Origin of the sequence: Embleya sp. NPDC020630 (genome assembly GCF_044334985.1) — a bacterium.
Taxonomy (GTDB): Bacteria; Actinomycetota; Actinomycetes; order Streptomycetales; family Streptomycetaceae; genus Embleya.
The window spans coordinates 1-57671 of sequence record NZ_JBIRUB010000014.1 but is presented as its reverse complement, the minus strand read 5'-3'; the positions used below and the strand labels follow the sequence as shown (position 1 = coordinate 57671).

Annotated in this window: 50 protein-coding genes and 5 pseudogenes (1 of these 55 running past the window's edge); 28 read left to right on the top strand and 27 right to left on the bottom strand. The window is 70.1% G+C overall.

All coding sequences use genetic code 11. From position 1 onward, the window contains the following. Positions 1-445, bottom strand: partial view of a fluoride efflux transporter FluC gene (locus tag ACH4XV_RS34895; protein ID WP_395796340.1) — the 5' portion only. The gene continues 56 nt to the left of window position 1, outside the view; 445 of the gene's 501 nt are visible here — the first part of the coding sequence; it begins with the start codon at positions 443-445; its stop codon lies off the left edge, out of view. Between the two features lie 263 nt (positions 446-708). On the opposite strand from ACH4XV_RS34895, the gene ACH4XV_RS34890 reads away from it, so the two are divergent. From ACH4XV_RS34890 to ACH4XV_RS34850, 9 genes are all read left to right on the top strand, one after another. Next, on the top strand, positions 709-1596 hold the full coding sequence (locus ACH4XV_RS34890; RefSeq protein WP_395796339.1) for an urea transporter: 888 nt from the start codon (positions 709-711) through the stop codon (positions 1594-1596). 49 nt (positions 1597-1645) lie between these two features. Continuing rightward, positions 1646-1951 (top strand): urease subunit gamma, encoded by a 306-nt coding sequence (locus ACH4XV_RS34885; protein WP_395796338.1) that lies wholly within the window; start codon positions 1646-1648, stop codon positions 1949-1951. Positions 1952-1954: 3 nt separating this feature from the next. Beyond that, the gene (locus ACH4XV_RS34880) at positions 1955-2914 is read left to right on the top strand and encodes a sirohydrochlorin chelatase (RefSeq protein WP_395796337.1); all 960 of its coding nucleotides are present in this window, start codon (positions 1955-1957) and stop codon (positions 2912-2914) included. Next, positions 2911-3345, top strand: a complete 435-nt coding sequence (locus tag ACH4XV_RS34875) for an urease subunit beta (protein ID WP_395796336.1) — start codon at positions 2911-2913, stop codon at positions 3343-3345. Before ACH4XV_RS34880 ends, ACH4XV_RS34875 begins: the two co-directional genes overlap by 4 nt. Beyond that, positions 3345-5069 carry an urease subunit alpha gene (gene ureC / locus ACH4XV_RS34870; RefSeq protein ID WP_395796335.1) on the top strand — a complete coding sequence of 575 codons (1725 nt, stop codon included), beginning with the start codon at positions 3345-3347 and terminating at the stop codon, positions 5067-5069. Before ACH4XV_RS34875 ends, ureC begins: the two co-directional genes overlap by 1 nt. 3 nt (positions 5070-5072) lie before the next feature. Further along, positions 5073-5816, top strand: a complete 744-nt coding sequence (locus tag ACH4XV_RS34865; RefSeq protein ID WP_395796334.1) for an urease accessory protein UreF — start codon at positions 5073-5075, stop codon at positions 5814-5816. Between the two features lie 76 nt (positions 5817-5892). Continuing rightward, positions 5893-6513, top strand: coding sequence for an urease accessory protein UreG (gene ureG / locus ACH4XV_RS34860; RefSeq protein WP_395796333.1), 621 nt, complete (start codon positions 5893-5895; stop codon positions 6511-6513). A 1-nt stretch (position 6514) separates the two neighbouring features. Further along, positions 6515-7573, top strand: a complete 1059-nt coding sequence (locus ACH4XV_RS34855) for an urease accessory protein UreD (protein ID WP_395796332.1) — start codon at positions 6515-6517, stop codon at positions 7571-7573. A 36-nt stretch (positions 7574-7609) separates the two neighbouring features. Next, positions 7610-8956 carry an ammonium transporter gene (locus tag ACH4XV_RS34850; protein WP_395796548.1) on the top strand — a complete coding sequence of 449 codons (1347 nt, stop codon included), beginning with the start codon at positions 7610-7612 and terminating at the stop codon, positions 8954-8956. A 176-nt stretch (positions 8957-9132) separates the two neighbouring features. Here ACH4XV_RS34850 and ACH4XV_RS34845 read toward each other — a convergent pair whose 3' ends face one another. Together ACH4XV_RS34845 and ACH4XV_RS34840 are read right to left on the bottom strand one after the other, a co-directional pair. After that, positions 9133-10041 carry a DUF4344 domain-containing metallopeptidase gene (locus tag ACH4XV_RS34845; protein ID WP_395796331.1) on the bottom strand — a complete coding sequence of 303 codons (909 nt, stop codon included), beginning with the start codon at positions 10039-10041 and terminating at the stop codon, positions 9133-9135. A 627-nt stretch (positions 10042-10668) separates the two neighbouring features. Then, positions 10669-11481 (bottom strand): MBL fold metallo-hydrolase, encoded by an 813-nt coding sequence (locus ACH4XV_RS34840; RefSeq protein WP_395796330.1) that lies wholly within the window; start codon positions 11479-11481, stop codon positions 10669-10671. Between the two features lie 142 nt (positions 11482-11623). On the opposite strand from ACH4XV_RS34840, the gene ACH4XV_RS34835 reads away from it, so the two are divergent. Further along, positions 11624-12025, top strand: coding sequence for an Rrf2 family transcriptional regulator (locus tag ACH4XV_RS34835; RefSeq protein WP_395796329.1), 402 nt, complete (start codon positions 11624-11626; stop codon positions 12023-12025). Between the two features lie 299 nt (positions 12026-12324). Next, entirely contained in the window at positions 12325-12852 is a 528-nt protein-coding gene (locus tag ACH4XV_RS34830) for a DUF5662 family protein (RefSeq protein WP_395796328.1), read from the top strand. Positions 12853-12997: 145 nt separating this feature from the next. On the opposite strand, the gene ACH4XV_RS34825 is transcribed toward ACH4XV_RS34830, so the two are convergent. After that, positions 12998-13576 (bottom strand): hypothetical protein, encoded by a 579-nt coding sequence (locus ACH4XV_RS34825; protein WP_395796327.1) that lies wholly within the window; start codon positions 13574-13576, stop codon positions 12998-13000. Positions 13577-14514: 938 nt separating this feature from the next. Between ACH4XV_RS34825 and ACH4XV_RS34820 the strand changes: the two genes are divergently transcribed. After that, positions 14515-15765 carry a sensor histidine kinase gene (locus ACH4XV_RS34820; RefSeq protein WP_395796326.1) on the top strand — a complete coding sequence of 417 codons (1251 nt, stop codon included), beginning with the start codon at positions 14515-14517 and terminating at the stop codon, positions 15763-15765. Beyond that, complete coding sequence (locus tag ACH4XV_RS34815; protein WP_395796325.1) at positions 15753-16412, top strand: response regulator; 660 nt, start codon at positions 15753-15755, stop codon at positions 16410-16412. The genes ACH4XV_RS34820 and ACH4XV_RS34815 overlap by 13 nt, the downstream gene beginning before the upstream one ends. On the opposite strand, the gene ACH4XV_RS34810 is transcribed toward ACH4XV_RS34815, so the two are convergent. The 6 genes and pseudogenes from ACH4XV_RS34810 to ACH4XV_RS34785 all read right to left on the bottom strand — a co-directional run bounded on the left by ACH4XV_RS34810 (position 16297) and on the right by ACH4XV_RS34785 (position 22085). Then, the gene (locus ACH4XV_RS34810; RefSeq protein ID WP_395796324.1) at positions 16297-17622 is read right to left on the bottom strand and encodes an MFS transporter; all 1326 of its coding nucleotides are present in this window, start codon (positions 17620-17622) and stop codon (positions 16297-16299) included. The genes ACH4XV_RS34815 and ACH4XV_RS34810 overlap by 116 nt on opposite strands. Continuing rightward, positions 17619-18703: pseudogene (locus ACH4XV_RS34805) on the bottom strand (asparagine synthetase B family protein). Before ACH4XV_RS34805 ends, ACH4XV_RS34810 begins: the two are co-directional and overlap by 4 nt. A 94-nt stretch (positions 18704-18797) precedes the next feature. Next, positions 18798-20138: pseudogene (gene asnB, locus ACH4XV_RS34800) on the bottom strand (asparagine synthase (glutamine-hydrolyzing)); the annotation flags it as partial. After that, positions 20096-21118 carry a hypothetical protein gene (locus tag ACH4XV_RS34795; RefSeq protein WP_395796557.1) on the bottom strand — a complete coding sequence of 341 codons (1023 nt, stop codon included), beginning with the start codon at positions 21116-21118 and terminating at the stop codon, positions 20096-20098. The gene ACH4XV_RS34795 and the pseudogene asnB, both read right to left, overlap by 43 nt. A 137-nt stretch (positions 21119-21255) precedes the next feature. Then, positions 21256-21381: pseudogene (locus tag ACH4XV_RS34790) on the bottom strand (FAD-dependent oxidoreductase); the annotation flags it as partial. Positions 21382-21494: 113 nt separating this feature from the next. After that, entirely contained in the window at positions 21495-22085 is a 591-nt protein-coding gene (locus tag ACH4XV_RS34785) for an SDR family NAD(P)-dependent oxidoreductase (protein ID WP_395796323.1), read from the bottom strand. Between the two features lie 609 nt (positions 22086-22694). Between ACH4XV_RS34785 and ACH4XV_RS34780 the strand changes: the two genes are divergently transcribed. Then, positions 22695-23873 carry a hypothetical protein gene (locus ACH4XV_RS34780; RefSeq protein WP_395796322.1) on the top strand — a complete coding sequence of 393 codons (1179 nt, stop codon included), beginning with the start codon at positions 22695-22697 and terminating at the stop codon, positions 23871-23873. A gap of 463 nt (positions 23874-24336) precedes the next feature. Here ACH4XV_RS34780 and ACH4XV_RS34775 read toward each other — a convergent pair whose 3' ends face one another. Next, entirely contained in the window at positions 24337-25944 is a 1608-nt protein-coding gene (locus ACH4XV_RS34775; RefSeq protein ID WP_395796321.1) for a CHASE3 domain-containing protein, read from the bottom strand. A 460-nt stretch (positions 25945-26404) separates the two neighbouring features. On the opposite strand from ACH4XV_RS34775, the gene ACH4XV_RS34770 reads away from it, so the two are divergent. Beyond that, complete coding sequence (locus ACH4XV_RS34770; protein ID WP_395796320.1) at positions 26405-26830, top strand: response regulator; 426 nt, start codon at positions 26405-26407, stop codon at positions 26828-26830. Positions 26831-27701: 871 nt separating this feature from the next. Here ACH4XV_RS34770 and ACH4XV_RS34765 read toward each other — a convergent pair. The 4 genes from ACH4XV_RS34765 to ACH4XV_RS34750 form a co-directional block, all read right to left on the bottom strand. Further along, positions 27702-28109, bottom strand: a complete 408-nt coding sequence (locus ACH4XV_RS34765; protein ID WP_395796319.1) for a cupredoxin domain-containing protein — start codon at positions 28107-28109, stop codon at positions 27702-27704. 99 nt (positions 28110-28208) lie between these two features. Next, positions 28209-29024: a ferritin-like domain-containing protein gene (locus ACH4XV_RS34760; protein WP_395796318.1), complete on the bottom strand. Its 816-nt coding sequence runs from the start codon at positions 29022-29024 to the stop codon at positions 28209-28211. Beyond that, on the bottom strand, positions 29024-29803 hold the full coding sequence (locus tag ACH4XV_RS34755; RefSeq protein WP_395796317.1) for a ferritin-like domain-containing protein: 780 nt from the start codon (positions 29801-29803) through the stop codon (positions 29024-29026). The genes ACH4XV_RS34760 and ACH4XV_RS34755 overlap by 1 nt, the downstream gene beginning before the upstream one ends. A gap of 460 nt (positions 29804-30263) precedes the next feature. Continuing rightward, positions 30264-31085: an LPXTG cell wall anchor domain-containing protein gene (locus ACH4XV_RS34750; RefSeq protein WP_395796316.1), complete on the bottom strand. Its 822-nt coding sequence runs from the start codon at positions 31083-31085 to the stop codon at positions 30264-30266. Positions 31086-31854: 769 nt separating this feature from the next. On the opposite strand from ACH4XV_RS34750, the gene ACH4XV_RS34745 reads away from it, so the two are divergent. From ACH4XV_RS34745 to ACH4XV_RS34735, 3 genes are read left to right on the top strand one after another with little or no spacing between them, the layout of a single operon-like run. Next, positions 31855-33141 (top strand): extracellular solute-binding protein, encoded by a 1287-nt coding sequence (locus tag ACH4XV_RS34745; RefSeq protein ID WP_395796315.1) that lies wholly within the window; start codon positions 31855-31857, stop codon positions 33139-33141. A 7-nt stretch (positions 33142-33148) separates the two neighbouring features. Further along, positions 33149-34120, top strand: a complete 972-nt coding sequence (locus tag ACH4XV_RS34740) for a carbohydrate ABC transporter permease (RefSeq protein ID WP_395796314.1) — start codon at positions 33149-33151, stop codon at positions 34118-34120. Next, positions 34117-34956, top strand: coding sequence for a carbohydrate ABC transporter permease (locus tag ACH4XV_RS34735; protein ID WP_395796313.1), 840 nt, complete (start codon positions 34117-34119; stop codon positions 34954-34956). The genes ACH4XV_RS34740 and ACH4XV_RS34735 overlap by 4 nt, the downstream gene beginning before the upstream one ends. 329 nt (positions 34957-35285) lie before the next feature. Here the strand turns inward: ACH4XV_RS34735 and ACH4XV_RS34730 are convergent, their stop codons facing one another. Then, on the bottom strand, positions 35286-36005 hold the full coding sequence (locus ACH4XV_RS34730) for an SDR family NAD(P)-dependent oxidoreductase (protein WP_395796312.1): 720 nt from the start codon (positions 36003-36005) through the stop codon (positions 35286-35288). Between the two features lie 68 nt (positions 36006-36073). Here ACH4XV_RS34730 and ACH4XV_RS34725 point away from each other — a divergent pair, with 68 nt between their 5' ends. After that, complete coding sequence (locus tag ACH4XV_RS34725) at positions 36074-36646, top strand: MarR family winged helix-turn-helix transcriptional regulator (RefSeq protein ID WP_395796311.1); 573 nt, start codon at positions 36074-36076, stop codon at positions 36644-36646. Positions 36647-36703: 57 nt separating this feature from the next. On the opposite strand, the gene ACH4XV_RS34720 is transcribed toward ACH4XV_RS34725, so the two are convergent. Next, on the bottom strand, positions 36704-37027 hold the full coding sequence (locus ACH4XV_RS34720; RefSeq protein WP_395796310.1) for a DUF1876 domain-containing protein: 324 nt from the start codon (positions 37025-37027) through the stop codon (positions 36704-36706). A gap of 188 nt (positions 37028-37215) precedes the next feature. Between ACH4XV_RS34720 and ACH4XV_RS34715 the strand changes: the two are divergent. After that, positions 37216-37362 (top strand): annotated as a pseudogene (locus tag ACH4XV_RS34715) (helix-turn-helix domain-containing protein); the annotation flags it as partial. Positions 37363-38050: 688 nt separating this feature from the next. Here ACH4XV_RS34715 and ACH4XV_RS34710 read toward each other — a convergent pair. From ACH4XV_RS34710 to ACH4XV_RS34700, 3 genes are all read right to left on the bottom strand, one after another. Then, positions 38051-38464, bottom strand: a complete 414-nt coding sequence (locus ACH4XV_RS34710) for a TetR family transcriptional regulator C-terminal domain-containing protein (protein WP_395796309.1) — start codon at positions 38462-38464, stop codon at positions 38051-38053. A 280-nt stretch (positions 38465-38744) separates the two neighbouring features. Beyond that, positions 38745-39725 (bottom strand): polysaccharide deacetylase family protein, encoded by a 981-nt coding sequence (locus ACH4XV_RS34705; protein ID WP_395796308.1) that lies wholly within the window; start codon positions 39723-39725, stop codon positions 38745-38747. 568 nt (positions 39726-40293) lie between these two features. After that, on the bottom strand, positions 40294-41181 hold the full coding sequence (locus ACH4XV_RS34700; protein WP_395796307.1) for a short-chain dehydrogenase/reductase: 888 nt from the start codon (positions 41179-41181) through the stop codon (positions 40294-40296). A 105-nt stretch (positions 41182-41286) separates the two neighbouring features. Between ACH4XV_RS34700 and ACH4XV_RS34695 the strand changes: the two are divergent. The 5 genes and pseudogenes from ACH4XV_RS34695 to ACH4XV_RS34675 form a co-directional block, all read left to right on the top strand. Next, positions 41287-41886: pseudogene (locus ACH4XV_RS34695) on the top strand (amidase family protein); the annotation flags it as partial. Positions 41887-43304: 1418 nt separating this feature from the next. Further along, positions 43305-43550 (top strand): hypothetical protein, encoded by a 246-nt coding sequence (locus ACH4XV_RS34690; protein ID WP_126639098.1) that lies wholly within the window; start codon positions 43305-43307, stop codon positions 43548-43550. A 4-nt stretch (positions 43551-43554) separates the two neighbouring features. Continuing rightward, on the top strand, positions 43555-43926 hold the full coding sequence (locus tag ACH4XV_RS34685; protein ID WP_126639099.1) for a toxin Doc: 372 nt from the start codon (positions 43555-43557) through the stop codon (positions 43924-43926). A gap of 281 nt (positions 43927-44207) precedes the next feature. After that, a complete protein-coding gene (locus ACH4XV_RS34680) occupies positions 44208-44939 on the top strand; it encodes a hypothetical protein (RefSeq protein ID WP_395796306.1) in 732 nt (243 codons plus the stop codon). 816 nt (positions 44940-45755) lie between these two features. Then, a complete protein-coding gene (locus ACH4XV_RS34675; protein WP_395796305.1) occupies positions 45756-46061 on the top strand; it encodes a hypothetical protein in 306 nt (101 codons plus the stop codon). Positions 46062-46064: 3 nt separating this feature from the next. Here the strand turns inward: ACH4XV_RS34675 and ACH4XV_RS34670 are convergent, their stop codons facing one another. From ACH4XV_RS34670 to ACH4XV_RS34650, 5 genes are all read right to left on the bottom strand, one after another. Continuing rightward, entirely contained in the window at positions 46065-46274 is a 210-nt protein-coding gene (locus tag ACH4XV_RS34670; protein ID WP_395796304.1) for a hypothetical protein, read from the bottom strand. A gap of 124 nt (positions 46275-46398) precedes the next feature. Then, positions 46399-47052, bottom strand: a complete 654-nt coding sequence (locus ACH4XV_RS34665; RefSeq protein WP_395796303.1) for a hypothetical protein — start codon at positions 47050-47052, stop codon at positions 46399-46401. A gap of 196 nt (positions 47053-47248) precedes the next feature. Next, positions 47249-47467, bottom strand: a complete 219-nt coding sequence (locus ACH4XV_RS34660) for a hypothetical protein (RefSeq protein WP_395796302.1) — start codon at positions 47465-47467, stop codon at positions 47249-47251. 32 nt (positions 47468-47499) lie between these two features. Next, a complete protein-coding gene (locus ACH4XV_RS34655; protein WP_395796301.1) occupies positions 47500-48195 on the bottom strand; it encodes an ABC transporter permease subunit in 696 nt (231 codons plus the stop codon). A 216-nt stretch (positions 48196-48411) separates the two neighbouring features. Further along, on the bottom strand, positions 48412-49479 hold the full coding sequence (locus ACH4XV_RS34650) for an ABC transporter ATP-binding protein (protein WP_395796300.1): 1068 nt from the start codon (positions 49477-49479) through the stop codon (positions 48412-48414). Positions 49480-49877: 398 nt separating this feature from the next. On the opposite strand from ACH4XV_RS34650, the gene ACH4XV_RS34645 reads away from it, so the two are divergent. Both ACH4XV_RS34645 and ACH4XV_RS34640 read left to right on the top strand, forming a co-directional pair. Continuing rightward, a complete protein-coding gene (locus tag ACH4XV_RS34645) occupies positions 49878-50090 on the top strand; it encodes a hypothetical protein (protein WP_395796299.1) in 213 nt (70 codons plus the stop codon). Positions 50091-51657: 1567 nt separating this feature from the next. After that, positions 51658-51999, top strand: coding sequence for a DUF4157 domain-containing protein (locus ACH4XV_RS34640; protein ID WP_395796298.1), 342 nt, complete (start codon positions 51658-51660; stop codon positions 51997-51999). 58 nt (positions 52000-52057) lie between these two features. On the opposite strand, the gene ACH4XV_RS34635 is transcribed toward ACH4XV_RS34640, so the two are convergent. Further along, on the bottom strand, positions 52058-54523 hold the full coding sequence (locus tag ACH4XV_RS34635) for a hypothetical protein (RefSeq protein WP_395796297.1): 2466 nt from the start codon (positions 54521-54523) through the stop codon (positions 52058-52060). Positions 54524-55256: 733 nt separating this feature from the next. Here ACH4XV_RS34635 and ltrA point away from each other — a divergent pair. Continuing rightward, positions 55257-56534 carry a group II intron reverse transcriptase/maturase gene (ltrA, locus tag ACH4XV_RS34630; RefSeq protein ID WP_395796296.1) on the top strand — a complete coding sequence of 426 codons (1278 nt, stop codon included), beginning with the start codon at positions 55257-55259 and terminating at the stop codon, positions 56532-56534. A gap of 679 nt (positions 56535-57213) precedes the next feature. On the opposite strand, the gene ACH4XV_RS34625 is transcribed toward ltrA, so the two are convergent. Next, positions 57214-57531: an amphi-Trp domain-containing protein gene (locus ACH4XV_RS34625; RefSeq protein ID WP_395796295.1), complete on the bottom strand. Its 318-nt coding sequence runs from the start codon at positions 57529-57531 to the stop codon at positions 57214-57216. Positions 57532-57671: the final 140 nt, after the last annotated feature.

Below are 57671 nucleotides of genomic sequence, written 5' to 3'. Positions count from 1 at the left end.
CCGCCAACACGCCGAGCGTAACTCCGGCCAGGGCCACAAGGATCGTCAGGAAAAGGTAGCCGAACGCCGTGCCGTACGCCTCGCCGCGGATGAGCAGCCGGACGTTGTCCGTGTAGTGGGAAAACGTTGTGAAGCCACCGAGGAAGCCGGTGCCGAGCAGGGCGCCGACCATCTTCTTCCGTGCGGGGAAGCGGGCGGTCAGGACCGTCATCAGGGCGCCCATCACCGTGCAGCCGACCCCGTTGACGATGAGGATCGGCCATGGGAACTCGGTGCCTGATGTGGGCCACAATCGCTCGATGCCGTAGCGGGCGCAGGCGCCGACGCCGCCGCCCACCGCAACGGCCGCGACGACCGGGAGTTGCCGGCCGGGGGCGTGCTCCGAATGGGCATGCGCCGGTGGGCGGACCGGGCGGTCCTTCGTGTCGAAGTACGGGTTGGTCATCGGAGGCAGACCTTTCGGCAGGGCCCGGCAGTGGGCTGTTCAGGCGAAGAACGGATGCGACCACATGTCGCAGGTCCCCACGAATGGTCACATGGTCTAGACATAACATTTGTGGCGAAAAGACCATGAAGCACCCTAACTGTTTTTATGATGCATTCCTGTGAATTTCAGGAGAAACGGTGACGCAAGGTGACGCGGTGGACCCCACTGGGAGTAGTCCCCGCCCCTGGGAACGGGAGCCGCTCGCCTATCTGGTCGCCTCATTGCGCGGCATCGGTCAGGTCGACCTGCAACCGGCCTTGCTCACGGGCGTGTTCATCCTCGCCGGGCTCTGGGTGGCCGGCTGGGAGGTCGGGCTCTTCGCCACGCTCGGCACTTTGATCGCGACCGCCGCGGCGTACGCCTTCAATGTGGACCGCGGCAGTATCGCCCTGGGGCTTCAGGGCTATTCCGGCTGTCTGACCGGCATCGCTTTGGTCGTGTTCCTGGGCAACCACGTCGCGACCTACATCCTGGCCGTGATCGCCTGCATCCTCACGACCATCCTCACGGCGACGATCAGCACCCTTGCCACGCCTTACGGACTGACCGCGCTGACCGCGCCGTTCTGCCTGGTTTCCGGGGCGATGGTGCTCGGCGCGCCGTCGTTCGAGCGGATCTGGCATGGCGGTTCCACTGCCGGCCCGACGTCCGGGGATACCGGCGTCACGTGGTCCGACCTGTGGCACGCGTTCTTCAACAACGTCTCGCAGATCTTCCTCGTCGGTAAGTGGTACGTCGGCCTCCTCATGCTGATCGGCCTGGCCTTCGCCGGAGTACGCGTTCTCCTGGCCGCCGTGCTCGGCAGCGTCGTGGGCATCTTCGTCGCCTGGGCGCTCGGCGCGCCCACGGCGGTGATCGCCCAAGGCATCTACGGCTACAACGCCGTGCTGGTAGCCATCGCGGTCGGCGCGGTCTTCCTCGCGAACACGGTCTGGAACGCGTGCTACGCACTCTTCGGCGCCGGCGTCGCCACCGGGCTCACCGCGTCGATCACCTCTCTCTTCAAACCGTTCCACGGCCACACGTTCACCTGGCCGTTCATCCTCACCACGTGGACGCTGGTGGCGGCGGTGACCCTTCTGCCGCGTCTACGTCGGGCAGGCACCTGACCCGCGCAGCCCGCAAACACCGTTCTCCGTCTTGAGGAAGGCACCGACAATGAACCTCGCGCCGCGCGAAATCGACAAGCTGATCGTTTACGTCGTCGCGGACCTGGCCCGAAAGCGCCGGGACCGCGGACTCAAGCTGAACTACAGCGAAGCCGTCGCCCTGATCACCGAGGCCATCCTGGAAGCGGCCCGCGACGGCAAGTCCGTCGCCGACTGCATGGAACTCGGCCGGCACATCGTCGACGGCGACTCCTGTATGGACGGCGTGCGCACGATGCTCCCGCTGCTCCAGGTCGAGGCGTCCTTCGTGGACGGCACGAAGCTGGTCTCGGTGCACGACCCCATCGGCGGCTGACCGGTGTCCGACCACACCCGGGTGATCGTGGTGTGCGGCCGGGAGTCGGGCCAGGGTGCGGATCTACGCGAACTCGCCGGGCCGGACACGTCCGTGGTCACCCCCGGACGGGAACTGCACCGGGCGCTCGCCACACGGCCATCAGGTCAGTACGCCGTCGTCGTCCCGATGACGCTGGGCCGGGAACCCGGCCTGGTCGCCGAGACCGCGCGGACCGTCCGCGCGCTGCCGCCAAAGTCGCGCGAGGGTGTCGCCGTCGCGGAGCCGTTCGGTACCACCGACCACCTGGTCGGCTGGCTGCGCGCCGCCGCCAACGCAGTGGCCCAGGACGCCGCGTTGCTGGTCATCGCTCCGAGCGGGGACCCGTACGAGGACGCCGAATTGGACCGGGCCGCGTACTTGGTGCGCCGCAACGGACGACACCGGCTGGTGGAGACGGCCCTGATCGGCGGTGACCCGGACGTCGCCGAGGGCCTACGGAGATGCGTACTTCTGGGAGCGCGACGCATCGCCGTGCTGCCGGCGTCGTTCGCCGCCGCCCCGCTGCCGTCCGCGGTCGACGGGGTCCCGGTGTCCGACGCCGGCCCGCTGCTCTGCCCGGCCGCGTTGGCCGCGGTCCTCGCCGCCCGGGTCCGCACCGCGCGCCACCGGCTGCGCGACCACGGCGACGACGGCGTCGGCCGCGCGCTCGGCGCCGCCGACGGGTTCGGCCTCGGCCACACCCACGGCCTCGGCGACGAACACCACCACGATCACGGTGGTGGCCACCACCCGCACCACGGCCCCGGCGCCGAGCACCACCACAGTCACGGCCCCGGTGGTCACCAGGGCCACCGCGGGCCGGGGGAGGGCCGCGACCTCGGTGGCTCTCCGCAGGAGCGCACGCAGATCCACATCCGCACCACCACCCCGCCCCCGACTGCCGCCACCGTGACCGCGGCCGGCACAAGGAGTCACCCATGACATCCACCATCGGCGTCTACCTCTACGGCGACGATCCGGTCGAGATCAACGCCGGCCGCCGGACCATCAAGGTCACCGTGGCCAACACGGGCGACCGCGCAGTCCAGGTCGGCTCGCATTACCACTTCTTCGAGGTCAACTCGGCGCTGCGGTTCGAGCGCGACAAGACACTCGGCATGCACCTGAACATCCCCGCGGGGACGTCGGTCCGTGTCGAGCCGGGCGGCAGCCGTGAAGTCGAGTTGTGCGAATACGCCGGCACGGGCCGCCTCACGGGGTTCAGCGGCCTGCTCAACGGCAGTGTCGTCTCCCACCCGGCGCGCATCGCCGCGTTCCACAAGGCCCTGGAAGAAGGCTTCGAGGGCGCCGACGGCACCGACGACAGCGGCGGCAAGGACAAGGGCCAAAAAAGCACGAAAGGCGCGAACTGATGCCGATCCTCTCCCGCAAGCAGTACACCGACATGTTCGGGCCCACCGTCGGCGACAGGTTCCACCTGGCCGACACCAACCTGATCGTGGAGGTGGAAAAGGACTTCAGCGAGGGCCTCTACGGTGACGAGATCCTGTACGGCGGCGGCAAGACCATGCGCGACGGCATGGGTTCCGACCCCCAGGCCTCCGCCGCGCAAGGCGCGCTGGACACGGTCATCACCAACGTCGTGGTGATCGACCCGATCCTCGGCGTCGTCAAGTGCGACATCGGGATCAAGGACGGGATGATCGCGGGGATCGGCAAGTCCGGCAACCCGCAGACGCAGAACAACGTGCACCCCAAGCTCGTCGTCGGCGCGTGTACCGAGGCGATCTCCGGCGAGCATCTGATCGCCACCGCCGGCGCGATCGACACCCACGTCCACCTGATCTCGCCGCAGCAGTGCCGGCAGGCGCTGACCAACGGCATCACCACCCTCATCGGCGGCGGCACCGGCCCGACCGACGGCTCGAACGGCACGACCTGCACTCCCGGGCCGTACAACATCTCCCGCCTCCTGGAGGCGGCCGAGGAATTGCCGGTCAACATCGGCATCATGGGCAAGGGCAACAGCAGCCGCCCGATGTCCCTGGACGAGCAGATCGAGGCCGGCGCCTGCGTGCTGAAGGTGCACGAGGACTGGGGCGCCACCCCGGCGGTCATCGACTGCTCGCTCCGCGTCGCGGACCGGCACGACGTGCAGATCGCGATCCACACCGACAGCCTCAACGAGTCGGGCTACTTCGAGAGTACCCGCGCGGCGTTCGACGGGCGCACCATCCACACCTTCCACTCGGAAGGCGCGGGCGGCGGCCACGCTCCCGACATCCTGCGGGTCACCGGCGAGCCGAACATCCTGCCGTCCTCGACCAACCCGACGCTCCCGTACACCAAGAACTCGGTGGACGAGCTGCTCGACATGGTCATGGTCTGCCACCATCTGAACCCCGACATCCCGGAGGACGTGTCCTTCGCGGACAGCCGGGTGCGCGCCGAGACCATCGCCGCCGAGTCGGTGATGCACGACCTCGGCGTGATCAGCATGGTGTCGTCCGACTCGCAGGCCATGGGCCGCGTCGGCGAATCCGTCACCCGCTGCTTCCAGATCGCGCACCACTGCAAGGACAAGCGCGGCCCGATGGACGGCGACAGCGCCCGCAACGACAACCAGCGGGTGCTGCGCTACCTGGCCAAGGTCACCATCAACCCGGCCATCGCCACCGGCATTTCGGAATACGTGGGCTCGCTGGAAGCGGGCAAGCTCGCGGACATCGTGCTCTGGCCGATCCACTCCTTCGCCGCCAAGCCCAAGATGATCATCAAGGGCGGCATCGTGTCGTGGGCCCAGATGGGCGACCCGAACGCGTCGCTGCCCACCCCGCAGCCGGTCATCTACCGGCCGATGTTCGGGCAGTTCGGCCGGGCGCAGCAGTCCACGCACCTCACCTTCATGTCGCAGGCCGGCATCGCCGCGGGCGTCCCGGAGAAGTTGGACCTGAAGCGCAAGGTGGTCCCGGTGAGCGGCACCCGCGTCATCGGCAAGCACAACATGGTCCGCAACAGCGCCCTGCCCAAGGTCGAGGTCGACCCGGAGACCTTCAAGGTCAGTCTGGACGGCGAGGTCACGACCATCGAACCGGCCGAGACGCTGCCGCTCAACCAGCTGTACTTCCTGGTGTAGCGGATGCCTGGCAGCTCGGAACACTCGCCCGGCACGGACCGGTCCCTCGAGCCGCGGCTCGGGAGGCTTGCCCCCCTGCTGGTCAGCCTTCAGCTGGCCGACTCGGCGTTCCCGAGCGGCTTCTACACCCTTTCGCACAGCCTTGAGGGCTACGCCCAGGCGCGCGCCGTCACCCCCGAGACCCTCCCGGACCTCCTCGCCGACCTGCTGCGGCACGGCGTCGGACCGGGCGACGCCACCGCTCTCGCGCTTGCCCACCGGGCGGCGGCCTGCGGTGATCTCGACAGCGCGGTTGTGGCCGACCGGCGGCTGTTCGCGGGCAAGCTGAGCCGCGAGATGCGCCAGGCCGCGACCCGCACCGGGCGACAGGTCCTCGACCTGTCCGCCGAGGTGTTCGGCGTGCCGGTCATCACGGACTACCTGCTCCGGGTCAAGGAGCGCCAGGCGCCCGGCACGCAGGCCGTCGCGGCCGGCATCGTGCAGGCCGCCGCCGGGGTGCCCGTCGACCAGGCGGTCGCCTCCGACCTGTTCGCGTTCAGCGCGAGCTTCGCCGGGGCCGCGCTGCGGCTTCGGCTCACCGACCACCGCAGGGCACAGGTGCTGCTGCGCGGCGCCGCCCCTGTCATCGAGGAGACCGTCCGGGCCGCGCTGGCCCGGAACCTGGCCGACCTCGGCTCGACCGCGTTCGCCTCCGACATCATGTCCGGCCGCCACGAGCGCGCCGAGGCCCGCTTGTTCGCCAGCTGAGCGACCGCCCACGCGAAGAGCCGCGAACCCGGTCGCAGACGACTCGGGACATCGCCTCACCACCACGAGGAGCACTGTGGACGACAACGTACTTCGGATCGGGATCGGCGGGCCGGTCGGCTCCGGCAAGACCGCGCTGATCGAGGCGCTGGTGCCGGTGCTCATCCGCCAGGGCCACCGCCCTGCCATCGTCACCAACGACATCTACACCCAGGAGGACGCCCAGCACGTCCGCCGCACGCTGGCCGGTGTCCTCGACCCCGAACGGGTGGTCGGCGTCGAGACCGGCGCGTGCCCGCACACCGCCGTCCGCGACGACCCCACGATGAACCTGGCGGCCGGCGCGGAACTGCTCGAACGCTTCCCCGAGGTGGACACGTTGCTCTACGAGTCCGGCGGAGACAACCTGACGCTGACGTTCAGCCCCGCCTTGGTCGACGTGTTCGTCTTCGTCCTGGACACCGCCGAAGGCGAGAAGATGCCCCGCAAGCGCGGCCCGGGCATCACCGAATCCGACCTGCTGGTCATCAACAAGATCGACATCGCGCAGTACGTCCGCACGGACATCACGGTCATGGAGTCCGACGCGTACAGGGTCCGCGAGGGACGCCCCGTGCTGCTCACCGATTCGCTGGCCGGGGTCGGCGTCGAAGACCTCGCCACGTTCCTGCACTCCCGCCGCACGGTGCTGATCTGACATGACCACCGCCCCGCCACTGCCGCTGACCGACCGGTCCGCCGAGGCCCGGCAGACCTCCGGAGGCGCACCCGACGTGCCCCCCGACCCACCCGTCGACCCGCCCCCCGGCCTGGCGCGGTCCGTGCCGGACCGGCTCGCCGAGGCGCACTGGGCGGTCGGCCACCTCCCGGCGGAGGTGGCCGACCTGGCCGCGCGTCCCGACACCCTCGCCCCCGGCTCCGCGGCCAAGGTCGGCATCCTCGACCTGGCCTTCGAGGTGCGCGGCGGACGCACCGAACTGGTCGAGCGCTACCAGAAGACCCCGCTCCAGCTCATGCGCCCGCTGTGGATCGACCCCGCACAGCCCGACACCGCGTACGTCTACGTGATGGCCACCGGCGGCGGCGTCGCCCAGGCCGACCGATACCGCATCGACATCCGCTGCGGACCCGGCGCGCGCGTCCACCTCACCACCCAGGCCGCCACCAAGGTGTTCCGGATGGAGCAGGACTATGCCACCCAATCGGTCGAGCTCACCGCGGAATCCGGTGCCTACCTGGAATACCTGCCGGACCCGCTGATCCTGTTCCGCGACGCGCGGTTCTACCAGCGCACCACCGTCACCGCCACCCCCGGTTCCACCGTCGTCCTCGGGGAAACGCTCACCGCCGGCCGCCTGGCCCGCGGCGAGCGCCACGACTACCGGGTGCTGGCCACCGATCTGGAGATCCGCCGCCCCGACGGCACCCTGCTGGCCGTCGACACGCTGCGCCTCATGCCCGGTGACGACCGGAGCGCCGTCACCGGTCCCGCGGTGTTCGACGGATACGACCATCTGGGCTCCCTGTTCGTGGTCAGCGATCTGCGTCCCGCCGCGGCGATCGCCGATGCCCTGCACGAGGCGTTGGCCGGACGGGACCTGCGCTACGGCGTGTCCACCCTGCCCGAGGAGTCCGGGGCGTGGCTGCGCCTGCTGGAGGACAGCCCGATCCGCACCGCCGAGGCGTTCTCCGACGCATGGCGTGCGGTCCGCCTGCTGCTCACCGGCAGCCCGGCACCCGCTCTGCGCAAGACCTGACGTTCCGCCTACGAAGGAAGAGTCGACACAGTGCCCATGCTCTCCGCGCCGCCGCCGATGCCCCCGGCCTACAACGCCGGCGATACGGCTTGGCTGCTGGCCTCCACCGCGATGGTCCTGCTGATGACCCCGGGACTGGCGTTCTTCTACGGCGGCATGGTGCGGGTCAAGCACATCCTGATGATGATCAAGATGAGCTTCGCGGCCCTCACCTTCGGGACTCTGGTCTGGTGGATGCTCGGCTACACCCTGGCGTTCGGACCGGACGTCGGCGGCGTCGGACTCATCGGCAACGTCGACCAGGCGTTCTTCCGCGGCATCCGGCTCGACACGCTCAGCGGTGCCATCCCGACCTACATCTTCGCGACCTTCCAGATGGGCTTTGCCGTGGTCACGGTCGCGCTGATCAGCGGGTCCATCGCGGACCGCGCCCGGATGCGCGGATGGCTGGTGTTCGTCCCGCTTTGGCTGCTCATCGTGTACGCGCCGGCCGCGCACTGGGTGTTCGACGACAGCGGCTGGATCCACGACCGACTCGGCGCGCTCGACTTCGCCGGCGGCCTGCCCGTCGAACTCAACTCCGGGGCGGCCGGACTGGCCGTGGCCCTGGCGCTGCGCGGCCCGAGCGACTGGGCCCGCCGCGAGGAGCGCCCCAACAACATTCCGCTGGTCGTCATCGGCGTCGGGCTGCTGTGGTTCGGCTGGTTCGGCTTCAACTCCGGCTCCGCGCTCAACGACCAGGGCACCGCGGCGGCGGCTTTCCTCAACACCCAACTCGGTGCCGCGGGCGCCATGGTCACCTGGCCGCTCGTCGAGAAGTGGCGGACCGGGCGGATCACCACCACGGGCGTGGTCTCGGCAGCGGTCGCGGGCATGGTCGCCATCACCCCTGCCTGCGGCGAGATCAATACGCTCGGCGCGGTCGTCACGGGCCTGGTGGCAGGCTTCGTCTGCGCGTTCGCCATCACCTTGAAGTACCGCTTCGGCGTGGACGATACGCTCGACGTGGTCGGCGTGCACGGCGTCGGCGGCATCACCGGCCTCGTGATGGTCGGCCTGTTCGCCACCGCTCGGATCAGCGGCCGGAAGGGCCTGTTCCACGGCGGAGGCTGGAGCCTGCTCGGCAAGCAGGTACTCGCCATCCTTGCCATGGCCACCTTCTCGTTCGTGCTCAGCTGGGTGCTCGCCAAGATTATCGACGCCACCGTCGGGTTCCGGGCCTCCGCCCGATACGAGTCCGTCCCCGGGGCGCAGGTCGAGGAGGCGTACGACACCCTCACAGCGGACCGCCTCGGCGCCCTCGTGCACGACAGCGCGGTCCACACCGACAGCGAACTCCGGGAAAAAATCACCGAGTTGCTCCGCATCCGACGGCACGACTGACGGGCGGCCCGCGTGATTCGGCATGGGCGCCCTATTCGGTTGCGTGGCGAGCGTCGATTCGCGGAGAGTCGTCGCCTGCGCGATCTGGACTTGACCGATGGCGGTCGATGAGGACCGGATCGAGTACTGGCGCCGGTGTCCGGTACCGATACCCCGGGGGATGGGTGCGGCGATGTTCAGTGGGTTCGAAGCGCGGGTTTCAGGTCCTTCAGCCACGTGTCGCGGACGTTCGTCCACTCGCCCGCGCACCCGGCGGCGCGTTCCGGGGGCAGGAGGTTCGTGCTCAGCAGGCCGCGGTTGCCGTCAGGGGCAGCCCCGTAGAGGTAGCAGAGCAGATTGGCGGCGCGGGCGGAATCGGGGAGGGTGTCGTCCCTGGTGGTGTCCGGTGCCGCGGTGGCGTCCTCGTCGGTTTGGTCGTCCTCGGCCGCGGAGAGCCGGTACTCCTCCAGCACCGCCCGCAATTGCCGCTCGCCCTCGGCCCCTCGACGCAGTTCCATGAAGGCGGCGAAGCGATCCGCGACGTCCTCCTCGGCCGCGTCGGCGACGTTCAGGTCGAGTGTGTCGACGAGAGCGTGGCCCGCCTCGTGGTACAGCACCTCGGTCACCACGGCGAGAACCTCCTCGTCGGCCGGGTGACGGCCGCCGCCCTCGAAGACCTCGCGCACGTCGGAGATGTCGTCGTAGCACATCTCGATGCGGCCGGTGGCGTCGTCGTAGGCCGAGCCCGCGCCGGCGCAGGATCGGCCGACGAGGGTGATCTCGCGGCCGGGCACCAAGAAGTCGTTGAGCGCCTCGGCGACGGCCTCCATCGCAGCCCGGTCGCGCAGGAGGGTGGCGGCCTGCCTGTCGGCGGGCGCCGGGTCCTCGAAGCGGACCACGAACGTGCCGCCGGTCGGCGCCGAACCGGTGGAACCCTTCGCCTGCGTGGGCTTCGGGCCGGTCGGTGGCGCGGGGGTCGGGCGGACCCGGCCGGCGTGGCCCGACGACGTGCAGCCACCGAGCAGCACGACGGCGAGCACGCTCGCCGATGCCCCGACCAGGCCGAGCCCGCGAAGGCGTCGATCCGATGTCCATCGACCCGTCATTTTGCACCCACTGTCGTCAATGGCCGGTCGATGCCCTACCGGCCCGACTATCGGGCCCGGACATGAGCACGGCACGAACGAGGTGAACGGCACGAACGAGGAGAACAGCACCTGGTCGACCGGAGTGGCGATGCGGTGGCCAGGACGAACGCGCAGACCCCGAAAGGTCCTTCGTCACACGGTTGTCACCCCCGGAGCGGGTAGCGCGGTCGTGGCCGCGAACGACGTTACCACCGGCCCCACGGGTGTCGTCCACCGATTGCCACCGGGCGGGCGCAGATTGTGAGTGGGTGGTGTGGTGGCGGTGTGTCGGTCGGCATCGTGCGGTGGGGGAGCCCGGGGATTACGGGTGCCTCCGCTGAGGTCGTCGTGTCGGTGTCGGTGTCGGCGCCGGCGCGGACTCGTGACGTCGTCGAGTGGTCACCGGTGGGTACAAACCTGCCCCGAAGCCCGCGAGTTCGGATCCGTGACCCACGCTCTCGCGGCCGTGCTCGACTCCCGCGACGCGACGACCCGATCGACGTCGGACGCCGTTGACTCCCGCGAAGCGTCACGCGCCGTCGATGTGTTGCGCGTGACGCTTTCCCTGGGCCTTCCGGTTGCTCTGCTCACCGTTCCGGTCGTGCCCTACACCGGCGAACCGTCCCCTGTTTCCTCGGCGTTCCGGATCGGGAGGGGTACGGGTTCTCCGTCGTTCACGAGTGCGGCGGTGATGCCGCGTGCCTCGGCGGCCCGGCGGAAGCGGCGTTCGACGTCGGGTTGTTCGGTGTAGATGGGCGGGTTGTGAAAGAGCCCGTGGTGGATCGCGCAGGCGGTGCCTGCCCCGAGCGCGGCGGCGGCCTCGATCGCGTGCTCGGGCGTCATGGTGGCGGGTACATCGGCCTCGTGGCCATCGAAATGGGCTATGACGCCGTTGACCGGCACGAACGCGACGTCGAACGGGCCGTGGTCGCGGGCGATCTGCCACCAGTTGCCGTGCCACATGGTGTCGCCGCAATGGATGATCCGTCGCCCTGCGCCCTCCACGATCCAGGCGACTTGGTCGGCCTCGCTGCCGCGCCAGTCCAGCGCGACGACCGGCGTCACCGTCAACGGACCGATGTAACGGGGGAGCCCGATCTCCTGAGGGATCACGTCGATGCCGGCCTCCCTCAGCGTCGGTGCGATCGGTGTGTGGCAGCCGACGGTCCCGGAAGCGGCGAGTCGGGTGATCAGTTCGTGGTCGTAGTGGTCCGGGTGCAGGTGCGTGAGCAGGACGTGTGTCCCGGGAGGAGTGTCGATGGGAGGCAGGGGCCGGCGCGGCGGCCCCATGACCGGGGCGAGCGGCTCGGCGTTTTCGAGTGGGTCGATGACCAGACGGGTGTCGCCGAGGCGAACCTCGACGCCGGCCCATGCCAGGCGACGCAGGTGGGGAGTTCGGGTCTGGATTCCAGTGGTCATTTCGAGCCTCCTTGTGGTGCGGCCGGTAGCCGCCGGGCGGGCAGTGATTCGTTTCGGGGGCGAAAGGGTCGGTGAGCGCCTCCGGATTCCGAAGGGCCAGTACGACCTCCCGCGGGTCGGTGCTCCGCGGTACGAACATCTGTTGACCTACCTCGCGAACACGACCGACGGCACGCCGGTGAGTTCGGACGAGCTCTCCGGGAGCACCAACGCCAACCCCGTCCACGTGCGCCGGGTGCTCGGCCCGCTGCGGGAAGCCGGGCTGGTGCGCTCACGCCCGGGCGTGCACGGGGGCTGGGAACTGGCCGTCGACGCGGGGGACATCGCGCTCGCGCAGGTCTGGCGACTCCTCCAGGGCACCGACCCGGTGTTCGGACTGCACGGACCCGACCCCGAGTGCGCCGTCGGCCGCGGTGTCCAGCAGACGCTGACCGCACTCGAGCGAAGGGTCTCCGACGCCGTCGCCACCGAACTCGAACGGTTCACCGTTCGTGACATCCTGAACGGAGACGTCGCAGCGCCGGCGCAGTCCGCCCACGCGTGACGGCTCCGCCGTCGACCACGACCTGCCGCGACCCCGGCTCCGAACGAAGCCGACGACCGAACCGCGGCAGGTCGTGCGCACACGCCCACGAAAGCCGAAACCGTCAGGTGTCCGCTCGGTGAGGTCTTTCAACAGGTCGGCGATCTGCGCGCCGGTGGTGGTGCGGGGGTTGAGGCGGTGGATCTCCATCACCGGGTTCTCACACTCTGCTCTACCACAGGTCGGAGACTTGACGAATGTGCGTCGTACCGCGATCGCACAGCGACGACGCAGTCCTATCGTGAATCAAGCCTGGAGCCATGATGGACACACCGTTCGACTCCACTGCCGACACCCTGCGACACAGCCTGCGCGTTGCCGAGCTCATGGGCGAGCCGATCAAGGAGCTGATCGACCGGTCCGTGCGACACGACCTGAGCAAGACCCGCGAACCGGAGCTGTCCGCCTACGACCAATTCGCTCCGAGGCTGCGGGAAGCCACGTACGGTACTCCGGAACACGCGGCGCTGGTGGCGGGGATGGGCGAGGGGCTTCGCCACCACTACGCGCACAACCGCCACCATCCGGAGCACTTCCCCGACGGGATCAACGGCATGACGCTGGTCGACCTGATCGAGATGCTCGCGGACTGGAAGGCGGCCACCGAACGCGGCGGAGACGGCGACCTGGCACGCGCCCTGCGCATGAATCGCGAAAGGTTCGGCATCACCGCGCAACTGATGGACGTCCTCATCAACACCGCCCGCCACTACCGGTGGCTCAACGTCGGCGAAGGCGCCGAACCCACATCGCCGTCATCACAGAACCTGTGCGGCCCGGATCTATAAATCGAACATCACCCGCTACCGCGGCATCGATCGCGTGGAGGGCGAGTGGATCATGAGGATCTGCGGTCGCACCGGCGTCAATACCGGCAAGTGGGTTCGGATCGGCGGCGGTTCCGGAGCTCACGTCACGTACACCTCCCCCCGATCAAGGCACCTGGAAGGCCAGAGCGCGGGCTGTGGGAATCGTGCCGACCATGTCGATCAGGTCCCCGGGAGGCGTGCCGAGGATCGGGGCCGGCAGCGGGAGCAGTTGCGCGTCGTCGCCGAACGAATGATGCGCGGCGCCGGCCACGGTGAGTTCGAGCCGCCACCCGCGCAGGTTCGACCAGAAGGCGCGCAGCGCCGGATTGCTCGCCATGCCGCCCTTGGACGGCGTGTCCACCACGAGATACGGGCGATCCAGGCCCGCGGTGACGACCGGGCCGAGCGCCGCGCCGTCCAAGCCCGCACCGGCCTTGATGCGCGCATCGGCGAGCATCGCGGACGATGTGGCGGCACCGCCGAGCGAATGGCCGAACATGCCGATCCGGGTCATGTCGACGGCGCCGGCCAGGCCGCCCGGCAGGGGCCGCCGCTCGGCGTCGGGATTGTCGCCGACGGCGATCGCGGCCAAGCGGTCGAGCACGAACGTGGTGTCCGCCGCGCGTACTCGGACCGCCTTGGCGAAGTCGGTGACGCCTGCGGGTGGGCCCACCGCGAGGCGTTTGCCCGGGAATTCCACCACCGACCGGTCGTCGGCACTCGCCGACACCTCCGTAGACCGGGGAGGGCGGAGGCGCGGGTGCCGCCCGCTCCGCCGCCCCCACCCGCGACGAGCGGACCCATCCAAGCACCAAATTCCGACGCCCGGAACGCGTACCCGTAGCCGTGTTCGTCGATACGTCGGGGCATCGGTCATGGTGCCTCGCCCCCGGATCGATCCGCCTCGCGAGCGGGTGTTCGGTGCGAGGTGCTCCCGAGGCGAGGCGGCCGTCATACCGTGAGCGTGACGTTGACGGCGACGCCGACGACGATGATGGCCAGCAGTATCCATGGCCACAGCGGGCGTTCCTTCGGGGACTCCCAAGGGGTGTTGTCACGGTCGTGGTTCATGAGGGTTGCCTTTCGTGGACTGATGGACTGGGTCATTCGGGAGAGCGGAACGGATCGAAGGTGAAGTTGGCGGTTACCGCGGTCATGGCTTGTGCCTTGGTTCGCACTCATCGCGATATCCCTCACCCCCGTCCGCTCGGACGACCAGCCATGGCCCGGCGACGGGTTCCCCGACCGGCGCAGCGCGGTTCGCCGCGCCTCGACGAGGGCCGCCGGCCGGACGCCGGGGGCGGTGTGCCCCGGGTGGATGCGGGACACCGCCTCCAGGGACACCGCGTACGCGGTCGTCGACTCTGTGCGCTGCCCGGCGGGCAGGTCCATCTCGCCTCCGGAAGTCGGGCCCGCGGTCGGTGCCCGTCGCGCTTTCGTACGGGGTCGCGGAACTTCGCCCACCGTAGGTTTCGCCGCAGGGTGCGGACCATCCCGCGGACACGCGTATGTGCGCTCGCCCTCGTGGGATGGTCGGGGGTGGTGCCTGCACTACTTCGAGACGGTCGGCCGACGGTCCGTAGGGTGTTCGCGGGGGCGGCGAGGTGCCGGCGCCGTACTCGGGACGAACGGAACGACGTGGTGGCAGGGCATCGGGGCACACTCGGGGCGGCGATACGAGCCGGCGGTCGGGCGGTGCGCCGCGCCGTGTTCGGTGGCGCCACGGCGCTGCTCGCACTATTGGCGCTGCCCGTCGTGGTGGCGGTGGTGCTGCTGTGCTGTGTCGGTGTCGGGCTGCCGCTGCTCCCGGTCGCGGCCCGGGGCGTGCGCCGACTGGCCGGGGTGGAGCGCCGCCGGGTGGGTGCGATCCTGGGCACCCCGATGACCGACGCCTACCGCCCGCTGGAGGGCTCGTTGCCCACGCGGGTGTACACCGTCCTGCGGGACCGGCAGACGCGTCGCGACCTGCTGTGGCTGCCGGTTCACGGCGTGAGCGGACTGCTCGCCGGGTTCGTCGGGCTTGCGCTCGTACTCGCCGCGCTGAACAACCTCACGATGCCGGCGTGGTGGTGGGCGGTGCCGGGCCGGTCGCCGTCGGGGGTGGGCTTCGCGGTCGACTCGTGGGGGCGTGCCGCGTTGACGCTGCCCGTCGCAGTCCTGCTCGGTGTCCTCGTCCCGGCTCTGGTTCCGCCACTGGTGACGGGACAGGCCCGGCTCTGCCGCGCGCTGTTGGGTCCGCCGCCCGGGCGGTCGCTCGCCGAGCGCCTGGCCGAGGTCACCGCGAGCCGCGCCGCTGCCCTGGAGGCGCACGGCGTCGAACTGCGACGCATCGAGCGCGATTTGCACGACGGGACGCAGAACCGGCTGGTGGCGGTCGTCATGCACCTGAGCCTGATCGAACGCGCCATCGAGCGAGATCCCGCGGGTGCGCTGCCGCTGGTCCACCGAACCCGGCAGGCCGCGGTCGACGCCCTGGACGAACTGCGCGACGTCGTCCGCACGATCTACCCGCCGATCCTCGACGAACGCGGCCTCGACGGCGCGGTGGTCACGCTCGCCGCGCGCTGTCCCGTGCCGTGCTCGGTGGACACGGCGGGCTCGGTGCGCGCGCCCGCGTCCGTCGAGGCGGCCGCGTACTTCATCACAGCCGAAGCGTTGAACAATGTGGCCAAGCACAGTGGCGCCGAGCGGGTACGGGTGCGGCTGTTCCATGAGGAGGGCACGCTGGTGATCGAGGTGGACGACGACGGGCGCGGCGACGCGCGCGAGGCCGCGGGTGGTGGTCTGGACGGTATGCGCCGCCGGGCCGAAGCCCTGGACGGGCGGTTGACACTGACCAGCCCTCCCGGCGGACCCACCCGACTGCGGGCGGAGTTGCCGTGCGGGTGTTGATCGCCGAGGACGACGCGCTGTTGCGGGAGGGACTTTCGCTGCTCCTCGCCGGCGAGGGGTGCGAGGTGTGCGCCGCCGTGGACAACGCGGACGACTTCCTGGCCGCGGTCGCGGAGCACGGCCCGGACGTGGCGGTGGTCGACGTGCGGCTGCCGCCCGACTTCCGGGACGAGGGGCTGCGCGCGGCCCTGGAGGCCCGGCGCCGCGTCCCCGCTCTGCCGGTTCTGGTCTTGTCGTCGTATGTCGAGGACCGGTACGCGGCCGACCTGCTCGCCGACGGCAGGGGCGGGGTCGGCTATCTGCTCAAGCATCGAGTGGGCGATCTCGACCACTTCATGACGGAGTTGCGTCGTGTGGCGGCCGGCGGAACCGCCATGGATCCGGAAGTCGTCGCGCAACTCCTGGTGCGACGCCGGGCCGACGACCCGCTGCGCGACCTCACCGAGCGCGAACGCGAGGTCCTGGCCCTGATGGCCAGGGGAGAGGCCAATGCCGAAATCGCCGCACGACTACGGGTCAGCGACGGCGCGGTCAACAAGCACATCCGCAACGTGTTCGCAAAGCTGGGGCTGGCCCCCGGCGACAGCGGACACCGCAGGGTCCTGGCGGTCCTGGCCTACCTCGGGAACCGGCCGGATCCGGGGTGAGCGAGGCGGGCCGCGGCCGATTTCCGCACTGCGACGTGCCACTCACCGCGCCCGCCGCGACCACCGTGCCCGCCCGGTGGTCGCCTTGACCCATCAGCCACACGCCCCACGACGTCGCGCCGTACAGGACGGCCAGGTTCCACGACAGCGCCACCGCCGTGAAGCCCGGCGCGTGCGAGGCCACCAGCGTCTGCTGGTTGGTGTCGAAGGCCCCCGCGGCGAGGAACCACACCAGCACTGCCACCACGTTGAGCCACAGCGGCCGCCCGCCCACCGCCACCACCAGCGCGACCAGCAGCACGAGCGTCCACACGGGCAACAGCAGGTCCTCGGTGCGTCCCCCCGCCCGCGCCGCGTCCCCCACCCTGCCCCCGAGCGCCGCGCCCGCGAACATGCCCAGACCGCTGAGCAGCCCCACCGTGCCCAGCGCGCTCGCCGACAGGTCGTAGCGGGTGTCGAGCACGTCGGCGAGGTAGGTGTAGGCGCCGAGGTTGGCGGCGTGGAACAGGAAGGTGATCGCCAACGTGCGCCGCAGCGGACCGCGGGTCCACACCTTCAGCAGGGCTCGCGGTCCCTCCCCCGGATCCCGGGGTCGCTCGCGCGCACCGCGCAGGCCGTACAGGAGCAGCGGCAGCGTGACCGCGGCCCCCACGCCCAGGAGCGCGAACGCGCGGTGCCACCCGGCGGCGTCGGCGACGAACGCGCCCAGCGGCACCCCGAGCACCTGGCCCAGGGCGAACGCCGCCATCCCCGCGCCCATCGCACTGCCCCGAACCGCCTCCGGGGCGGTGGTCGCGATCCACGTCCAGATCGCGGGGCCGGCCGTGGCCACTCCCAGCCCGGCGAGCGCGCGCGAGCCGACGAGCAGCGCGAAGTCGCCGGTGAGCGCCGCGACCACGTTGCCGGCGACGAACAGCGCGGCGCCCATACCCACCATGACGGTGGGACCGAGCCGCGGATAGGCCAGTCCGAGGAACGGCCCGGTCACCGCTTGAACGAGCACATAGGCGGTGACCAGGTGCGCCGCGGCCGTCACCGACACGTCGAGGTCGGCGGCCACCTCCGGCAGCAGCGGCGACACGAGGTACATCTCGGCGCCGACCATGAACAGGAAGAGGTACAGCGGCAGATAGCCGATCAGCGCCCGGCGCGGCGTCGGCGCGGCGGCGACGTCGGGCGCGGCGACCCGCCCGCCCCCGTCCGCGCTCACAGCGGCAGCACCGGGTCGTAGGCGCGCAGCCATACATCGAAGTTGAGCGCGAGTTCGGCCCCGACGTTGCTGATCAGGCTGCCCTGTTCGGAGACCGTGACGGCGTCGTGCAGCGCGGCGTCGTCGAACAACTCCGGGAGCCGGCAGTCGGGTTCGGCGAGTCGCGCGGCCAGTTGTCCGCGCAGCGCCTGCGAGTAGGCGGGGTCGGGGGTGGAGGGGTAGGGGCTCTTGGGCCGGTACAGCACGGCCTCGGGCAGCAGGTCGGCGACGGCGGCGCGCAGCACGCTCTTCTCGCGGCCGTCGTGGGTGCGCATGCTCCACGGGATGTTGTGCACGTACTCCACCAGGCGGTGGTCACAGAACGGCACCCGTACCTCCAGACCGACCGCCATGCTCAGTCGGTACTTGCGGTCGAGCAGGGTCGGCAGGAATCGGGTGAGCGCCAGGTGCCCGATCTCGTCCATGCGGTGCTCCAACGCAGCCGCGCCGTCGTGGTGTCGGACCTCGTCCAGCGCGGTGCGGTACTGGTCGGCGACGTAGTCCTCCACCGCGAACCGCTCGCGCACATCCTTGCGGAACAGCGCCAGGATGCGCTGATGGAGCCGGCCGTGCGCCGGCGAGTCGGCCATCCAGGGGAAGGTATCGGCATGCACCGCCTCGGGGTGGTGGAACCAGCGGTAGCCGCCGAACACCTCGTCGGCCGACTCGCCGGACAGCGCGACCGTGGAGTGCGTGCGGATCGCCGCGAACAACTGATGCAGGCTCAGGTCGAGATCGCCGATGCCGAGCGGCAGGTCGCGGGCGCGCACACACGCCTCGCGTACCTCCGGGGCGGCCAATCGGGTGCCGTCGAGCACGATGTCGCGATGCTCGCTGCCCAGGTGGGCCGCGGCCAGTCGCACGTAGGGGTCGTCCTCGGTCTCGGCCGCCCTGCCGGAGGCGTCGGTGAATCCGACCGAGAACGAGCGCGGCGGGCGAGCGCGGTGATCGCGGAGGAGTCGAGGCCGCCGGACAGCAGGGTGCACAGGGGTACGTCGGCGACGAGTTGACGGGTGACGATCTCCGCCAGGAGGTCGCGCACATGGGCGATCGTCTCGGCCCGGTCGTGCCGGTGCTCGCGCCGTTCCGGTTCCCAGTAGCGCCGTTCGGTCGCGTACCCGTACGTCGGCGCCCCGTTCGCCGGGCAGTCGCGGTACTTCGGCCAGAGCCTGCTCGTAGCGTGCGCGCGCGTACTCGGCCGGGCGTACCCGCTCGCGCACCTCGGGCCGCAGCAGCGATGCCGGGGTGTCGCGGTCGTACAACCACGGGAAACCGTCGTGGCCGAGCGCGGCGGGGTCACGGAAGTAGGGGTATCCGCCGAAGACCTCGTCGGCCGACTCGCCGGACAGGGCGACCGTGGAGTGCCTGCGAACGTGCGCGAAGAGCAGATGGAGGGAGACGTCCATCTCGCCCCAGCCGGGCAGGTCGCGGGCGCGCAGGACATCCTCCTCGTGGCGGCGTACATCGTCGGGGTCGACCACGATGGTGGTGTGTCGCGTGCCCAGGTGGGCGGCGACGGCGCGGGCGTACGGTTCGTCGCGGCTGTCGTGCCACGCGGTGCGGCGGAATCCGGTGTCGGCGCCGGGGAAGTCGACCGAGTAGGTGTCGAGTTTGGCACCGTCGCGGCCCAGCGCCTCGGCGGCGAGCGCGGACACCGCGCTGGAGTCGACCCCGCCCGACAGGAGCGAACCCAGCGGCACGTCGGCGACGAGTTGCCGGGTGACCGTGTCGCGCAGGAGTTCGCGTACGTGGGCCGCGGTGGCGTCGAGGTTGTCGGTGTGCGCGAGCGCGGGCGGGCGCCAGTAGGCGCTCTCCGTCACCCCTCGGGCGTCGGCCCGGACGACATGGCCGGCGCGGACCTGGCGCAGGCCGGCGTAGACGGCGTGTCCGGGGGTGGGCGCGGTGGGCAGGGCGAAGAGTTCGGCGATGCCCGAGTCGTCCAGCGCCGCCTCGAACAGCGGGTTGGCCAGGATGGCCTTGGGTTCGGAGCCGAACAGCACCCCGCCCGGGTACACGTGGTAGTACAGCGGCTTGACGCCCAACCGGTCGCGGATCAGGAGCAGTTCGCGCGAGCGGGCGTCCCAGATTGCGAACGCGTACATCCCGTTCAGTCGCGGGGCGAGGTCGGCGCCCCATTCCAGGTAGGCGCGCAGTACCACCTCGGTGTCGGAGCGGGTGCGGAACCGGTGGCCGCGCGTGGCGAGTTCGGCGCGCAGTTCGGCGAAGTTGTAGACCTCGCCGCTGTAGGTGAGCACCACGTCGGGGTCGTGTTCGGTGTCGGTCATCGGCTGGCGGCCGCCGTCGAGGTCGATGATCGACAGGCGTCGATGGCCCAGGACGGCGTGCGGGGACGTCCACACGCCGTCGGCGTCGGGTCCGCGGCAGGCCATGGTGGCGGTCATCGCGGCGGCGGTCGCCCGGTGTTCGGGTGCGGTCAGGTCGCGTTCGGTGTCGGTCCATCCGGTGATGCCGCACATGGTGTGCTCTCCTGGGTGCCGGCGGGAGTGTGGGGTCGTGGCAGCGTGGCGGGGTCCGGCTCGGGGACCGGGCCGAGCGGGGGCGGCGACGGGCGACATCGACCCGTGGGTGCGGCGCCGGCGAGGTACAGGCCGACTCCGTAGACGCGGCAGCCCGGTGCGAGCGTGGCGCGGCTCGCCCGCAGCCCGTCCTCGCGCCAGTAGGTCGCCTCCGCGTCGTCGAGGGGGCGGGCATGCGGGGCGCCGACGGCGAGGATCTCCACCCGCAGGGCGTGCGCGGTCACCGGCTTCGGCAACCGGATCACGTTCAGCCGACGATGGTTGGCGGCGACGTGGTGGATCCGTTCCCAGGGCGCGTCGGGGTGTGTGCGGATCAGGAGCCGGTAGCGCGAGACGCACTGGGGTGCCTGCCACAGTCCGGGGGCGGAGCTGATTCGGGCGTTGAGGTCGGTGTCGAAGCGCAGCCGGATCTCGTCGAAGGTGACCGCGGTGTCGTGGACCAGGTCCAGGTGTTGCGGCAGTGGGGCGGCCGGGTCGGACATCCACAGGTTGGGCCACGCCTCGGGCCAGTGCAGGCCGTTGACGGCGTTCGCGGGGCCGTAGGGGTATTGGTGCGGGGTCGGACGCAGGGTCAGCGCGGTCCACTTGTCCTGGGCCCAGTGGCGGTAGGCGGGTACGTCGATCTCGTCGGGGTCGAACGCGCCGCGCGCCTCGGTGGTGGGGTCGGGGCCGCCGGCGCAGGTGTGCAGGAACTGCGCGGTGCTGCCCGGCGGCAGGTCGGTGGCGGCGATCCAGTGGGCGCCGGCGAGGGCCGCGCCGGTGTGCGCGCCGGCGCCGGGGATGCCCACCACGAGGCGGTGCAGGCGTCCGGGGCGGGTCGTGGTGTGCGGGGCGAGCACGACGGGGCCGTTGCCGGGCGGTACGTCGACGGTGCCCTCGGCGACGACGAGGCCGTCCTCACGCGACCACAGGGTGTCCACCTCTTGGAGTTGCGGCGGGTGGCGTCGAGGAGGGTCAGGTCCCAGCCGGAGTTGGTCAGCCCGCCCTCCCAGAACTGCGCGTGGTTGGTACGGCGGTCGTCCAGGAGCAGGTCCTCGACGATGCCGGTCTCGCGGGCCCAGGCGGACACGTGGCCGGCTCCGGCCGGGGTGACCCGGACCTCGCTGGAGGAGTTGCCGCCCAGCACCGGCCGATCGTGCACCAAGACGGTGTCGGCGCCCCCGCGCGCGGCGGCCAGCGCCATGCACAGCCCGGCCAGTCCGCCGCCGACCACGACCAGGTCGGCGTGCACGTCGTCGACGTGCCGGGCGGGCGCGTCGGCCGGATTTTCGGGGGCGGCGCCGTGGGTCTCGTCCATCAGTAGTCCCCGTTCGCGGTCCAGCCGCCGTCGAAGGGCAGGGTGGTCGCCGTCACGGCGGCGAAGGTGTCCTCCGTCAGCGCGTGCACGAACGCGGCCACCTCGTCGGCCGCCAGGAGCCGGCCCTGTGGGGTCCGGGCGCGGATGCGGTCCTCGTCCAGGCCGCCGGTGGCCAGCGCGCGCTCGACCATGGGGGTGCGGGTGTAGCCGGGACTGACGCCGACGACGCGGATGCCGTCGGCGGCCCACTCCACGCCGAGCACCTCGGTGAGCATGACCACGCCGGCCTTGGCCGTGCAGTAGGCGGCGCGGTTGCGTCCGGCGCGATGGGCGGTGACGGAGGCGATGTTGACGATCAGGCCGCGGCGGGCGGATAGCGCACGGTGCAGGGCCTGGCTGGTGTAGAAGACCGCGTTGAGGTCGACCGCCAGGACCCGGTCCCAGCGGCCCGGCGCCAGCGTCGCGGCGGCACCCGAGAATGTCGGTCCGAGCTTGGTGACCTGGGGCTCTGGCCCGTGGCGGCGGGCGTGCCTTTCGGCGACGGGTCGGCCGACCTGAGGACGCAGCCTGATGTCCGACAGCGTGTTCACGTATCCGGGTTAGGCAAGCGCGAACGCCCGGCTCAACCGTCGAGGGATCAAGACCCATTTCCTCCTCGTCCGGTCCCTTACGGCTTTCGGCGGGCGGGTGTGAGGATGAGAGTTGACCGCGCCTCTTCGACCGCCGCGAGCGTCGTCGCGATCATCAAACCCCGGGATACCACCGGCGGCGACGTCGACTGAGGGCTGATGGGGGCGCCGCGCCGGTGTACGACCGCCGCCACGACCGGTGGACAAAGCCACCCGGCCGGCCCGCCGGATTCACACCCATGCGTACTCGCACTCCGGATGAGTCGGTACCCGTAGCGTGCGGCATTGCGCAAGGCTCGTTCACCGAGGGGGAGCATCGTGTCGGCGGCAGAGCCTAGGATCCGGACGACACACGGCGTCGGGCCTGTAGGTGTCCGGTACGGACAATCGCAAGGTATGGGGCCGGAGTTCGTACTCGGGTACTCGCGAAGTCCCGCGCGGTCCCGCGCGGTCCCGAGGGTGTGCCGGTTGCCGAGTGGCTCGAGGTCGTGGGTCGGACGAGCCCTGGAGCGTCGTCGACGCCGGCGCCCCTGTCGGTTGCGACGGCGCCGTCACCATCGGGAGAATGACGTGCGACTTTTCGATGCCCCGGACGTTCCGGAGACACGGGACTGGGGGGCTTGGCTCGCCTACGCCGAGGTGTTGGCCGACGCGGGGGACCCACGAGGCGAGGCGATCCGGTCGGAGCACCGCTGTGCGACCGAGGGCGGGGACCCCGCCCTCGCGGCTGCGGCCTACGCGGACGTGGAACGCGAGTTGGGCCTGGACGGGCTGCGGGCGGACGGTTCGTGGCGGTTCGCGTGGTCGCGCGGTTTCGTCGACGAGGCGTCCTTCCGTCTCGCCGAGGACACCCGGTCACGACGCCGGGAACTGGTGGACCGGCTCATGGTCGACGTTCCGTCCGCCGCGACCGTCGACCCGACCGACCCGGAGCGGTGGGAGGGGGTGTTGATCGACGCTCTGCTGTCGCATCCGGTCGCGCGCCGTCTGCGCGATCTCGAACTACGCCTCACCGACTGGCACCACTCCGCCGAACACGCCGCTGCCGCACTCGCGAACCGAACGCGTCCACGATTGGAACGCCTTTGCTTCGGCTACGACTTCGAGCTGCTGTACGCGCCGGGCAAGACGTCGACCGGCGGCCGGATCGATCCCCTGGACCACCACCACAAGGCGCTGGTGCGGACCGACGTGTGGGGGGCGTTGCCCGCCCTGCGCATTCTCGAACTCGAGGGAGCCTTCCTCTTCGGCTCCGTGCGCCACGACGGTGTGCGACGGTTGCGGGTTCGGGGCCCGGTCGTCTCCGACGGCGCGCTCTTCGAACTGGGCGAGACCCCCGGTGTCACGTCACTGGAGGTCGAGATCGGAACCGACGTCTTCGGATGCCTTTGCCCGGTCGACCAACTCGACGAGCTGCGGGCCGCCGACTACCCCGCGCTCGAGCATCTCGACCTGAGCGGGGCGGAGTTCGACGCCTCCCCGTACGAGGTGCTCGAGACCCTCGCCGAGTCCTCGGTGTTGCCACGACTGCGCTCGCTCACCATCGGGGAGCTGACGATCGAACGGGAGGACCTCGACGGTGATCCGTCGGCCGCACTGGCCGAACTCGTCGGCCGGTTCGCGCATCTGGACCTGATCGTCGACGGCATCGTCGACGTCGAAGGCGTCGACGACACGGAGGTCGAACGCCTTCTCGCCGGATCCGGCCCCGAACCGGGGCCGGCCGGCGAAGGCGGAAACGACGATTGAGCACCCGTCGTCGGCGCTCCCCGCACGTCGCCCGTCACCGTCGAATTCCTGCCCGGCTTCGGCAAGCCCGTCGTCAAATGGCGCCTGACCTGAGTCCCTGAGCCCGCCGCCGTTCCACGCTGCCCGCGATGCCCGGCCGAGGCCGGGGCCGGGGCCGGGGCCGGGGCCGGGGCCGTGGGGTGGCGGGGGTGGACGGTGTGCGCCGGTTTGGTGGGACGGGGGTCGGGGATGCGTACCTGTTCCCGGCCCCTGCCGCCGACGGGCCCGGTACCTCGGCAGGAGCCGGAAGACGGCTCGTCCCGATGGCCATCGGGATGACCCGGGTCAAAGTGATCGCGATCACTGATTCGTTCCGCCTCTCCGCCCCGGCCCCCCAACGTCGCCGCCGGCAGGGTGTCGCCCCGGTCGTCCTTGATCAGGAGGATGCGGTACTTCGGCTCTTCGCGGGCGACCGCCGGCGTGGTCATGGTGTCTGCTCCGTGTCGGCGCGGACGGCCTGTGGCAGAGCGACCGGCACGGGTTCCCGGGGCGGTTGGGCGGCGAGGGTGAAGGTGATGCAGGCGCCGTCGCGGTGGTGCGGGTCGACGGCGATCGTGCCGCCGTGGAACTCGACGATCTTCTTGCACATCGCGAGGCCTATGCCGCTGCCGGGGTAGGCGTCCTTGGTGTGCAGGCGTTGGAAGATGACGAAGATCTTGTCGGCGTACTCGGGGTCGATGCCTATGCCGTTGTCGGTGACGGTGAACCGCCACGATTCGCCTTCCGGCGTCGCGGTGACGTGGATGCGCGGCTGTTCGCCGGGCCGGTGGAACTTGACGGCGTTGGAGATCAGGTTCTGCCAGAGCATGCCGATCTGGGTCGGGTCGGCGATCAGGGTCGGCAGCGGGTCGTGGGTGATCGTCGCGCCGGTCTCCTCGATGCCGACACTCAGGGCGGACAATGCTTGCTGCAAGATTTCGTCGAGATCCGCCTCGCTGTGGGCGTTGTGGACCCGTCCCACCCGGGAGAACTCGAGGAGGTCGTTGATCAGGACCTGCATGCGGTTCGCGCCGTCGACCGCGAAGCCGATGTATTTGTCGGCCCGTTCGTCCAGTTGCCCGGCGTAGCGTCGCTGGAGCAGTTGGGTGAAACTGGAGACTTTGCGCAGCGGTTCCTGGAGGTCGTGCGAGGCCACATAGGCGAACTGTTCCAGTTCCGCGTTGGAGCGCTCGAGGTTCGCGGCCTGCGCGTCCAGACGCAGGCGCGCCTGCTCGGTGAAGGCCAACTCGCGCACCAGGCGTCGACGCATGAAGTCGATCTCGTCGCTGAGGTGTCGCAGGTCCGCGGGGCCGGTGGCGGCGATGGGATGGTCGAAGTCGCCGCCGGCGACGATGCGGGCGTCGGCTTCCAACTGTTCCAGGGGGGTGCGGATGCCGCGGCGCAGCCCTTCGAAGACCAGGGCGGTGAGGACGAGGATGAGGAGCGCGATCGCTCCGAATACCCAGTTCCGCCGGGCCATGGTGGTCTTCAGGTCGTCCCGTGCGTGGTCGCGCTCCGCAAGCAACCGTTGCTGCTGGTGGGCCAAGGCGGCGCGGACCGTGTCGAAGGCCGCCTTGCCCTCGGCGGCCCGTTCCGAGGCCAGGGGGGAGGGCGCGCCGGGTGATGAGGCGGCGATCGGGCGGGCGAACCCGTCCTGCCATCTCGTGACGGCGTCCCGTACCGTCTCGAGGTCGTTCAGGGCTGTGGGGTCGTCGCGCAGCAGGCTGGTGAGTTGTCGGATGTCCTCCTGCTGCCGGCGGAGTCCTTGCTCGTAGGGGCCTATGAAGTCCGGGGAGCCGGTGAGCCCGTATCCGCGGATGCCGGTCTCCTGGTTGAGGATGGCCGACTCCAGATGCAAAGCGGTGGACACTGCGGGCGATCGCACGTCCGCGAGGTCGTTGCTGAGCGTCCCGGTGCGGGCCAAAATCCATGCCCCCGTCGCACCGAGCAGGGTCAGGATCGTCAGGGACACGGCCACCCCCACGCGCAGCCATCGCCGGGTCGTCCAGGCGTAGAGCCCGCGCGCGGGTGGCTGATCGTGGTCGCCGGTCATCTGTGAACTCCTCCACCTGGTCCTTCGCGGTCACGTTCGGGGCGCCGGCATACTCTAGAGGGGGCTCGACAACCGTTGTTGTCGCGGGCTCGCCCGGGGCCCTACAGTGCCCGGTATGCATGGCAAAGACTCCCGATCGCGGACCACCCCGGCAACGCCGGCCGCTCTCGCGGAGGCGGGGGTCGCCATCCTCGCGGGACGCCTCGCCGGCCGGCCACCGGCCTTGCCCGGGGCTCCGTGCTCCGCAGATCCGGAGCAGTCCCTGGCTCTGCTACACGCGTTGGACGGGATTCGGCAGGCTGCGGACCGTCTACAGCGGGAGGCGGCGGCCCAGGCGGCGCGTATGGGAGCCGGCTATCCGCAGATCGGGGCCGCCTGCGGCCTGACCCGCCAAGGTGCCCGCCGGCGCTGGCCGGGGCTGTTCAACCACTCGACCGACCGACCCACGGAGCCTTCGACGATGACCGTCCCCACCCAGCCCTTCGACGTCCTGCTCGTCGAGGACGACATCGCCGACGCCATGCTCATAGAGGAAGCCCTCTCCGAACGCGGGGCCCGCAACCTGATCCGGGTCACCGACGGGGTCGCCGCCCTGGAGTACCTGCGCGGTCCCGACAGTACGCGCCCCGACCTGATCGTGCTGGACCTGAACATGCCCCGCATGAACGGCCGCGACCTGTTGAAGATCCTCAAGAGCGACACCGAACTCCAGGTCATCCCCGTGGTCGTCCTCACCACGTCCACCGCTCCCGACGACGTCAACGGCGCGTACAGCAGCCACGCCAACGCGTACGTGGCCAAGCCCGTCAACCTGGAGGAGTTCGAACAGGCCGTCCAAAGCATCGACGCCTTCTACCTCGACACCGCCACCCGGCCGCCCGCCTGACCCCTCGGGGAGGATCGGCCCGCCGCCGACGCGCGCCCGGTGGTGTGACACGGTCGTTCGGAAAGCCGCAGGGGATGGCGAATCGCACGTGGCGGTGCACAACCCTCGTCGCACGTGACCGGGAGCCGGCCGGCGGCCGATCGCAGTGATCGCCGACCGCATGCCCGATCGCGCACAGCGCGATCGGGAACACGCGGTGGGCGCCCCGCCTTCGCGTCGGCCGATCCGCGCATGCCCACCGTGCTCCCGCGCAGCCGGTGCCGCCCGGTGTCGGCCGACGAGGGTTTCGAATCGCCGGTGGCCACCGGATCCCGGCTCACGCGAGGACACCGAAGAGCGCCGGCGCCCTCGGCGCCGATCGGGCACGGGGCGGTGATCGCCGCGCCCCGGCGTCCCCCGTGCGGGCCCGGTACGACGAGCTCCCCGGTTTGACGAGTCCACTCGCCACCGGCCGGCACACCCAGCCGAGTCGAGCATCGCGGACCGTCCACTCCGTGAGCGCGTCGTCGATCGGGGCCGGTCCGCAACCCACGTCAAGGACACACTTGCCCGGGCCACGACGATGGCGGCCCTGCGTTGCCAACGCACGCCTCGGGACCCGCTGTTCGCCGACGCAGACGACTTTGCCGTGCGCGATGGAAGGTTTCGGCTCGCCCTCACCCCGCCGGAGGATCCGGGCCCACCGCTTCGCTCCCGAGGGAGCGAACCAGAGGTCCGCCGTCGGACGCGTCGCGTGCACGGCGGTCCGGATGGTCGTCTCACCACGCCGCAGGGCCCCTGCCCGGCGGGATGCATGCGCGAGGCCCGGGGCGGCCACGACGCGGAGAGAGCCGGGTGGGGTGATCGGTGCCGTCCCGACCGGGTGGTGCCGCTATCGCACGAGCAGGACCGCCTTCATGTATTGGTGGATCGTGCACAGGTAGTCGTAGGACCCCGGGGCAAGCGGGGCGGTGAATGTGGTGGTGGAACCGCCGGCGAGGTTGCCGGTGTCGAACGCCTTGTCCTTGTCGGCGGTCACGGTGTGCGTCGCCGAATCCTTGTTGACGACGGTGACCACGGCTCCCGGCGCCGCGGTGACCGTGGCCGGGGAGAACGCGAAGTTCTCGATCGTGATCGTCGCCGCGCCCGATGCCCCGTTCCCGGGCACCGAGGGGGAAGCGCCCTCGTGTGCTTTCGCACCTCCACCCCCGGAGCCCCCGCAACCGGAGACGAACAACAACCACACCAGGGCCAGGACGACTCCCGGAACGCCGAACCGGCGGCGGGAAAGGTGAGGCATCAACGAACGGCCTTTCTGCAAGAGGGGAAACGAGGCGGGTCGGGCCGGCGCGTTCCGCCGGACCCGACCCGACCCGCATCCGTGGCGCAAGTGCGTGCCTCAGACCGTCAGGTCGTCGGGTTTGGCTGCCATGTCCACCGGGAGGAAGTCCTTGGGCACGGGATATTCGCCCAGGACGAAGTGCAGGATCGCGGCGTGCATGGCCTCGACCGGTGCGATCGTGGCCGCCGTGGAGATCCCACCGGCACTGGTCACGTTGTACTCCGCGAACAGGTACGTCTGGGCGGCCTGGTCCTCCAAGGACAACGCCAGCTTCGCCACCGTGGGAATGTCGCCGGCCTTGCCCAACGCCGCGGTGACCGCGGCCTGGCTCTTGAGCGGGACATCCGTGATCGCCGGCTTGCCCGCGCCGGTCAACACCGCGTTCCACGCCTTCGCGTGATCGGCGTGCTGGGCCATCGCGGTCTGCACGAACGTGGCCACCGCCGGCGGCACCGTGCCGAGCTTGCCCGCGGACGCGGCGCCCAACGCGGCCTGATAGGCACCGACGGCCTGGTTCTCCAGCGCCGTCGCCAACGCCACGACCTTGAGGTCGCCGGTGTACACGCTCGTTCCCGATCCCGTGGTCGCGGGGGCGGAGGAGGCTGTTTTGGATTCCTTGTCGTCGGAGCCGCACGCAGCCAACGACAACGCCGCGGCACCCGCGCCGAGTCCGATCAGGAACCGTCGCCGTGCCATCGGGTCACCGAGACGAGAGAGTGTGTCCTCCCGCTCGCGCATCTGCTCGCCGATCTCCGCCGCCGCCGCGAACAGCACCGGAGTCGAGGCGCGGTGTGCCTCGTCCAACTCGCGTGTGAGGATGCGTAGTTCGGCCTCGGAGACGGCCGGCTCCCACGTGCGCTTCCCACCGGTCACTACTTCACGGCCCCTTCGCTGGTCGGGGAGGCGTCCTTGGTCGGGTAGAACGCGTCGGGGAAGCCGACGGCGCCCGCCGCCGCGGGCAACTTCGCCAGGTCCGGCGGCAGCGCGATCAACTCCGGTGCGTTGCCCGCCAACAGCGCCTGTACCGCCAGCAACACCGCGCGATGCTGGGCCTCCACCGGCGCCACGGACCCGAACAACTGGCGCAGCTTGGGATCGCTCACCTGGGACACGTTCTTGGTGTACGTCTGTGCCGCGACGTCCTCAAGGGTGATCGCCAGCGTGACCACGTCCGCCGGCGTCTTGATCGTGGGCAGCGCCGACTTCACGATCTCCGCGTACTTCGGGTCCGGCCCGGTCTGCGCCTTCCCTCCTGCCTGCACCGCGGCCGCGTTGAACGCCTCGGCGTGCGCCCTGTGCTGCTGTGTGGTCTTCGCGATGAACGCGTTCACCACGGCGTTGCCACTCTTCATGAACGGCAACCCAGCCGCGGTCGTGTAGACGTCGACCGCGAGATTCTCCAAGGACGCGGCGGTCTGCAACGCGGGCACGTCGTCGGCGCCGGCCGCCGACGCGCGCGTCGCGCCCCACAACACCGCCCCGGCCGCGGCTCCGCCCCACAGGCCGGGGCGCCACCAACGCCCGCGGCGCTCCGCGTTCTCCTGCCCGAAGTCCGCCAGCGCCGCCTTGGTGAGTTTGCTCGCGTCGCTGTGCAGATCCTCGGATGTCTCGGTCAACTCCGTCAGCAGCCGGGTATCGAGAGTTTCGCCCATCCCACGGCTCCCTTCCACGCGCGGCCCGCCCATTGCGGACGACACGGAACATTCGCAGCGGAGGAAGCGTGGGATTGGCCCTGCCACGCGCGTCGCGGATGTTTCACCCGAATAGCGCAGAACGTCACCGAGCCGGCGGCGACCCGAGCACGGAACGAGCACACTCGCACGCCTGGCCGATACCAGGGCTCGACCACGGACGGATCCGGGCGGGGGAACACGATGGCGAACGCGGACTGATCGCCTACCTGGACGACGGGTAGAGGGCGATGGCCCGTTCGGCGGGCGCCGGCTACGCCAACGCCGCGAAACGACGACACCGGTCTCCGGCAACATGCCTCCGGAGACCGGTGCCACGCGGGATCCGCATCAACCGAGAGCGTCGATCGGTGTCGCGCGTTCCAGCGGACGGCTTGCACCCGGCGCCGGTGTCGGGCGTCGGGCGTTACTCACCGTCGGGTCAGGCCGCGGTGCCGCGGTTGCCACGGCGGCGGCTGACGTAGAACAGACCCCCGCTGAGCACGAGCACACCGCCGGCGGACGCGCCGATGATGGCCGTGCCGTTGCTGTCGCCGCCCGTCTCGGCCAACTTCGTCCCCGGGGCCGCGGTCGTGGTGGCCGGTGTGGCCGTGGTCGGAGCCGAGCCGGTCGACGGCGCGGACGTGGCGGGCGGAGGAGTCGTCGGCGGCTTGGAGGTGGCCGGGGTGGAAGGCGTCGGCGTGCCGGTGCACTTCTCGTTCGTGCCGCCGTTCCAGCCGCCGAGCAGGTTGTCCATGTAGACGTCGTTGTAGTGCGGCAGCGGGTACTGGCCGCCGTCGTACTTCTTGTGGTTCCCGAGCAGGTCGTACTGGACGAAGCACGGCACCGGGTACTTGGTGGCGTCGAACGTCACCGCCTTGTTCTGCTTGGTGATCGTGTCGGTCTGCCAGCCGATGAACTTCTGCGTGCCCGAGGTCGCCCAGTTCGGGCCCTGGGTCGAGTACGTCGACAGCTGGACCGGGTACTTGCAGCCCTGCTCGAGCAGAGACGCGAACTCGTCGCCGAGCTTGACGACGACCTTCCTGGGCCGCTCGGGCATCTGCTTGGTGCCGGTGCCGGACTTCACGGGAGCGCCGTCGTTGACGGTGTAGACGAACGAGGTGTCGGTGACCTTGGTGCACTGCGGCGCCTGCGAATCCCCGGTCGCGTGCGCGGTGCCGGCGCCCACGAGCGGAAGCGCCGCGAAGGCGAGCGCGCCGACGAGAGCGGCGCTCCTGGCCTTCTTGTTGACTGACTGTGACACGGTTTGAGCTCCCCGAATGTGTATTGAACGAGACCCCGGGTCGACGTGACCGATCCGAACGGGACGGTGGTGTCGAAGGGCCTACGCGGCGAAATACTGCCGACAATGGATGCCGCGACCAAGCCCGATCGCGCTCCGAAATGATCATTTGTGTCGCGCTTTCGGCGCATACGGAAAGTTGTTGTTACAAGGTCATGGCATCAATGCCATCCTGTGGACCCGCCGCGGAACGCGGCGATACCCGACGTGTATCGCCGATTATCAATACGTGAGCACATTCGCCCCCGACCGTGACGGACGATGACGGATTCGACACGGGAACGGAACTTTCTTCGCTCGATCGCCCGCGCCGACCCCCCGTCACCCGGTCGAGCGCAACGCCCGGCCGTCCGAAGGCGGTTGGTCCGCGCAAAACGGATGTCCGCCAGGCGGTCCCGGTGAAGAGCCGGCGCGGCGAGGTCGGTTGGTGTGGGAGGAGTGGAAGTCGTCCTTCCCCGGTGTGGTGGTCATCGGCCTGCGCACGGACGGGATCGAGAGTTCGCGCGCGGTTCGGGTCTGCCATCGACCCGCGCGAGCATCCAGGTCTAGCGGCACGTGCGGCTTCGGTTGCCGCGAATCGCAGTGCATCACCGTGAATCGCTGTGAATCGTCGCAGATCACCAGAGGCTGCCGGCAGTTGCCGGTATTAGCCGGAAGCCCCCGCCGACGGCGTGAGGCGATTCCCGCCGGGGTAACTGCGACCGGCAGCCGACGCGAAGAAGGAGCAGAAGTGACCAGTGCATTAAGGGGGTTGGTCGCGGTCACCGCGACACTGGCGGTACTCGCCGGCGTGTCCGGGTGTTCCGGTGGGGGCGGTTCGGCGAAGGGTTCGGGGAAGCTCACCGTGTGGCTCACCATCGATGCCCAGGAGAGTTGGCCGGACCTGGTGAAGTCCGTCAACGATCGATTCGAGCAAGCGCACCCGGGTACGAACGTCACCGTCCAGTACCAGCAGTGGACCAGCAAGAATCTGAAACTGGACGCCGCCCTGGCCGGACGCGACGTACCGGATGTCGTGGAGATGGGCAACAGCGAGACCGTCAACTACATCGTCAACAACGCCTTCGCGCCCGTCGACCCCGCGAAGTTCGACCACGCCGACCAGTGGCTGGAAGCCCTGCGCAAACCCTGTGAGTACGACGGCAAGGTCTACTGCGTGCCGTACTACGTGGGTGCCCGAGTCGGCATCTACCGCACCGACCTCCTCCAACAGGTCGGCATCACGAAGGCACCCGCCACCTACGGCGAACTGATCGCCGGACTCGACGCGCTCAAGGCGAAGTTCGGCTCCGAGGACCGTACCTTCTCCGCGCTCCACATGCCCGGTCGCTACTGGTACGCCGCGCTGCCCTTCATCAAGGACACCGGCGGCGAGATCGCCGTCGAGAAGGACGGCCGCTGGAAGAGCACTCTGTCCGACCCCCGGTCCGTGCGGGGACTCCAGGCGTGGAAGGACCTGATCGACGCCTACTACGTGGGCGACCGCTCCAAGGACAACAGCGACGAGCCGGCCGTCGTCGGTCAGGGCAAGGTCGGGATGTTCTACGGCAACACCTGGGAGGCCGAAGCCGCCACCGACTCGAAGTCCGGCGGTAACCCGGAACTGAAGGGTCGTTTCGCCGCGTTCACATTCCCCGGCCCTTCCGGCGAACCGCTGCCGCCCTTCCTGGGCGGATCCGAACTGGCCATCCCCGTGAAGTCGAAGAAGCGGGAACTCGCCCAGGACTGGATTCGCCTCTTCACCGACCGGACGTCGCAACAACGCCTGATCCGCGCCAACACCCTGCCCAACAACACCGCGCAACTCTCCGAGGTGGACGCGGAAGGCGTCAACGGCCCCGCCGCCAAAGCCGCCACACGCGGATGGGTCACCCCACAGGCCCCCGGCTGGGCAGCCGTGGAGAAGGCCAACATCCTCCAGGAGATGTTGGAGGACATCGCCACCGGCAAACACTCGGTGAAGGACGCCACCGAGTCGGCCGACCGGCGGATCGATGCCGTCATCAACAAGAACTGAGGAGGCGATGCACCCCGCCGAGCCCAACCCTTCACCCACACCCACACCCACACCCCCGCCCACGCGCCGACCCCCCGTCGGGCGGCGCATCGCGCGAAGAACCACCCCATACCTCCTGATCGCGCCCACGATCGCGACACTGTCGTTGGTGCTCGGCTACCCGCTGCTCGACATGATCCTGCTCTCCTTCCAGGACATGACCCGCAGGGAGTTGTTCGCGGGCACCTCCCCACCCTGGGCCGGCCTGGACCAATACCGGATGGTCCTGTCGGACCATTTCTTCTGGGTCGTGGTGGCCCGGACGGTGGCCTTCGCCCTGGTCTGCGCGACGCTGACCATGCTGTGTGGACTGGGGCTGGCTCTGCTGTTGCGCGAAGTCTCGCCCTGGGTGCGGACGGTGCTGATCGGCGTCCTCGTCGCCGTGTGGGCCATGCCGTTCATGGTCGCCGCGTCGGTGTTCCGCTGGCTCTCCGACGCCGACTACGGCGTGGTCAACTGGCTGCTCGGCCGGCTCACCGACTCCGACTTCCAGGGACACAACTGGTTCGCCGATCCCTGGCAGGGCTTCACGGTCATCGTCGCCGTCGTGGTCTGGGGAGCGATCCCGTTCGCCGCCATCACCCTGCACGCGGCGCTCACCCAGGTGCCCACCGAGTTGGAGGAGGCCGCGCGGGTCGACGGCGCCAGGGGAATGACTCTCTTTCGACACGTCGTCTTCCCGATGATCCGACCGCTGTTCGTGGTGGTCGCGGCCCTGTCGACGATCTGGGATTTCGGGGCGTTCAGCCAGATCTGGCTGATGCGCGGCGGCCAGCCCGAGCGCGACTACTACCTGCTCGGCGTCTACTCCTTCATCGAGTCCTTCGCCGTCAACCGCTACAGCGCGGGAGCCGCCATAGCCGTCGTCACCGTCCTGCTGCTGCTCGTCGGCTCCGCGGTCTACCTGCGTCAAATCCTTCGGACGGGAGACCTCGAATGAGCATCGACAGCCGCCGACGTCGACGCCGCCGCCGCGCCGACGCGGTCGGGCTGATCGCTGCCGCCGTCATGGCCTTTCCGGTGTACTGGATGGTCCTGACGGCCTTCCGGCCGGCGAGCGAAATCCTGCGCGTGCCGCCGCGGTTTTGGCCCGGCTCGTTCACGCTGGACAACTTCCGCCGGGCGATCGGCTCGGACACGTTCTGGGCCAACGTGCGCTCCAGCGTCGTGGTCGGCGCCGGGACGGTGCTGATCTCGCTGGTCATCGGTACGCTCGCGGCCTTCGCCGTCGCCCGCTTCGCCTTCGCCGGGCGGCGGGCATTGATCCTCGTCCTGTTGACCGTCCAGACGATCCCGCTCATCGCCCTCGTCATCCCCGTCTACCTGCTGCTCAACGACCTCGCGCTCACCGACACCCTGACCGGAGTGGTCCTGACCTACCTCGCGTTCGCCCTCCCCTTCACGGTGTGGATGCTACGCGGCTTCATCGTGGCCATCCCCCCGGAACTGGAGGAGGCCGCGATGGTGGACGGGTGCGGCCGGCTCGGCGCCTTCCTGCGCGTCACCCTGCCGCTGCTCGCCCCCGGCCTGATCGCCACCTCGATCTTCGGCCTGGTGCAGGCGTGGAACGAGTACGTCCTCGCGTACGTCCTGCTCTCGAGCAACGACAAGCGCACGCTGCCGGTATGGCTGGTCTCCTTCCAGACAAGCTTCGGCACCGACTACGGCGGTCTCATGGCCGGTGCCACCCTGACCGCGTTGCCCGTCGTCGCCGCCTTCCTCCTCGTCCAACGCCGAATAGCGGCCGGCCTGACCACGGGCGCCATCCGCGGCTGACCCACAATCCAACCGGGCCCCATACGTACGGGTATCCGCATGGCGCGGATCCTGGACCAGCGGGTCTTTGCGCAAGCTGTGCGGCTGGTCACGGACGGGCAGCCCGTTGTGGACATCGCACGCCGGGTGGTGACGGCTACCGGCTGGGCCGGGCAGCCGTCTGCCCGCAGATCGTGATCCAGCCGGCGGGGCCCGGTCGCGCGACCGGGCCCCGCCGTCGGGAGTGGACGCGCCCCGCGGCCGGTACCGGTGGCCCGCTTCTCAGGTGCGTGTTCCGAGGCCGCGGAGGTTGGAATGGGCCATGACGCTCTTCTCGTGTCCCGCTCCGGTCAGCGGGTCCTGTGTGCGCCTCCGTTGACGTGCAGCACCTGGCCCGTGATGTGGCGGGCGCCGGGGGAGGCGAGGAAGGCGACCGCGGCGGCGACGTCCGCGGGGGTGCCGGCGCGACCGGTCGCCGTGGCTGTGACGAGGGCGGTGCGGCGGGCTTGTGGGAGCCGGTCGCGGAAGAACTCCGTGTCGGCGATGTAGCCGGGCGAGACGATGTTCGCGGTGATGCCGCGTGCGCCGAGCTCGCGGGCCAGGTCCAGGTTCCAGGCGGCGAGCCCCGCTTTGGCGGCCCCGTAGGAGCCGGCTCCCTGGTCGGCGGCGATCGAGCCGATGTGGACGACCGCGCCGTCGGGGGCGAGCCGGTCGTGCAGCGCTTTCGTGGTCAGTGCGGCACTCACCAGGTTCGCGTCCAGGTTGGCGCGGAAGTTCCGGGCGTACGCGACCAGGTCCGTGGCTTCATCGGTGTCGAAGTCGGTATTCCCGCCGGCGTTGTTCACGAGGACGTCGATCCGGTCCGGCAGATCGGACAGGAGGGTGTCGAGTGCTCGGGGGTCGGTGTGGTCGCACACCAGCGCGCGGACGCCGGATTCTTCCGCCAGCTCCTGGAGCGGACCGGGGCGGCGACCGGTGACGATCACCCTCTCGCCCTGCTCTGCGAAGAGCCGGGCGGTCGCCCGGCCGATGCCCGTTCCGCCGCCGCTGACCATGATGGTGCGTGTCATATGCTGACTCCCGATTCTTCTCCATTGAGATCTAAATTTAGATCTAAACATACAAGTGGGAGTGAGCCGTGGCAAAGGAACCCCAGGCGACGAACGGCGACGGCGGCGCCGGGCGCGATTCCGCGCGGGACATCGCCGCGGCATGGGAGCGCGAGCGCCCCGGCACTCCGGCCGACTCGATCGCGATCGTCACCCCCATCTGGCAGCTCGCCAAGCTCTTCGGCGACGACCGGCGCAGGGTGCTGGCAAACGCCGGGGTGGACTCCGCGACACTCGACCTGCTCAGCGTCCTGCGCCGCAGCGGCCCTCCGTACACGCTGAGCACCCGCGAACTCGGACGGCGCGCCCTGGTCACGGCCGGGGCCATTTCCCAACGGGTGGCCCGCGCCGAACGGGAGGGCCTGGTGACCCGGCGGCCCGGCACCGGGCGCCCCCGTACAGTCCAGGTCACCCTGACCGCGGCCGGGCACGATCTTGTCGAGGCCACCGTGGACCAAGTGCTCCTGCGCGAAGCCGAGTTGATCGGAGGACTCACTCCCGACCGGCGGCGGCAGCTGACGGAACTGCTTCACCTCCTGCTGACGGACGTGCAGCGGCGCGTCGGCGACGACCGCGTCACCCACGTGGGCGGCGAGGCGTGACAGGCGCCGGCTCATCGAGGAAGTGGTCCGCCGGGCCGACGGTGGGCGGTCCGATCCTCAGCGTGCGGGGTCTACCCAGGGCGGCGCAGGCGGCCGTGCCGTGGACTTGCCGGCCACTGCCTCGAGGTCCCGGGCGGCGTTGTGCAGCAGTGTGTGGGCGAGGTCCGACAGGGCTCGTGCCGCCGCCAACTCGTCACCGATTTCCGGGATGTTCGGATCGACGGGACTCTTGCGGGCATCGCCTCTGCCCCGCAGTCCGGCGGTGGCTTCGGTGCGCAACCGTGCCTCCGCGTGCGTGCGCACCGTCACCTTGTCCGCGACATCGTCCTCGGTATTCTCGCTGAGGAAGATGTCCACGGTCCATCGCTTCGTGGTCGCCATGATCCTCGCCTCCAACCGCGTCGGTATTCCCTTTCAGCATCCGCCGCACCGGCGTGACGCGCCACCAAAGGTCCCGACAAGGCATTTCACGTATCCGTGGGGTAGACGGTCCGGCCACATTCGTGACGGCTGGTGGTCGTTGTAGTGGTTGGGCGAGGTACCAAGGGGCGGCGGCACCGACGAGGCACCGGACGGTTGAGCACCGGTTTCGGGCGGTGGTGGAGGTCCTGAACGGTTCGCCGCCGGCCGAGGTCGCCCGCCGGTACGGAACGTCGCGGCAGTCCGTACACACCTGGCTGCGGCGCTTCCGCGAGCATCGGCCGCACACATCACCGTAAGACCTTGCGCCGCGAAATGCTCGACCACTCGAACTACCGTAGTAGTCGTCCCACCGGCCGCCGACCGAACCCACGATGTTCGTGCCGTTCACCGGCCGGACGTTGGAGCCGGAACCCGGACGAGGCGCTTCGTTTTCTTGGTCATTTCCGCCCGAATCAGGCGCTCCCCACGGCGCCAAATCGGTCTGCGGAGCGTATTCAAGCGGATGTGGAGAGTCAACGGAATGAGGCGTCGTAATCACAGTCGAATATATGGAACGCAATGTCGGCTGTGTCTGCCGTAAAGCATGTCAATTGGGGATTTCATATTCGATAAATACCGCCCATCGACTCGATCACGGGTGGGCCCTACGCGCCCTCCCGGGCGCGCAGCCCGTATGGGCGCGGACCCGGTCCCCGGCCGCGCGTCGGCCGCCGGCACCGCAAGCGGCATCGGCTCGGCCGGCGGCGACGATCCGGCGGTCGAGTTCGGCCGCGATCGTGCGCACGGATCGGCGCGCGGGAACTCGACGACGCGGCCGGGTGTCTCGCCGTCCCGGACGTGAACGAGGCGGCGCCGGTCGCCGGCCGACAGGCCGCGTCGGTCCGGGCGTTGTGGTACCCACCCGTGGTCGGAGACGACCGCGAGTGCCGGTGGCCCCCGCCTGCGCGAACCCGCGCCCACCCGACCGGAATTCGGTCGAGGTCAGCACGTTCCCAGGTCGGCTGAACCCGGGCACATCGTGTCGCCGACAACCGCGTCCCACGCCGCCATCGCGTACGCCGCGACCCGCTCCAGGTCCGCGCGTGACGCGCCGTCGCGGGCCTGAACGGACATGCCCTGGATGACCGCGCCATAGAAGGAGGCGACGCCGGCGGCGTCGACGCCGGGCGGGACATCACCGTCGCGCACGCCCTGGCACAGTCTCCGCGTCAGATCGTCGATGCCTTCCCTGCGCACGCTCGCCACGTGCTCGCGCACAGGCGCGTTCGCCTTGGAGCAGTTCGTCGCGGACAGCACGATCATGCAGCCGCGCGGCTTGGACTCCTCGGTGTACGCACGCGCGTTGGTGACGCGTCCCCATGCCGTGATGCAGAGGGGTGGAACCCTCCGCCACACGGCGTGGTCGCATGCCCGACATCGTTGCCTCGGGTGAGGCCGGGACCGTGAGCATCAGCGGCGAGCAGCTGGTGAGTGCCGACGGCAGTCCGACGTTCGGAAGCATCCAGGAGGGCGCCAGGGCGCTCGCCGCGGGTGCCCTTTGCCTTCCGGTCTTCGAGGCGCCTCACCGCGAGGCAGCCGGCCTTCCGTGGAGGTGTCGGAGCCTGTCTTGGCGTGCGCGGTGGCGGGGCCGGTGGATATCCGGCCCCTACACGGCCCCGACATGGCCTTGCCCGGGTTACGCCTGCGGGAAGCTGTATGTGTAGCCGTGGGCGTCCAGGTGGTCCAGCAGCTTTGCGAGTGCCTGGACCGACTCGGAGCGGTCGCCGCCGCCGTCGTGCATCAGGAGGATGCGGCCCGGTTTCAGCTCGCCGGTGATGTTTTGCAGGATCGTGTCCGCGCCCTGGCGCTTCCAATCCTGTGAGTCGATGCCCCAGCCGAGCGGCCGCAGGTCGTTGTGGACGGCGATGTCGCGGATCCACGGCGTGAAGTCGCCACCGGGGGCGCGGTAGTACCGAATGTGCGCGCCCGGTCCGGCGGCCCGTTCGATGAGCCGGTCGGCCTGCTCGATCTCGTTGCGGTTGTAGCCGACGGACTCCTTGCTCTGCGCGGTGTTGTGGTGCATCGAGTGGTCGCACAGCCGGTTCCCGGCCGCGACGACCGCCTTGACCTGCTCGGGGTGGGCCTGGGCGTTGGGGCCGATCATGCAGAACGTGGCCTTGGCGTTGTGCCGGGCGAGCAGCGCCAGAACCTGCGGCGTCCATGTCGGGTCGGGGCCGTCGTCGAAGGTCAGGGCGATGGACCTGCCACCGTCCTCGGTGCCGTGGCTGATCGACGCGTCGACGGGGGTCCCCGTGTTCGAGATGCCGGTGCCGGGGGTGCGCGTGGGGGTCCCGGTGCCGGGGGTCCGCGTCGACGGGGTCTTCGCGCCGGGCGAACCGGTGGTCGGCGTTGACGTGCTCGCAGTGCCGGAGGTCGGGGTCTGCGTCGTCGGGGCCGTCGGGGCCGTCGGGTTCGGTGTCGCGGAGTCTGTGGTGCCGCTGCCGGTCGACGTCGTGTCAGGGTTAACACGCAGCTGGGAGGTTGTGTCCGCGGTCTTCGCGGGGGCGGCTTCGGTGTGGGGCGCCGGGTTGCCCATGCCGCACGCGGCGAGTGTGAGGATCAGGCCGGCGCCGGCAACGCCGACTGCCGTTCGACCCGTCCGGACGCGTATCCGCATGTGCTCTGCTCCCTCGTGTCGACTCGACGTTCGATGCCGCTCGCGGTCGTGACCGGCCTAAACGTTTGTACGGCATTCGTCCTGTGATGGCGTTATGGCAGTTCTGTGAACTTTGCTGGATATCGCCCGTTTTACCTTCTGTTGTGTGACGAAAGCCACGCACACGGCTCCGCCTGCGGCCCGGGTCCGTACATGACGAAGAACCCGCCCAAGCCGTATGGCCCCACCCAACCGTCGGGCCAGATGGATGCCCCGGACGACCCCGGCACGGCCGCCGGCCGGGCGCGGCCTCGGGCACGGCACCGGCAGGGGTGAGGTGTAAGAGGAGGATCGGGCCGGGGGGCGCGGCGCAGGGCCTCACCCCGTTCCGCGCGGGTCCGGATCTCGTGCACCCATGTGACGGTCGATGCCGCCGGGCCGGCGAAGTTCCCGGCCGGGACCGGGCCGCTCAGCACGTGGCGCAGATCCTGCCGGCCCCGTGACGACGAGGACGTGGGCGGCCGCCGCGTTGGTCAGGGCGCCGATGCTTTTCGGAGGGTTCTGCCGTTCTCGCCGTGAGGAGTGGCGGTCACGGGACGCGTCGATGGCGGTTCGGCGGTCGGCGGGTGGGGCTCGGAGTGTTCTCGGCTTGGGCCAGGAGTGTTTGCAGAGTGGTGTAGCGGTTGAGGCACTGGTCGCCGAGAGGGGCGATGACGCCCCGGAAGGCGGAGATCGGAGCGAAGCGTCGGGGGACGTTGATGCTCGACGAGCGATTCTCGATGCCGGTGACGACCCGACGTGCGACGGCCTGGGGGCTGATGGCCGTGCGGAGGGGGCGGGGCAGGATCGTGGCGAGCATCCTGGTGGCGACGGGGTGGCCACCGAACACGCAGGTGGTCAGGGGCGTGTCGACCCAGCCGGGGTTCAGGATGCCGACGGTGGTGTGGTGGACACGCAGTTCGGTGCGCAGGGCGCGGGCGAATTGTTCCACGCCCGCCTTGGACGCGGCGTACGGAGCGTTGAGGACGCCGTTGAGGTGGGCGTAGAGAGAGGAGGTGATCAGGACGTGGCCGCGTGCCGCGGTGACGGCGGGAAGAGCGGCACGGACCGTGCGCCACACGCCCAGCAGGTTGGTTTCGACGATGCGTTCGAAATCGTCGGGGTCGATGGTGGCGACGGTGGCCGGCGGGTTCGGGGGAATCCCCGCGTTCGCGAACACGATGTCGAGTGAACCGAAGCGGTCGACGGTGCGGTCGACGGCTTCCGCAAGGGCGTGTCCGTCGGTGACATCGACGCTCATGGCGAGAGTACGCGCCGGGCCGAGGGATTCGGCCAGACGCGCGAGGGAGTCGGGGTTGCGTCCCGTCAGCACCACGTTCGCACCCCGGGCGTGCAGGGCCTTCGCGCTTGCCGCTCCGATCCCACCGGCGGCGCCGGTGACGAAGACGGTCTTGCTCTCCACGCAGTACCTGGGCATCCGGCTCCTTCGGACGGCGGGCGGGACTCGGCGGGCGGTCGTACGGAGCCTTGTCGCCGACAGCCTTGATCGCTCAACGTAACAGAAAGCCGACTTTGAGTGAGACTCGGCCACCGGGTGGAGGAGGTCGAGGTCGACCTCGGGGTCGACTGGGAGGAGTTCGTCCTGGCCAGCGCCCGGCAGTGGACGGCGAACCTGACGGCCTCGGTCGACGAGTTGGCCGCCGCCTTCGACCGCCCCATCGACTCCTCGACCCTGGAGCCGCCCACCCTGGCCGGCTACCACTACGGGCAGCGGGTCACCGGTGCCCAGTTCGTCACCGCTCTCGAAGTCCGCAACCGGATCGCCCGGAGCCTGGCGCGGTACTTCGGCGCCCACGACATATTGCTCACCCCTACCGTGCCGGAGCTTCCCGTGCTCTTGGGCACTCACGCGGCGGACGCGCAGACGCTGGACGGCCTCGGCCGGCTTCGGTACCTCTTGGATCTTTCGCCGTTCACCGTGGCGTTCAATGTGGCGGGTACGCCCGCCATGTCGGTGCCGGTGACGGCCGACGCGGAGACGGGTCTCCCGATCGGTATGCAGTTCGCCGCCGGATACGGGCTCGAAGGTCGCCTCTTCCGCCTTGCCGGACAACTCGAACAGGCAAGCCCCTGGTCGGGCCGGACCCCGGCGGTGTGGGCGGGGAACCACACGGGTCACTGAGGGGTGCTTCCGGAGCCGGGAGCCGCCACGCTCTGCGACGCGGACCGGCCGCGCCGGCACGCGCCCCGCAACCCGGATTCGTCGGACTGCCCGCCGAGTTGCAGGCCGAACGCGCGATTCGCCGGTTGCCGACCACCACGGGTGACTTCTCGTCCTGGACCATGTCGACGACCCCGCGTTCGCCCGATCCGCTCTGGTCAACGCCACCCTGATCACGCCGTTCGCCCCGGGTCACGGGGGGCGAACGCGGCAACGTCGTTACCGGCCCGCCCTGTTCGGGCTTGGCCAGGGCTCGACTCGAACCCGGGATCCATTGCGGAAGACATGTCCTACGACGTGGGTACGGCCACGGCAGTCGCAGGGGAGCCGACGGTTCGACCGGGACCGGGCTGTTCCGCACGTACTCGGTCTGGTGGTACGACCCGGCGGTCGGCGAACTGGACCTGTGTGTCACGGTTGCCGCTCGCCCGTGGCGCCGAGTTGGTGCTGCCCCTGCGCGGCGCGGCCTCGGCGGCGGCCGCGCCCGGCAAACGGCGCCGGACGGGCCGCCGGCCCCGGCCTCGACAACCCCCGGGGATCGTTGGACGCGACCGCCCGGGCGCGGGCGGGTTCGATCCGCGGAAGACCGGGTCGCCATCGGGCCCGACGAACCGCACCGACGCGGCCGACCGCACACTCCTGGAAGCCCTCGGGCCTCCGGGCGTGCTCGTGATCGACAACGCCGGCACATCGCCGCCCCCGCGTTGGCCTCACGTGTGCTGAGCCGGCAGCACACACCGCGCTTCGACATCTCCCGAGCCCCGTGCGTGCCACGGCTGTTGCACCCCATGGGACGTCGCGAACGACGAGGGCCTGCTCCACACCGACCGCAGGCGCGCGGGGCGGGCACAGGTTCGTTTCCAGGAAGACCACCCGTTCGAGACGGCTGTTGCCGCTTGGCGGCCGCAACTTCGTGTCGGTTCGGTGCCGACGGCGTGGCCGTCGCGCCTGTGTGGTTGCGGTGGTGTGAATGGTCGGCGTCGTGACAGCGGTTGGGCGGCGGCGGTGGGGGTCGTTGTGCCTGTTCGACGGTGCGTGTCACCGGCTGACACGGGCCGACCGGACCGCTGTGGTGGGTCGGGGAAAGGACAGACGGTACCGCTGTCGCGGGGCTGCCCGTCCAGGGGCGTTCCGACGAGTCGCCCTCCACCGCCGCGTCCCCGTTCCCCGGCGGTCGCCCCCGACTCGATGCGACCGGGGCACCGTTCGTCGTGCACGCCTGTGCGGTGAGGCGTGCCCGGGGCGGTTCGCGTTCGGTCGCGATCCGCATTTCGGGGCCTTGGTCGACCACATTTGCGGCGTCGACGCCGGGTACCCACGACCATGCCCTCCCACCTGGGTTTCTTCCCTTTCCGGTACCTCGAACGTATGCTGGGGCCATGCCCGCATTGAACATCGATTTCAGCGACGAGGAACTCGCCGAACTCCGCGAGACGGCCAAGGCCCGCGGTGTCACCCTCAAGAGCCTGGTCCGCGAGGCCGTCACCGAGGACCTGGCGCAGCGCCGCGCCCTGGCCGCGATGACCGCGGTCCTGCGCGCTTTCACCGCCGAGCACACGACCGCGTTCGACGACGCGTTCCCCGACGACGCCCCCACCGGGGCCCGTCGACGCGGGGCGGCCTGACCCGGTGATCCTCCACATCGACCTGCGCTGGCTCCTCGAGCGCCAGACCGACGTCCTGCCCGAGGGGCCCGACGTCCACGACTACTCCGGTCTGGTCGCGGCCGTCGCCCGCCACCGCGTCAACACCCCCCGCCTGGGCGAGGACGCCGATCCCGCCTGGCGGGCCGCGTCCCTGCTGCACACCCTGATCCGGCTGCGGCCGCTGCCCGCGCGAAACGCCCTGTTCGCGTGTGGTGTCGCCGTCGCCTACATGGCCGCCTCCGACCAGGGCGTGGATCCGCCGTACGGCGCGCTCGTCGACCTCGCCCGCGCCGTCGACACCGGCAAGGCCGACGTGTACACCGTCGCCGAGCACCTGCGGTCCTGGCGCATCTGACCCGACCGGGACCGGGGCGGACGTCGACCCCGGGGCCGACCGGTCCCGGCTTGCGGAACTGCGGCGACTTCGTTCACGGTCAACAGCGACACCTCCATCACCGCCACCGCCACCGCCACCGCCCCGGCCCACGCCCTGGGCACCGTAGACGTCACCGTCACCACCCCCGGAGGCACCAGCGCCACCGGCACGGCCGACCGGTACACAGCTACGTCAACACCCTGGTCCGGCTCCAGGGGGCCGGGCGGATCCCGGTCGGCACACACGCCGGCGAATTCGGCGTGGCCGTCCGGCGCACCACCGCCTCCGGCGCCGTCACCGGGCACCTGGTGTTCGAGGACCAGGCCGCCGACGTCCACCTCGGCGGTGCCACCTTCACCGACGTCTACACCACCGCCTCCGGCACCGCCCACGCCACCGGTACCGCAAACTGCCGCATCGGCGGCGTCACCAGCCCCTGCCCGTTCACCCTGACCACCACCGACGGCGGCAAGGGCACCGGGTCGTTCACCCTGACCACCACCGACGGCGGCAAGGGCACCGGGTCGTTCACCCTGACCTACAACACCACCACCGTCGGCGGCACCCTCCTGGCAGGGCACGTCACCGTCTCCACCACCACCGGCGGATCCTCCGCGACCCCGGCAGCCGCAGCCACCACCGGCACCTTCTCCACCACCCTGCTCGGTGTCAGCCTGACCGGCGGCCTGTGCGGCACCGGCGCCGAGGTCACCACCGGCGGGAGCGCCGCCGGCGAGGTGTCCTGCCTGCTGCTCGGCGCGGCGGTCCTGGACATCGACATCGACCTGCCCACGACCACCGGCTCCGCCGGAACCGGCACCGCGACGCTGAACGGCACCGCGACCGTGACCGTCGCCGGCGCGCTCCCGCTGTCCCTGCCGGCAGCGGCGGTCCTGGCCCCCTCCGGCAGCTCGGCCGGCCTCCGGCTGACCGTCGCGGGAGTCACCCTCCCCGTCCTGCCCATCGGCACCGGCGGCATCGAGATCGGCTGACCACCGGGCCGGCAGACACCCGGCCCGAGCCCGATAGCCATCGGGGCCGTGCGAACGGGGCATTCCCGCGCCGGCCACACGGCCCCGACGCTGCTGTGAGTGATCGGCGTGGTGGCAGCGGTTGGGTGGCAGCCTGACACCGACCCGAAGGTCCTGACCCTCCACGGCAAGCCGTTCACCATGGACTGCGCGTCGCCGCGACGGAGCGCGCCGTCGACTTGGTGGAGCGGGCGCCGACCGGCGAGCGGTGAACGCCCGGCCGCGCACACCCGACCCGATCGATCAGCGATCCGGGTCGTCCCCGCGCGCCGCGCACGCCGTGGTCCTGGTCGAACACGCGCTCGCGGGTGAGCGATGGCCGGCCCGGCCGCCTCGAACGGGGGCGATTTTTGAAACCGGGGACCCGGGCGGTGGGGTGCCTACCGTGTTGCCATACGTATTGCCATATGTGTTGCCTACACATCCGGCCGCATACGACCGTTCCCCCTGGTCAGGTGCCCGAACACCCGCCACGGAGCGCGGGCTTCCTCCCTGGGACACCCCTCGGCGAGATCGCTCGGTCGAACACCGCCCTGCTCCCCGGCGCTCCGGCCGCCACAGGCGGTCGACCGCGAGGAGCAGAAGGCCCGCCACGCGGTCGAATGCGGTATCAACCGCCTGAGGAGGAACCGTGCCGTGGCGGCCGGGTACGACGAACCCGCCGTCCGATTCGAAGCCACCATCACCGTCGCGGTCATCGACGAGTGGCTGTGACCCACAGCCGCACGCTGCGGAAACGATGTCGCCGCCCGACGCTGCCGGCACTACGGTGACGGCATGCCGATCAGCGTGAACGTGCGGACCTACACCGGACAGACCCCGGCAGTCTGCACGCACCCGGCGATCAATGACCTGTGCCGACGAGCCGAGACTCTGGCCTTGCCGATGCTCGGTTGTGTCGATCCCTATGACGACACTTGGTTCAACAAGTCACAGATGCGGTTCCTGGTCCCCGAGTTGAAGACGCTGATCGACAGTACCTCGGCAACCGAGGCCGAGATCGAGGCCGCCACAGAAGTGCTTGCCCTGACCGAGCAGCTCGAGCACAAGCCGCACCGCTACCTCATATTCAGCGGCGACTGAAGATCACTTCTGAAACACGGCCCAGCGATTCGGGTCGTCACCGCGCGCACCAGTTCGTCCCGCGCGGCCGGACGAGGCAAAGACCTCGTCGTCGTCCGGGCCGGGGCCACGATCCACCGCCCGTCGGCGACCTCGGCCGCGATGCGCTCGGCCGCCGACGCCACCGCCGCCGCCCCGCTCGTCGTGCTCCCGGTCCTCGATGTGCTCGGCCACGCCGCCGCCCCTCCCGTAGGAGACGGAGCCCACATCCTCGCCCGGCCGAAGGCACCGACGCCGGGATTCGAGCGAACCGCCACCCGCCTCCGGGAAGCCGGCCCCGACCTGCTTCCCGCGCCGTCTACGCCGAGTCGTCTTCCTGCCCGTCGGTGCCCCATCGGCGGGTGAAGTCCCGCAGGCGTTCGCGTTGTCGGTCCTCCTCGGCGATGCGCTCGGCCAGGACGGTGGCGTTCACGTACGGGGGCGACGGCCGCCAGGACCAGGCGCCGCAGCTCGGTCGGGGCCGGCGCCTCCGCCTCCCACTGCACCGGCCGGGTCGGATCGAGGCCGTACCGGCGCGCGAACGCCGGCCAACGCGGATCGCCGATGCTGCCGGCCTCAGCGGGCAGGTCGCGTTCGAGGACCTGGTCCCGGTGAGCAGGACGCGTTCCACCAGGGCCCAACACCCGGTGCGCGCGACCCAGTCCCGTTCGATGTCCTCGCCCGAACAGTCGAAATCACCCACGTAGAGCAACTCCGCCGGGCGCGGGTCGCGGCCGGTGCGCTCGCGCACCACCTGGACGTAGCTCTGGCTGCCGAACCCCCGCACGACGAGCACCGGGGTCCCCGCCCGCTCCAGCCACTCGATCACCTGCGCCCGCAACGCGTCGTTCTCGCACGCCACGTACAGCGCGCTCGTCTGGCCGCCGGTCCGGTCCAGGCCGAACACTCGGGCGCGGCGCGCAGGAACGCGCCCGCGTCCCGCCGGGCCGGCGGCACGTGCACCGTGCGCCACGGGTCCACGAGATCGGGGACACCGATGTCACCGACCGACACCCGCCCACGACCCGCCCGGCGGCCTCGGGGGATGGGCCGATCCGGCGCGGCCGGCCCGGTGACGGGGAGACGGCGAACCACCACACCCGGATCCAACGACCCACCCACCCCCGGGGTACGCCCCGGGCGACGTCGACGGTGGCCGGGCCGGTGTTTCAGTGCGGGCCGGCCGGGCCCGGGAAGCCGGCCAAGGTGTCGATCGCGGTGTTCGCCGCGCCTCGCCGATCTCCCGACGACATCGCGCCGACCGTCGTGAACAGCACATCGTTCGCGCCGTCGAGTCCGGCGCCGGAAGCCCGGCGAAACGCCGGATGGCTCAGGCCGGGCGCGTCGTCGTCGGTCATCGCCGCGTCCACGAGCGAGCCGAGCAGCATTGTTGAAGACGACACTTCTGTTGGCGCGCAGATCACACGTCGCGGGTTGTCAACCGCGCGCCGCCGGCAATCAACGCGATTCCCGCGTAGCCCGCGATCAGCAGGAGGGACGGCCACGGGCCGGGTCCGCCCGTGTCGCCGCCGCCGTCGATCAGCTTGATCAGCGCGAACATCGGCGAATACTCCATCACCTTGTCGCCGCCGGACGGCAGCATCGGGCCGATGATCATCGGCAGCAGGATGACGCCCAGCAGCGCGGTGATCGCGCCCGCCGAGTGGCGCAGCAACGCGCCGAACCCGAGCCCGAACAGGCCGATCACCGCGAGGTAGAGCGAACTGCCCACGACACTGCGGAAGAAGTCGGAGTCCTGCGCGACGGAGTCGCCGAACCGGGAGGTCAGCATCGCGTCGCCGATCAGCGCGGACGAGGTGGTGGCGACCAGACCGACCACGAAGATCAGGCCGGCGAACACCAGCCCCTTGGCGACCAGGACCTGGATTCGGCGCGGGTAGGCGGTCAAGGTGGTGCGGATCATGCCGGTGGTGTACTCGGCCGAGATGGTCAGCACGCCCAGCGTGGCCGCCGCGATCTGCGCGATCATCACGCCGATCAGCGAGATCGAGATGTAGTCGTCCTGAGCTTTCGGCTTGGCGACGGCGCCGAACAGCACCCCCAGGCCGAGGATCAGCACAACCACCACCAGCAGCGTCCACACCGTGGAGCGCACCGTGCGGATCTTTGTCCACTCGCAGAGCAGCACCCGGCCGAAGCCCGCGTTGCCACCCCCGAGTCGACCGCCCGGCCGACCCTGGTGAACCGGCGAGTGGGGGGCCCGTCCGCCGGGGGGCTGCCCGAACTGCCGCTGCCGGGGCATGGGTTGCTGCCCGGGGGAGGGATGCGGGGCGTCCTGGGGCACGGGAGGAGGCGTGTTCCGTGTCATCGCTCAGCCCTCGCTTGCGTCGGATCGGGGTGTGGACGGTGAACCGGCGGGCGCGGCACCGGGCCGCGGTTGGGCGGGCGGCGGACTGCCGGGTTGCGCGAAGCCGGGCGGGACGGTCCCCGACGCCATCGCCGGATGCATGCCCGGCGGGGGGCCGCCCGGGACGCCGGCGCGGTACTCCACGCTGTGCTGGGTGAGCCGCATGTAGACCTCTTCGAGCGAGTCGAACCGCGGCGACAACTCGTGCAGCGCGATGCCGTGTTCGGCCGCGAGGTCACCGATCCCCGCGGGGTCGATGTCGTGGACGCGAAACGAGCCCTGCGTGCCCCGATCGGGGCTCATCCGCGCGCCCTTGCCCTCGATCAGCGCCTTGAGCCGCTCGACCTCGGGCGAGCGCACGACGGTGAACGCCTGCGAGTTCGTCTCGATGAAGTCACGCATCGAGGTGTCCGCGATCATCCTGCCGGCGCCGATCACGATCAGGTGGTCGGCGGTAACCTCCATCTCGCTCATCAGATGGCTGGAGACGAAGACGGTGCGACCCTCCGAGGCCAACTGCTTCATCAGGTTGCGGATCCACAGGATGCCCTCGGGGTCGAGCCCGTTGACCGGCTCGTCGAACATCAGGATCCCGGGATCGCCGAGCAGCGCCGAGGCGATGCCGAGCCGCTGGCCCATGCCGAGCGAGAAGCCGTTGGAACGCTTCCTGGCCACCTGGCTCAGTCCGACCATGCCCAGGACCTCGTCCACCCGACGATGGGGGATCCCGTTGCTCTGCGCCAGGCACAGCAGGTGGTTGTACGCGGTGCGCCCACCGTGCATGGCCTTGGCGTCCAGCAGCGCGCCCATCTCCCGCAGCGGCGCCCGCACGTTGCGGTACGGCCGGCCGTTGACCGTGACGTCACCGCCGGACGGCTCGTCCAAGCCGAGGATCATCCGCATGGTGGTCGACTTGCCCGCGCCGTTGGGCCCGAGGAAGCCGGTCACCGAGCCCGGACGCACCTGAAAGGAAAGCTGATCCACCGCCCGCTTGGTCCCATAGCGTTTGGTGAGCCCTCTGGCTTCGATCATCTGTTGCAGCGCTCCCAGGTGTGTTCGATGGTCGGTTCAAACAGGTCGAGGCTTCGAGCTCGCGGACATCAAGCCAGCGGCCCGAGGAAGACTCGCGGAATCCCTCCCGCGCGGTGTCGACATGGAACGAGACAGGTGCTGAAGTCCCGGCGATCGACCGCGCCATGATCACCGAGCCCGCCGTGCTCCTGCCGCGACCGTTCGGTCGTCGGCCACCGCCGGACTCGAATCCACTGCGCTCTCCGCCCCAGGGGCCATCGTGGTGCCCGCGCGGCCGGATTCCCATCGGGTCCGCCCCTGGCCGGTCCCTGGTTCCACCCCGAGGAGGCCCCAGGGTCATCCCCGACATCGACGCGGCGGTCGACTGCGGTGCTGCCGGGAATCACCACCCTGCGCAGGTGCCGGCCGGCTACCGCGACCACCCGGCCCTGCGCGCCCACCCGCGGATCCTGGCCCCGATGGCCCGGCAACACGTGAGCGCGGCGACCCGCGACGGCTACGCCACCGCCCGAGCGGGCGCCGGCCGGCAAGCGGTGGAACGCCCGGCCCCGCACACTCGACCCGCCCGAGTAGCGATCCGGGCGGTCCGGGGCGGTCCGCGCGCGCCATAGTCGCCACTCCCTCGTTCGGCGGGCCGCAGAACAGAACCGGCGGGAGGGCAGCGACCCCTCGGGCAGCGGACCACCGCACCGATCGCACCGCCGGGCACTCGTCCTGGCCACCTCTCCAGGGTCCCGCCCCTTCCGGATCCCGTCCCTGGTCCCGAGGCCGCCGGCCGCGGGCGGGTGCCGGCGTCGTACCGCCCGGCGCCTGTCCGCGGTACGCCCGGTCGGCCTTGGGGGATGGGCCGGTCCGGTGCGGCGGGCCCGGCGACGGGGATGCGCCGGATCACCACACCCGAACCCGACGACCACCCGCGCCCGGGGTGACGCCCCTCCGGGCGACGTCGACGGCGGCCGGGGCGATGGTCTTCGGCGTGGGCGGGCAGGCCAAGGTGTCGATCGCGGTGTGCCGCGCCCCGCCGATCGGTCGGGGGCATCGCGCCGACTGTTGCGACCAGCGCATCGTGTGCGCCGTCGAGTCCGGCGCGGGTGACCCGGCGGAACGCGGGATGGCCGAAGCCGGGGCCGGCGGTTGCCGACCCCGCCGACGGCGGACTCGCCGGCCGTGCCATCGCCGCTCGCGGTCGATTGTCTCACCGTGGATCACACGAAAATCTATGCTCACCAGAGTAGACATCAGGTGATGCTGTGGTTATGGTTTCTCTCGTAGCCCAGAGAGACCGAAGGGCCTGGCAGAGACGAACTACCGGCCGTGGTAGCGCAGTTGAACTACGCAGTACCCGCAGGAGCAGTGTGCAGGACGGTGCGCTTGTGGAGTCCCGAAGCCAGGGTTGTCGCAGGACGGCGACGGGACTGACGGACGCATCGGGTGGCCCGCGACGACCGGGGCCGCCATGAGCGGGATCGCAGTTCACGCAGTCGTAGTATCCGCAAGTGCAGTTCGCGGTACAGCAGTCGGGTAGACGAGCAGCACCTCGGTGAAGGCGTCGGCTGCGGACGCGCGCACCGGGAGGTTCGGCAGTGGGGTTCCACGCCAAGCGAACGCAGGACGGGCGATCGGGGCCGGCTGCCGAAGCAGGGGTGGTGCCGTCACGGGCCACCGAGCAGTACGCATCACCCGCAGCACGCAGGAAAGCAGAACCGGCAGTACCAAAGCAGAACGGCAATACGCAGTAACCCACAGTAGCAGTACGCAGTAACCGATGGACCGCAGTACGCAAGATGGTCAACGAGGAAACAACGAGGGAGTGAAAGCGCCATCGGATCGCCCGGGCGCACGTGACGGCCCGGGTACCGCAGAGGACATCGTCAGCGAGGTGGTCTCCGGTCACGAATCCGCGATCCCCGTACCCCCGACCGCAGTTCGGTCGGGCCTGCGGAAACAGGCCGGCGCAGTGTCAGGGCCGGCAGGTGGTGTAGCAGTTCCTTCGGGGCCCTGGTGCCAACGGCGCCAGGGCCCCTCCAGGCGTGCCACGCACATGGAACACGGACACGGATACCAGAGAGGTGCGATGACAGCAGACAGCCCCAGTCGTCTCGACGACGCCCACTACCCCGCCTACACCACCCGCCGGGCCGCCGAACTCCTCGGCACACCCAAGGCTTCCTGCGCGCGGTGCGCTCGGAGATGGAGGCCCGGTTCGGCGGCGCCGACTTCTCCGGAGTGCGTCTGCACAGCGGACCTTCGGCACGCGGCTCCGCCGCCGAGGTCGGCGCCCGCGCGTACACCTCCGGTGAGCATGTCGTGGTGGGGGCCGGCGGCAACGACAAGCACACCCTGGCCCACGAGTTGGGTCACTACCTCCAGCAGCGCGCGGGCCCGGTCGGCGGCGAGATCGACCATCGGGGCCTGTCCGTCTCGGACCCCGGCGACCGTTGGGAACGGGCGGCGGAGGCACAGGCGCGCAGGGTGATGAGCGGCCCCGTGCCGCAGGACGGCCCGCCCGAAGGCGCGTAGCCCGGCCGATACCTCACGGTGTGCCCCGGTCCCACGCCGAGGCAGGTGCCCCGGCGAGTCAGCGGTAGTCGTCCTCCATCTCGACGTCGTCCCGGCTCTCCAGTCGGACCATGCGACCGTTGATGAGCGCATAGTGGTAGCCGGTGTCCTCGTCGACGTAGTACGGCTGGTTGTTGTACATGTCGATGCGCAGGGTGTAGCCCGGGACCTGGGGGACCGGTTGCAGGCGCCCGGCGCCGGCGGAGCTGCTTTCGGCCTGACCGGTGTGCGAGCTCGGCGCCGGGCGCATGGGCAACCGCTCCGTGCGTCCGCCTCGGGAACGGGACGAGGCGCCTCCGGCCGAGCGCCTCGGCGGAGGTGGCGGCGAGGTCGTCTCGTCGGCCTCGGTCTTCACCGGTTTCGAGGACGACGCCTCGTACTCGGCGAGCAGCTTCTCGCCTTTGCGGCTGATCGCCTTGCGCAGGTTGTCGCCCTTCTCGCCCGTGTGCAGGTACTTGGACATGCTGGGCACGTTGTAGGCCCGATCGCGCCGCAATTGGGCGAGGGTCCTGAGCAGGTCGTCGGGCGCCTTGGTGGGATTGAGTTCGCCGCGGGCCGTGCCGCGGTGGTACCGCTCCCACTCGGTGGACCAGGTATTGGTGGGCAGGCCGCGGATGACCCCCTTGATGATGTTCCTGCCGTCGTCGTCCAGGTCGCCGCCCTTGGTGAACTGCTTCTCGGGCGCGCCCTTCTTGCGACTCCTGGGCTCACTCTCCAACTTGTTGGACCGAGACGGGATGTGCGTCCAATGGCCGTCGCTGCGATAGCGGGCGACGTAGCCGCCGAAGCGCCCGGGGTCCATGTTCACCACGCCGCCCAGATACTCGAAGGTCATGCGGTCGCGCGCGTTGTACTCGTCGGCGAGTTCCAGTGCCCGGCGCCGGCTCGCGTCGTCGGGCGGCGCGCCCTTCGCGCCGTTCCACAGGGTATGGAGTTCTTGAGCCTGTTCGTCGGTGAGCCGTTCGTACTTGCGGCGCGGGATGGTGTGGGTCGCCGACCCCTGGCCGATCCCGGCCGGGGCGGTGTCCAGCGTCCAGGTGTCGGCCAGCGGTCGCCGGACGCGGGTGTACATCCCGTCGTCGTCGAGTTCGGCGTCGCTGGTGGGCGGGGTCACGTCGGCCTGGCGGGACGCGTAGCGTCCGGGCACCCTGAGGGTGGGGCCGCCCCGCCGGAATTGCGCGCCCTGCGGGGCCGCCTCGTTGGCCATCGCGGGGGTGCTGGTGATGTCGTCGCGGACCATCTGGCGGATGTAGGTGTAGTAGTCCGCGTCCAGGACGTGGCGCTGGTGCGCGTAGAGCGAGTCCACGGACCCCTGGAAATAGTGTCCGTAGTTCTCGTCGAAACGCAGCCCCGCGAACCCGAGTCGTTCCCGGTAGTACATCAGCGCCGCCGCGCAGCCCATGCAGGGACGGTACTTGCCCATGATGGCGATGGGCTTGCGGACGTCGCGCCGCGGGTGGATGCCGGCCTGCCGCAGCGCGAGCAGCAACTTCTGCTCCGCGTGCACCGACCCCTCCTGTGTCGGCGCGCCCCTGTTCTTGCCCTTCGTCTTGGCTCTGGGGTCCAGCGCCGCGAAGCGGAGCAGGAACACCCGGCCCTCGTGGTCGGTATCGGTGAGCATGGTGTGCAGATCCGGGTCCTCGACGTCCACCACGACGACCGGGGCGTCGACCTTGGCGCGCAGGGCCATGGCGGTGGCGTCCGGTCCTCGGCCCTGCTCGCCCGCGCCGCGCTGCCCGCTGAAGATCGCCTCGTGCTTGCGGCGGAAGCTCGCCAGCTTGGCGAGCAGGTTCTCCGCCTCGTGGCCGCGCAGACCCCGGACGCGGTCCTCGTCGCTCTGCTGGAACTGCAGCAGCTCCCGCAGGGTGGGCTCCTCCCCGACCGCCTCTGTGCCCTGGCCCACGAGGATGTCGATCGAGGAGTTGTAATTCGTGGCGAACACGAGTCGGTCGTTGATCAACATCCCTTGCACTTCACGGTTGTTGGTGTCCTCGGCGGCGTTGTCCGGGTCATCGGCGCGGGCCTGCTGTTGGGCGGCCTTCATGCTGTCGAACAGCAGGGCGCTGGTCTCGGACAGGGTCTCCTCCGCCTCCTCGCCCTGCTTGGAACGGGGGAAACGCATCCAAAACTCGCCGTGTGCACGGCCCTGTCGGCGGGCGCCGTAGTTGACCATGGGCGGGTTGTCGACCAGCGTGGTGATCCCGGCCATGACCTGGTCGGGCGTGGGCTGTTGGACCGCCGGCGGGTTCTGCGCGGGCTGGTCGCCGTCGGCGCCGTTCACGCGCTGTACGGGGGGCGGGGCGGCGGTGGTCGGGCTCGCGCGGAGCATGCGGGTGAGGGCAGCGTTGCCGACTGAGCTCTGAAGGGCGGACGCGGTGGTGTTGGTGAGCGGGCTGGGGGACGGGGAGCGGTCGGGGCGGCGGGGGCGATGCGCGTGGTCGTCCCGACCGGCGTGTTCGCGCGAGCCGCGCTTCCGCTGCCACATGAGCCCGACCTCCTACACCGACGGGGAGGCGGCCATGATCCCGCGATCGTGCCGTGTGGTGGATGTCCGCGGGGGCGCCTCCGAGGGCAGACCCCGCTGCCCTCGAAGCCCGGGTCGTCCGGCGTCGACCCCATGAACTCGGTGAGTGCGTTGGTGTGTCCTGAAGATGATGGAGGTTCGGTGTAGAAGACAAAGCTTCCATTGTCGTGCTGTTGTGGAGATGAAGGTAGGTCCTTCGGCATCGGCATGCAGGTGCGGGTGTCAAACCACCACGAGCTGCTGCGGTGAATGAGCCGTGGTGGTGAGCGTCGTGGAAAAGTCGCACGAGATGCGGCAGGTGTGGGCCGAGAAGGCGAACGTGAGTGAACCGCTGATGACGTGTCGTTAAGCCAAACGACATCAGAACCAGGGCCTCAATGTTGTCCTGGGATAAGCCAGACGGGAACCTGTCCACTGGTCTGGCGGTGTCCGGCATGAAGGCGGCGCGAGCTCGGTCCGGGCTTCACAACGGAACAGGAGAACTCCTCGGTGCGAAACCACGATTCGCTGGTTGAGGCGGATCGCGAGAGGGAGAGCCGCAAGCGGCGAAAGCCTGTGAGCGGCAGAGTACCGGTCGCGCGCCAGGAGGGCGGAACGCCCCGTAGTAGCGTCGAAGTTCCCGTAATGGGAGCGGAGCGAAGGGGGCGTGTTGTTGGGTGTCGATCGACGATCAACCAGGAATGGGAGGAATCGGATGACCGACACGAGATCGGCAGGCAAACCGTTTGACATCCCGAAGTCTCTGGTGTGGAACGCATATCAGAGAGTCAAGGCCAACAGAGGAGCGGCCGGTGTGGACGGGCAGTCGCTGACGGAGTTCGCGCAGGATGAGAAGAACAACCTGTACAGGCTCTGGAATCGGCTCTCGTCGGGAAGCTATTTCCCTCCGCCCGTCCGGGCGGTGGAGATACCGAAACGCGGGGGCGGTGTGCGAACTCTGGGAGTTCCCACCGTCGCCGACAGGATCGCCCAGACGGCGGTGGCGATGGCTCTCGGGCCCGAGGTGGAAGCCATCTTCCACAGGGACTCGTACGGCTATCGTCCGGGGCGGTCGGCGTGGGACGCGGTGGAGTCGTGCAAACAGCGGTGTTGGCGTCACCCGTGGGTGATCGACCTCGATATCCAGGGGTTCTTCGACAACGTACCGCACGACCCCATTCTCGTTGCGGTCGGCAGACACACCGAACTTCCGTGGGTACTGCTGTATGTGAAACGGTGGCTGGTCGCCCCCGTTCGGCAGGCCGACGGAACGCTCGTCGAGCGGGTCAAAGGAACGCCGCAAGGCTCCGCGATCTCGCCGCTGTTGTCGAATCTGTTCCTGCACTACGCTCTCGACTCCTGGCTGGATCGAGAGTGTCCATCGGTCGGATTCGAGCGGTACTGCGATGACGTCGTGGTGCACTGTGCCAGCAAGAGACAGGCGGTCTTCGTCCGTGACTTGATCGAGCGCAGACTACGGCGCTTCGGCCTGAACCTGCATCCGGAGAAGACGCGGATCGTGTACTGCAAGCAGGAAGGCCGTGATCTGCACCATCCGATCACGGAATTCACCTTCCTCGGGTTCACGTTCCGTCGTCGACCCGCCCGACTGCGGGACGGGAGACTGAAGTCGGGTTTCCTCCCCGCAGTGAGCAAACAGGCCATGAAGTCCATGGCCGAGGTCATCCGAGGGTCGAGGTTGGGTCGCAGGACCACGCTGAGCTTCAAGGAGATCGCCACGATGATCAATCCCGTCGTGGTCGGATGGATCAACTACTACGGGCGCTTCTACAAGTCCAGGTTGATTCGCTTCTTGGAGCAGCAGATCAACCCGTTTCTGGTGAAATGGGCGCGAAGGAAGTTCAAACAATACCGGCGGGCTGCTCGGAAGGTCCGTCGGAAGCTCGCCGAGATTGCATCAATCTATCCCGGCATGTTCGCCCATTGGCGACACGGAGCACTGCCTACCGGTTCAACAACGGGAGCCGTGTGAAGGGAGACTTTCACGCACGGTTCTGAGAGCGGCGGTGGGTGAGATTCCTGCCGCCGACTCACCTCCCAACACCGACCGGCCCGGTCCGACGTTCCCGGCAATCACCAGGACTTCGACCAGCCCGGTGTGCGGACCGACGTTCATGCTGATGGGGAAGTGACCGACGGCAACGGGCCGAGAGCGTTCGCCGCCACCCTCACGGCGGAGTCGACCGCCTCGGCACGGCCGCACGGCACGGGCGAGGGCGTGGATCGCTCCCCGTGGTTCGGCCTCCGGAGAACACGCTCAAGCTGCCGTAGACGCGCACCCCGCCGTCGCCGTTGCCTGCGGTCCGACGGGTCGGCCTCTCGGCGCAGCACCCCACCTCGAAGTAGTCGTCCGGCGGCCGGCGTTCGTGGCCCGGACCGGGCGCGCGATGCTCCTCGCGCCCGGTCCGGGCCACGGGGTGTGCGCTCGGCCGCGCCGTCTCGGCGGGTGGCGGCGATCACCGCGTAGGAGTTCCGATACCGATGCTCCAGAGCTGCGAACCCGTGCCCGGAGATGAGCGAGAAGCGGTTCGTCACGATGCCCTCTCCCGGGTGGTGTGCCGGCGTGCCGGCCGCGGGTCCGGTAGTGGTGCATCGATCCGTGCGCAGGACCGGGAATCACGGCCTGCCACGGGGTGACGACCCGTAGTTGCTCAGCCGGGTTTTCGACTGTCACCCGTCGACGCAGCCTCGCCCGACCTCGACCCGGACTTCGGCTTCGGCTTCGGAGCCGCATCAGTCGCCCGCGCGGTCGACCACTTGAATTCGAGCTCCAGCTCGATCTCGCCGTCGTCCGCCTCCACTTCGACCTCGGTGCGCAGTTCGTCGGGAACACGCATGCTCAGCACGCTCGAACCGAGCTCCAACTCGACCTCCCCTCCGCGCGTCAGTGCGCTCGCGAGAGCGGAGAGCAACGCGGCCGCCTCGGCGCGCGACAACGAACTCTTCCGTTCGAACTTGAGGTCCGGCATGGGAAGCCTCCCGTCTGCTGCGAACAATCCACACAGTCGAGTCTGCCCCGTTACCTTTTTCGTGGTCCTGAAATGGGGCTCCTGGCCTCCGGGTCCGGCATGGCTTTTGCCCCCTGTCGAACGCATGACCTGGGGGGTGG

Excerpts from the sequence above, each read along its gene's own strand:
- ACH4XV_RS34885 (WP_395796338.1), top strand. The coding sequence starts at position 1,646 with ATGAACCTCGCGCCGCGCGAAATCGACAAGCTGATCGTTTACGTCGTC.
- ACH4XV_RS34875 (WP_395796336.1), top strand. The coding sequence starts at position 2,911 with ATGACATCCACCATCGGCGTCTACCTCTACGGCGACGATCCGGTCGAG.
- ureC (WP_395796335.1), top strand. The coding sequence starts at position 3,345 with ATGCCGATCCTCTCCCGCAAGCAGTACACCGACATGTTCGGGCCCACC.
- ACH4XV_RS34865 (WP_395796334.1), top strand. The coding sequence starts at position 5,073 with ATGCCTGGCAGCTCGGAACACTCGCCCGGCACGGACCGGTCCCTCGAG.
- ACH4XV_RS34855 (WP_395796332.1), top strand. The coding sequence starts at position 6,515 with ATGACCACCGCCCCGCCACTGCCGCTGACCGACCGGTCCGCCGAGGCC.
- ACH4XV_RS34850 (WP_395796548.1), top strand. The coding sequence starts at position 7,610 with ATGCTCTCCGCGCCGCCGCCGATGCCCCCGGCCTACAACGCCGGCGAT.
- ACH4XV_RS34845 (WP_395796331.1), bottom strand. The coding sequence starts at position 10,041 with ATGACGGGTCGATGGACATCGGATCGACGCCTTCGCGGGCTCGGCCTG.
- ACH4XV_RS34840 (WP_395796330.1), bottom strand. The coding sequence starts at position 11,481 with ATGACCACTGGAATCCAGACCCGAACTCCCCACCTGCGTCGCCTGGCA.
- ACH4XV_RS34830 (WP_395796328.1), top strand. The coding sequence starts at position 12,325 with ATGATGGACACACCGTTCGACTCCACTGCCGACACCCTGCGACACAGC.
- ACH4XV_RS34775 (WP_395796321.1), bottom strand. The coding sequence starts at position 25,944 with ATGACCGGCGACCACGATCAGCCACCCGCGCGCGGGCTCTACGCCTGG.
- ACH4XV_RS34770 (WP_395796320.1), top strand. The coding sequence starts at position 26,405 with ATGACCGTCCCCACCCAGCCCTTCGACGTCCTGCTCGTCGAGGACGAC.
- ACH4XV_RS34765 (WP_395796319.1), bottom strand. The coding sequence starts at position 28,109 with ATGCCTCACCTTTCCCGCCGCCGGTTCGGCGTTCCGGGAGTCGTCCTG.
- ACH4XV_RS34755 (WP_395796317.1), bottom strand. The coding sequence starts at position 29,803 with ATGGGCGAAACTCTCGATACCCGGCTGCTGACGGAGTTGACCGAGACA.
- ACH4XV_RS34740 (WP_395796314.1), top strand. The coding sequence starts at position 33,149 with ATGCACCCCGCCGAGCCCAACCCTTCACCCACACCCACACCCACACCC.
- ACH4XV_RS34735 (WP_395796313.1), top strand. The coding sequence starts at position 34,117 with ATGAGCATCGACAGCCGCCGACGTCGACGCCGCCGCCGCGCCGACGCG.
- ACH4XV_RS34730 (WP_395796312.1), bottom strand. The coding sequence starts at position 36,005 with ATGACACGCACCATCATGGTCAGCGGCGGCGGAACGGGCATCGGCCGG.
- ACH4XV_RS34720 (WP_395796310.1), bottom strand. The coding sequence starts at position 37,027 with ATGGCGACCACGAAGCGATGGACCGTGGACATCTTCCTCAGCGAGAAT.
- ACH4XV_RS34705 (WP_395796308.1), bottom strand. The coding sequence starts at position 39,725 with ATGCGGATACGCGTCCGGACGGGTCGAACGGCAGTCGGCGTTGCCGGC.
- ACH4XV_RS34700 (WP_395796307.1), bottom strand. The coding sequence starts at position 41,181 with ATGCCCAGGTACTGCGTGGAGAGCAAGACCGTCTTCGTCACCGGCGCC.
- ACH4XV_RS34690 (WP_126639098.1), top strand. The coding sequence starts at position 43,305 with ATGCCCGCATTGAACATCGATTTCAGCGACGAGGAACTCGCCGAACTC.
- ACH4XV_RS34675 (WP_395796305.1), top strand. The coding sequence starts at position 45,756 with ATGCCGATCAGCGTGAACGTGCGGACCTACACCGGACAGACCCCGGCA.
- ACH4XV_RS34660 (WP_395796302.1), bottom strand. The coding sequence starts at position 47,467 with ATGCTGCTCGGCTCGCTCGTGGACGCGGCGATGACCGACGACGACGCG.
- ACH4XV_RS34650 (WP_395796300.1), bottom strand. The coding sequence starts at position 49,479 with ATGATCGAAGCCAGAGGGCTCACCAAACGCTATGGGACCAAGCGGGCG.
- ACH4XV_RS34635 (WP_395796297.1), bottom strand. The coding sequence starts at position 54,523 with ATGTGGCAGCGGAAGCGCGGCTCGCGCGAACACGCCGGTCGGGACGAC.
- ltrA (WP_395796296.1), top strand. The coding sequence starts at position 55,257 with ATGACCGACACGAGATCGGCAGGCAAACCGTTTGACATCCCGAAGTCT.
- ACH4XV_RS34625 (WP_395796295.1), bottom strand. The coding sequence starts at position 57,531 with ATGCCGGACCTCAAGTTCGAACGGAAGAGTTCGTTGTCGCGCGCCGAG.